This is a genomic window from Chryseobacterium metallicongregator (assembly GCF_031324065.1).
Classification (GTDB): Bacteria; Bacteroidota; Bacteroidia; order Flavobacteriales; family Weeksellaceae; genus Chryseobacterium; species Chryseobacterium metallicongregator.
This window is the reverse complement of the sequence record NZ_JAVIXS010000015.1, coordinates 1-57671: the sequence shown is the minus strand read 5'-3', so window position 1 is coordinate 57671 and position 57671 is coordinate 1. Positions and strand designations below refer to the sequence as shown.

General features: G+C 35.9%; 46 protein-coding genes (1 of these 46 running past the window's edge). 3 read left to right on the top strand and 43 right to left on the bottom strand.

Going from position 1 to position 57671, the window contains the following annotated elements:
• The 6 genes from REB14_RS15655 to REB14_RS15630 all read right to left on the bottom strand — a co-directional run.
• Nucleotides 1-40 carry the 5' portion of a ferritin-like domain-containing protein gene (locus REB14_RS15655; protein ID WP_309522611.1) on the bottom strand. 548 nt of this gene lie to the left of the window's left edge, so 40 of the gene's 588 nt are visible here — the first part of the coding sequence; the start codon lies at nt 38-40; its stop codon lies beyond the left edge, outside the window.
• A gap of 72 nt (nt 41-112) precedes the next feature.
• On the bottom strand, nt 113-757 hold the full coding sequence (locus REB14_RS15650) for a KGG domain-containing protein (RefSeq protein WP_309522610.1): 645 nt from the start codon (nt 755-757) through the stop codon (nt 113-115).
• A 468-nt stretch (nt 758-1225) separates the two neighbouring features.
• Nucleotides 1226-1822 carry a Crp/Fnr family transcriptional regulator gene (locus REB14_RS15645; protein WP_309522609.1) on the bottom strand — a complete coding sequence of 199 codons (597 nt, stop codon included), beginning with the start codon at nt 1820-1822 and terminating at the stop codon, nt 1226-1228.
• A gap of 694 nt (nt 1823-2516) precedes the next feature.
• Nucleotides 2517-3380, bottom strand: a complete 864-nt coding sequence (locus REB14_RS15640; protein WP_309522608.1) for an SDR family oxidoreductase — start codon at nt 3378-3380, stop codon at nt 2517-2519.
• Nucleotides 3381-3797: 417 nt separating this feature from the next.
• Nucleotides 3798-4442, bottom strand: a complete 645-nt coding sequence (locus tag REB14_RS15635) for a response regulator (RefSeq protein ID WP_309522607.1) — start codon at nt 4440-4442, stop codon at nt 3798-3800.
• Nucleotides 4442-5176 carry a sensor histidine kinase gene (locus REB14_RS15630; protein WP_309522606.1) on the bottom strand — a complete coding sequence of 245 codons (735 nt, stop codon included), beginning with the start codon at nt 5174-5176 and terminating at the stop codon, nt 4442-4444. Before REB14_RS15630 ends, REB14_RS15635 begins: the two co-directional genes overlap by 1 nt.
• A 208-nt stretch (nt 5177-5384) precedes the next feature.
• On the opposite strand from REB14_RS15630, the gene REB14_RS15625 reads away from it, so the two are divergent.
• Nucleotides 5385-5513, top strand: a complete 129-nt coding sequence (locus REB14_RS15625; RefSeq protein WP_309522605.1) for a hypothetical protein — start codon at nt 5385-5387, stop codon at nt 5511-5513.
• Between the two features lie 405 nt (nt 5514-5918).
• On the opposite strand, the gene REB14_RS15620 is transcribed toward REB14_RS15625, so the two are convergent.
• The 14 genes from REB14_RS15620 to REB14_RS15555 all read right to left on the bottom strand — a co-directional run bounded on the left by REB14_RS15620 (nt 5919) and on the right by REB14_RS15555 (nt 24040).
• On the bottom strand, nt 5919-7352 hold the full coding sequence (locus tag REB14_RS15620) for a hypothetical protein (protein WP_309522604.1): 1434 nt from the start codon (nt 7350-7352) through the stop codon (nt 5919-5921).
• A gap of 10 nt (nt 7353-7362) precedes the next feature.
• Nucleotides 7363-10167, bottom strand: a complete 2805-nt coding sequence (locus REB14_RS15615; RefSeq protein WP_309522603.1) for a COG1470 family protein — start codon at nt 10165-10167, stop codon at nt 7363-7365.
• Nucleotides 10168-10176: 9 nt separating this feature from the next.
• Complete coding sequence (locus REB14_RS15610) at nt 10177-10977, bottom strand: fimbrial biogenesis chaperone (protein WP_238594266.1); 801 nt, start codon at nt 10975-10977, stop codon at nt 10177-10179.
• Between the two features lie 80 nt (nt 10978-11057).
• The gene (locus REB14_RS15605) at nt 11058-11603 is read right to left on the bottom strand and encodes a peptidoglycan-binding protein LysM (RefSeq protein WP_309522602.1); all 546 of its coding nucleotides are present in this window, start codon (nt 11601-11603) and stop codon (nt 11058-11060) included.
• A gap of 218 nt (nt 11604-11821) precedes the next feature.
• Nucleotides 11822-12367 (bottom strand): peptidoglycan-binding protein LysM, encoded by a 546-nt coding sequence (locus tag REB14_RS15600; protein WP_079242269.1) that lies wholly within the window; start codon nt 12365-12367, stop codon nt 11822-11824.
• Nucleotides 12368-12705: 338 nt separating this feature from the next.
• Complete coding sequence (locus REB14_RS15595; RefSeq protein WP_079242269.1) at nt 12706-13251, bottom strand: peptidoglycan-binding protein LysM; 546 nt, start codon at nt 13249-13251, stop codon at nt 12706-12708.
• Nucleotides 13252-13455: 204 nt separating this feature from the next.
• Nucleotides 13456-13998: a peptidoglycan-binding protein LysM gene (locus REB14_RS15590; protein ID WP_309522601.1), complete on the bottom strand. Its 543-nt coding sequence runs from the start codon at nt 13996-13998 to the stop codon at nt 13456-13458.
• Between the two features lie 162 nt (nt 13999-14160).
• On the bottom strand, nt 14161-14571 hold the full coding sequence (locus REB14_RS15585; protein WP_145953258.1) for a hypothetical protein: 411 nt from the start codon (nt 14569-14571) through the stop codon (nt 14161-14163).
• Between the two features lie 373 nt (nt 14572-14944).
• Nucleotides 14945-19438: a hypothetical protein gene (locus REB14_RS15580; RefSeq protein WP_309522600.1), complete on the bottom strand. Its 4494-nt coding sequence runs from the start codon at nt 19436-19438 to the stop codon at nt 14945-14947.
• Nucleotides 19438-20457 (bottom strand): hypothetical protein, encoded by a 1020-nt coding sequence (locus REB14_RS15575; RefSeq protein ID WP_309522599.1) that lies wholly within the window; start codon nt 20455-20457, stop codon nt 19438-19440. Before REB14_RS15575 ends, REB14_RS15580 begins: the two co-directional genes overlap by 1 nt.
• 14 nt (nt 20458-20471) lie before the next feature.
• Complete coding sequence (locus REB14_RS15570; protein ID WP_309522598.1) at nt 20472-21314, bottom strand: hypothetical protein; 843 nt, start codon at nt 21312-21314, stop codon at nt 20472-20474.
• 326 nt (nt 21315-21640) lie between these two features.
• The gene (locus tag REB14_RS15565) at nt 21641-22081 is read right to left on the bottom strand and encodes a lysozyme (RefSeq protein ID WP_079242275.1); all 441 of its coding nucleotides are present in this window, start codon (nt 22079-22081) and stop codon (nt 21641-21643) included.
• Nucleotides 22078-22647: a hypothetical protein gene (locus REB14_RS15560; RefSeq protein WP_309522597.1), complete on the bottom strand. Its 570-nt coding sequence runs from the start codon at nt 22645-22647 to the stop codon at nt 22078-22080. The genes REB14_RS15565 and REB14_RS15560 overlap by 4 nt, the downstream gene beginning before the upstream one ends.
• A 76-nt stretch (nt 22648-22723) precedes the next feature.
• Nucleotides 22724-24040, bottom strand: a complete 1317-nt coding sequence (locus REB14_RS15555) for an ATP-binding protein (RefSeq protein ID WP_309522596.1) — start codon at nt 24038-24040, stop codon at nt 22724-22726.
• Nucleotides 24041-24238: 198 nt separating this feature from the next.
• Here REB14_RS15555 and REB14_RS15550 point away from each other — a divergent pair, with 198 nt between their 5' ends.
• The gene (locus REB14_RS15550) at nt 24239-24397 is read left to right on the top strand and encodes a hypothetical protein (protein WP_309522595.1); all 159 of its coding nucleotides are present in this window, start codon (nt 24239-24241) and stop codon (nt 24395-24397) included.
• A 273-nt stretch (nt 24398-24670) separates the two neighbouring features.
• Here the strand turns inward: REB14_RS15550 and REB14_RS15545 are convergent, their stop codons facing one another.
• The 9 genes from REB14_RS15545 to REB14_RS15505 form a co-directional block, all read right to left on the bottom strand.
• The gene (locus tag REB14_RS15545; protein ID WP_309522594.1) at nt 24671-25528 is read right to left on the bottom strand and encodes a hypothetical protein; all 858 of its coding nucleotides are present in this window, start codon (nt 25526-25528) and stop codon (nt 24671-24673) included.
• A 251-nt stretch (nt 25529-25779) separates the two neighbouring features.
• Nucleotides 25780-28062, bottom strand: coding sequence for an SGNH/GDSL hydrolase family protein (locus REB14_RS15540; RefSeq protein ID WP_309522593.1), 2283 nt, complete (start codon nt 28060-28062; stop codon nt 25780-25782).
• A 77-nt stretch (nt 28063-28139) separates the two neighbouring features.
• Nucleotides 28140-28997: a hypothetical protein gene (locus REB14_RS15535; RefSeq protein WP_309522592.1), complete on the bottom strand. Its 858-nt coding sequence runs from the start codon at nt 28995-28997 to the stop codon at nt 28140-28142.
• Nucleotides 28998-29348: 351 nt separating this feature from the next.
• Entirely contained in the window at nt 29349-29756 is a 408-nt protein-coding gene (locus tag REB14_RS15530) for a 5-fold beta-flower protein (protein WP_309522591.1), read from the bottom strand.
• Between the two features lie 261 nt (nt 29757-30017).
• Nucleotides 30018-30572, bottom strand: a complete 555-nt coding sequence (locus REB14_RS15525; RefSeq protein ID WP_309522590.1) for a hypothetical protein — start codon at nt 30570-30572, stop codon at nt 30018-30020.
• Between the two features lie 5 nt (nt 30573-30577).
• Nucleotides 30578-34585 (bottom strand): phage tail protein, encoded by a 4008-nt coding sequence (locus tag REB14_RS15520; RefSeq protein WP_309522589.1) that lies wholly within the window; start codon nt 34583-34585, stop codon nt 30578-30580.
• A gap of 308 nt (nt 34586-34893) precedes the next feature.
• Nucleotides 34894-35265, bottom strand: coding sequence for a hypothetical protein (locus tag REB14_RS15515; protein WP_309522588.1), 372 nt, complete (start codon nt 35263-35265; stop codon nt 34894-34896).
• Nucleotides 35266-35332: 67 nt separating this feature from the next.
• Nucleotides 35333-35500: a hypothetical protein gene (locus REB14_RS15510; RefSeq protein ID WP_156106585.1), complete on the bottom strand. Its 168-nt coding sequence runs from the start codon at nt 35498-35500 to the stop codon at nt 35333-35335.
• 384 nt (nt 35501-35884) lie between these two features.
• Nucleotides 35885-36043 carry a hypothetical protein gene (locus tag REB14_RS15505; RefSeq protein WP_156106583.1) on the bottom strand — a complete coding sequence of 53 codons (159 nt, stop codon included), beginning with the start codon at nt 36041-36043 and terminating at the stop codon, nt 35885-35887.
• Between the two features lie 767 nt (nt 36044-36810).
• Between REB14_RS15505 and REB14_RS15500 the strand changes: the two genes are divergently transcribed.
• Entirely contained in the window at nt 36811-37473 is a 663-nt protein-coding gene (locus REB14_RS15500) for a S24 family peptidase (protein WP_079242288.1), read from the top strand.
• A 76-nt stretch (nt 37474-37549) separates the two neighbouring features.
• Here REB14_RS15500 and REB14_RS15495 read toward each other — a convergent pair whose 3' ends face one another.
• The 14 genes from REB14_RS15495 to REB14_RS15430 form a co-directional block, all read right to left on the bottom strand.
• Nucleotides 37550-38455, bottom strand: a complete 906-nt coding sequence (locus REB14_RS15495; protein WP_145953261.1) for a hypothetical protein — start codon at nt 38453-38455, stop codon at nt 37550-37552.
• Between the two features lie 114 nt (nt 38456-38569).
• Entirely contained in the window at nt 38570-42097 is a 3528-nt protein-coding gene (locus REB14_RS15490; protein WP_309522587.1) for a fibronectin type III domain-containing protein, read from the bottom strand.
• Nucleotides 42098-42182: 85 nt separating this feature from the next.
• Nucleotides 42183-45185 carry a PKD domain-containing protein gene (locus REB14_RS15485; RefSeq protein ID WP_309522586.1) on the bottom strand — a complete coding sequence of 1001 codons (3003 nt, stop codon included), beginning with the start codon at nt 45183-45185 and terminating at the stop codon, nt 42183-42185.
• On the bottom strand, nt 45175-48039 hold the full coding sequence (locus tag REB14_RS15480; RefSeq protein WP_309522585.1) for a hypothetical protein: 2865 nt from the start codon (nt 48037-48039) through the stop codon (nt 45175-45177). The genes REB14_RS15485 and REB14_RS15480 overlap by 11 nt, the downstream gene beginning before the upstream one ends.
• A 24-nt stretch (nt 48040-48063) precedes the next feature.
• Complete coding sequence (locus REB14_RS15475; RefSeq protein ID WP_309522584.1) at nt 48064-51114, bottom strand: baseplate J/gp47 family protein; 3051 nt, start codon at nt 51112-51114, stop codon at nt 48064-48066.
• Between the two features lie 89 nt (nt 51115-51203).
• Nucleotides 51204-51614 carry a GPW/gp25 family protein gene (locus tag REB14_RS15470; protein WP_034699502.1) on the bottom strand — a complete coding sequence of 137 codons (411 nt, stop codon included), beginning with the start codon at nt 51612-51614 and terminating at the stop codon, nt 51204-51206.
• 155 nt (nt 51615-51769) lie between these two features.
• Nucleotides 51770-52060, bottom strand: a complete 291-nt coding sequence (locus REB14_RS15465; protein ID WP_034699500.1) for a PAAR domain-containing protein — start codon at nt 52058-52060, stop codon at nt 51770-51772.
• A 5-nt stretch (nt 52061-52065) separates the two neighbouring features.
• Nucleotides 52066-53811, bottom strand: a complete 1746-nt coding sequence (vgrG, locus tag REB14_RS15460) for a type VI secretion system tip protein VgrG (protein ID WP_309522583.1) — start codon at nt 53809-53811, stop codon at nt 52066-52068.
• Nucleotide 53812: 1 nt separating this feature from the next.
• Nucleotides 53813-54547, bottom strand: coding sequence for a CIS tube protein (locus tag REB14_RS15455; protein ID WP_309522582.1), 735 nt, complete (start codon nt 54545-54547; stop codon nt 53813-53815).
• A complete protein-coding gene (locus REB14_RS15450; protein WP_167595394.1) occupies nt 54547-54708 on the bottom strand; it encodes a DUF5908 family protein in 162 nt (53 codons plus the stop codon). Before REB14_RS15450 ends, REB14_RS15455 begins: the two co-directional genes overlap by 1 nt.
• 201 nt (nt 54709-54909) lie before the next feature.
• The gene (locus REB14_RS15445; RefSeq protein WP_047388278.1) at nt 54910-55377 is read right to left on the bottom strand and encodes a phage tail protein; all 468 of its coding nucleotides are present in this window, start codon (nt 55375-55377) and stop codon (nt 54910-54912) included.
• 2 nt (nt 55378-55379) lie between these two features.
• Complete coding sequence (locus REB14_RS15440) at nt 55380-55811, bottom strand: phage tail protein (RefSeq protein WP_034699490.1); 432 nt, start codon at nt 55809-55811, stop codon at nt 55380-55382.
• Between the two features lie 35 nt (nt 55812-55846).
• Nucleotides 55847-57220 (bottom strand): phage tail sheath family protein, encoded by a 1374-nt coding sequence (locus REB14_RS15435; protein ID WP_309522581.1) that lies wholly within the window; start codon nt 57218-57220, stop codon nt 55847-55849.
• A 23-nt stretch (nt 57221-57243) separates the two neighbouring features.
• Nucleotides 57244-57671 (bottom strand): phage tail protein (locus REB14_RS15430; RefSeq protein WP_309522580.1); only part of this gene is annotated, 428 nt, incomplete at its 5' end.

The window sequence follows — 57671 nt, the reverse complement described above, 5'->3', positions numbered from 1 at the left end:
CAGGAACTGCACTGTCAGTTTCTAATATTTTATTGGGCATTGTGTGAATGGTGTTTGTTATTAAAGGATTACCTCTTTATATATTACTAAAGAGGCAATCCTGGAAAAAGAATTATGAATTACGTCTGCCACCGAATCCGGAACGACCTGAAGATCTTCCGCCTCCGTGGGATGCCTGTCCGCCCATTCTGGCAATTCTGGTGCGATCTGCCTTGCTCATCGCTGCAAAACCTCTTTTGGAACTGCCGGAACCCGAACTACGGCCCGAACTACTGTTACTATTATTTCCTGATCTTGAGTTAGAACCCTGTCTTCCTGAGTTAGATTCAGAAACGGAAGATCTTACTCCTGATCTCGAACGTGAACCAGAACTGGACCGGTTACGGGAATTACCATTTGAATTCCTGCCATTTGCGTCTCCTCTACCAGAAGTAAATCTTCCCTGGCTGTCCCTCTGTTGATTTCCGTTGTTGCCTCTGTAAGTTCTGCTGTTATTGCCTCTTTGGTTATAATTATCATCGTCATCATCATCGTCGTAGTTATTATCATAATCATCATCTTCATCATAATCCTCGTCATAGTCATCATTTTCATTATCAAAATAATTTTCATATTCTGAAAAATCGTCATCATAATCTTCTTCTCTGGTTGCATCATTATAACCATGATCATATCCTAATTGATATACTTCTTCAAGATTTTCCGGTGAATGCGAACGTCTTCTTGAACTGCTGTTTCTTGAATTTCTAGTGTTCATAACTGAATTTTTATATTAATATTTAGTGATGGGTATTGCAGTCCGTGACTAGTATTAGACGGCAACAGTTAAGTGTTGGTAATGTTAAATGAGAGATAAAAAGCAAATGCTTTTTTTGCGTGCCTTTTACTAAGGGCTTTAGAATTTTGCTGAAGATCTATATCAAATATACGACAGAATAACTCACTTTTTTATGACTTGGGTCATGTTACTGAACATTAAGATGCTGTTTTGAAGAACATCCTGCTTTTGCATTTTTTAGTGTAAGTGGATAAAAACATTAATGACGGTCTTCAATACGACATTGTATAATATAGGCTACTGAGCGTTGTAGTTTATATAGGGGTCTTGTGATGCCAGAATCTACTTCATTTTTAAATTGTAAAAATTTCTTATAAGAAGCAGCTACTTAACTCCAGCGAATCGGTTTAAAATTTTAAAATAAAGTTTCCTTGTTTTGAAAAAGCTTTAATACATAATTTTACGATTTTCTATTTTCAACATCATGGCTCTTTCCATTCCTTTGATAGTTCTTATGGTAGTTTCTACGCAAAGTCCAGTCAATCCTGCCATTTGTTGTCTTGTAAGAGGAACCCTAAATGAATATTGCTGTTGATTTATTGCAAAACTTTTCAGATAATCCATGAGCGCAACAAGTTTCAAAATAGGACTTTGTGTTGAAAGATTTTGATTCATAATCAGTTTAAAATAAAGCCTTTGTGACAGGCATTTATTCATTTCATAAGAAATTTCTGCATCTACTCTCAATAAATTAAGAAATGCCTTTCTAGAAAGTTTTACTACTTCACATTCAGTGATCGCTATCGCGTTCATAGGATAAGGCTTTTCCATAAACAATAAAGACTCTCCAATACTCTGGCCATCTTCTATGATGATCTGTATGGTTTCCTTTCCATCTTCATTGTAATTATTCAGTTTTGCTTCTCCTTTAATAATCTGGTAATAAAATGCAGGCCAAGCTCCTTCTGAAAAGATAGTTTCTCCCGCAGAATACATTATACTATTTGCTCCCATTGAATACAACAGATTTTCTTTAATAACCATAATCATTTTTTTTAATGTTTTCTAAAATTCAGTAGAATATTACCGGGAACTTAAAATTATGAGAGCAAATATTAAACCTTCATCCTGTTAATTAAAGTTAAATCCTTAAAAGAGAAAAATATAAAAAGCATAATATCTTTAGTCAATCATCCAATAAACCATATCAAAACACTAAAATTACCCAATCGATAATAGTGATAACATGTATATAAAATTAAAGTCAAGACTTGTCTAAAAAGCTCAAAATAATCCAGCAATATTTTATGAACTACTTTTACTTTTTACGAATCACAGAATTTTGTGTGGAAACTGTGGTGTCTGGAGAAAGTGTATCCGAACTACCAAGGTATCTTTTTTTATTGCGAATTAAGAGTGATAATGGTATCTTGTATAGATGTACTCTTATATTCTGATTCTTTTTTACAACTCAGCAACATATCCAAAAGTATAGCAGAGGACAACATAACAATTTCATAATATTAAATTTCGTGGCGTCAATTACAAATTTAATTCATTATTTTTCATTTATCCTATGATTCAAATCACAAAAACACCCTTAAAAATAAATATTTACAAATACACAAATTGTTAATTTTGAAAATTTAATATTTGATTCTTATTAAAATATCAATTTTTAGCTTAGTGAATAAAGCTAACTAGTGATATATCCTATTCCTAAATCATCCTTACTAATTTAGCCATTTACAATTTCTCCACCATTAGGATGTAGCACCTGGCCACTGATAAAACGAGAATCATCACACGCTAAAAACAAAAAACAAGGTGCAATTTCGTTGGGCATTCCTGCTCGTTTCATAGGTGAGTCGCTTCCGAACTCAGAGTTTTTTTTTGGTTTAAATGAGGACGTAATTAATGGAGTCCAAACCGGTCCCGGTGCCACAGCATTTACCCTTATTCCTTTTGCAATAAGGTTTGCAGATAAACTTCGGGTGAAGGATATAATTGCTCCTTTGGTTGCGGAATAGTCGATCAGTTTGGGACTTCCTCTGTAAGCGGTAACAGAAGAAGTATTTATAATACTTGCTCCTTTTTTAAGATATGGCATTGCATATTTTGTAACCCAGAAATAGGAGAAGAAATTATTTTGAAAAGTCGTTAGCAGTTGTTCTGTAGTAATTTTTTCAATAGAATCAACTTCCCAATGAAGGCCTGCATTGTTGACAATGATATCAATTTTTCCATGAATTTTGATACTGGTTTGAATCACTTTTTTGCAATGGTTTTCTTTCCCTAAATTCCCTTTTATCAGGGTACATGTTCTTGAAAGTGCTTCAACTTCTTTTTGGGTCTGTTTGGCATCTTTTGTTTCACTTAAATAAGCAATAATAATATCAGCTCCTTCTTTTGCAAATAATAAAGCTACCGCCTTTCCTATTCCACTGTCTCCTCCAGTAATTAATGCTACCTTATTTTTTAATTTACCTTCTTTTGGATATTTCAATGGCGCTGTCTCCGGAATCGGGTTCATATTTGTTTCAGATCCCGGTCGGTTTTGTTTCTGTAAGGGACGAATCTTTTTTTTAGCTGCTTTTTCCATTTTGTTTTTTTTTAAAGAGCTACAAATAATATGCTATTTTTCAATAATAATATCACACCAAGCTCTAACTCATAAATAGAGCTATTCTTTATATAAAACTGAAAATAGGAATGTGAACAGAGAGAAACAAAATTTTAAAAACTACTCATAATAAATTTACAGGACATAACAGTATTTTGGAGAAATTCATCATCCCTTGAAAACGTGACTAAATTTATATCCATCCAATAATTACAAATTGTTACTCAAGACAAAGATGAGCCATATTACGAAAAAGTTCAATATCAAAAATACTCATCAACGACTCCGATAAACTCCAATTTCAGATACCAATTGATGCATGATCATGTTTATCTGACCGTCACTCTGTACAATGGAACAGAGATTGATTCACAATCAGATTTTTGTGATGAATGTTTACTGATTATACAGCCTGAGAATCTCTACCAATTCGGGTATGGATCGTATTTTCAACTTCTCAAACAACCTGATTTTGTATGTACTGATCGTTGATGAATGGAGGTTCAGCTGATTAGAAATTTCTTTGAGGGGAAGACCTTCTGCAAGTTTATTGGCAATTTGCAATTCGCGGTCTGATAATGCTTCAAAGGGAGAGCTTTTGGCTGTGCCATTTAATGATTCTAAAAAAATCGCTTCTTTTATATTTTCACTGATATACCGACCCTTACTGAGCATCGCTGTTAAAGCAGTCTCAATTACTTCAGTGGAGCTTAACTTGCTTAGATAGCCACCAGCACCCATTTTCAGATAACGCATTCCATACAGTTCTTCATCCTGCGAAGAAAATATTAGAATTTTTAATACAGGTTGGTGAATTTTTATGTAATCTATTGCTTCCTGAACAGTACCATTAGGCATATTAACGTCCATAATGGCCAGATCAAATTCTTCTTTCAGAATTAATTTGTACAGCGATTTATAATCCTCTACTTCTGAAACGATGGCATCGGGTCTGAATCGTTTGATTGTTTGTATCAAACCCATCCGGACGATACCATGATCATCTGCTACAACAATGCGAATGTTTGCTTTTAAACCCATTATTCTATAAATTTACGTAAAAAAAGAGAAACCGTAGTACCTTTATTTTCAGCGGAAATAATTTGGATGTTTCCATTAAGCAAGGATATAAAATTTTTTACAATTTTCAAACTTAATCCTACTCCTTTCTCGCCTGCAGTTCCCAGAAATATAGGATTACCATAAGTGTAGATCCCAGGTAAATACTTTTCATTGATTCCTGTTCCGGAATCAATTATAGAAAGTACAACCTGACCACCTTCCGTAATTACTTGTAAATAAACATCTTGACCTGGCAATGAATATTTAATGGCGTTGTTGAAAATTTTGTCCAAAACATATTCGAGTAACATCCGATCGCTTGTAAGAAATGCATTATGATCTCCTTTAAAATAAAAATTAATGTTTTTTTCTTTCAATTTAGCAGCATATTTTTCTTCTAAATCGTGAAAAAGATCCATCACCATGATTTTAACGGGTTTAATCTTAAATTCCCCGTATTGTGTTTTTAGCCATGCAATGCTGTCCTGAATAGTTTGCAGATTCTTCTGGGCATCTCGTTTTACCTGCGGCAACAATTTAAAAAAATCTTCCTCACTTAGAGTATTTTGCTCCAGCTCTTCTGTAAGCCACAGAAAGGTTCCAAACAGTTCTTTTGAGTCATGAGACAAAATCGAGATCAATCCGTTCTTGAAATTGATTTCGTTTTCCAGTCTTTCGATTTTTAATTGAAGTTCGTTGATAAAATCATTCATAAATTAAGTATCACGGTTTTAGAAGCTTTTTGATTTTTTTGAAAGAAGGCAGAAAGAGTTATATTGCTTAAATGCAACTAAAAACATATAGTTCAGACCTTTCTTCCAGAAGGTAGCAAGTTAAAAAAAATATCATATTAGTTAAAAAAAAATCAAATGGGATTTACCTGAAATAATACAGGTCCTGTTTTATTTCACAAAAATGACTATGTCAGATTCCAGGAGAATTTTGACTCTGGCAGGCTGTTTACCGGTATTATCGAAAATAGAAAAAAGATGGAATATGGAACACTATCAACAGATTACTGATCGCAAACAGCTGAATGATGCAAGATAAAAAATGGCAGCCTGAAGTGGCAATAATTAATAGCCAGACTACCAAAATACATCTGCAGGTATTGATAATATAGGAGCTTGATGAAGGAAAAATCATCAAAGGAAGAAAACGTATCTATGGAGATACTTCAGGAAATCTTTTGGGAAGTTTTGTGTTTTCCGCCAATTGTATGGTGAAACTACAGCCATAAAATGCTGTAACAAAATGCTGCATTCAGAAAACGAATTATTGGAAAGTATACAGCTTATTTATTCCGATGGAGGAATTTTTCATCAGCAAATAAAAGCAAAAATGGTAATCTTAGCAGCCAATCACCCATTTTTTGGATGCAGTTACTTTATCAATATTATGTTTCTCCGGCAATTGATTATTGTCCATAAGGAGAAGTCATTTCAAAAAGTATTGTTAAATTGCCGTAAAGCTATAGTAAACATTGATAGAATAAGTGGTGTTTTCCTTTCCTACCAAACTTTGGGCACCCGCAGGTGATATGGTGTATCTTACGTTCAATCCACGGTCCAAAACCGGTGCTCCGTTAAAGAGTATTTTTTGAGGAGTTTTGGATAAGGGAACATTTACAGAACTCCCATCGATGCCAATTTGTAAAATATTTGAATTGATGCTGGTCTGCAGACCGCCTTTCTTGAAATAATTTTCGTCCGATTTTACATAGAGCTCAAAATTTTCATTATTGGACAACGTGATTTGGTTGGGAATGATTTGTGACTGACCGTCGGTGTAATGGGCAGCAGTATTAAAATTGAAGTTTACATTGCGTCCGGAACTTGGGATGGTGATCTCCGACAGAGGAAGCACCTTTAACTGTACAGCCGTATTTTGCAAACTGTTAATTGAGTTATCTGTACTGCTGGCATTGAAGTTCAAATCAAATGTATAAGTTCCGGCTTCAAAAAAAAAGTTTTTAAAATCTTCCGCAGACACATAAAGTTGCGGAATGAAGTTGTTTCTGTTTCCTGCTACAACACTGAAATTAGCAGGAGAAAAATTCTGAAAATCGGAAGATAATGCTTTGGTCGTAAGTGAAGATCCGTTACTACCCAATTTAATGCTTGCTATATTTCTGGTTCCCGGAACACCTTTAGAGGACGTAAACTGAACATTTGAGGCAGCAGCTTTCGCCCAAAAATTAAAATCAACCGTATTTGCTATTTCCGTATTCCCCAGATCCCACACCCTCGTGCTTGTACTGCGGTAGTCATTCAAAGAAGAGATTTCTATATATTTTGTTAAAGAGTTTGCAACCCATTTTATAGCCGAAGGGATGACTAAAATTGTTTTAAAATTACGTGGTGTGAAGTCATTATAATTCTGAGTTATATCCATGGAGTAATTCCCTGCCCGAAAGGCATTGGCACTAAATTGTGAGGCAGGAATTTTAAATGTAAAATTGATATTTCCCCGGTTGAATCCTCCCCCTAGATTGATGGATGGCGGTTCAAACCATCTTATAGCACTTGTACTGAACGACTGAAAACCTGGCAAATAACCTGAAAATCCGGTAGATGGCATCTGCCCGCCCATACTTTCCAACTGCCACAGAAGTGCGGAACCGGGTAAAGTAAGTGAGGAAGAAGAATGAGTAAAATTTGGCCCGGAAACAGAGGTAAATGTAGGAGCTGTTGGGAGTAATCCCAAAAAGGCATAGTCCCAGTTGGTTCTGTTGGCGTTCGTCATTACCCTTGTAGGTACTGAGGTAAATTCGCTCCTGTTAAAAATATTATTTTCAGGAACTGACAGGTAAACATCCTGAGCTTTTGTGGCTGTAGATCCGCACAACACGGTAAAAATTCCTATTAGAAAAGACCTCATCTTTTTCATACTTTTAAATTTAAAACTTTTTCACCTTAATGGTGGTGTCTTTCTTCTTATATTCAAAAACCACTGTTTTTGAGTACCCTTCTTTTGTCACTTGAATAGTTTGGGTAGGTTGTGTATAGCTATATTTGTCATTTTCAATATAGAGAGTGTATTTTCCATCTTTCAGGAAAAACTCAAACTCATTTTTTTGATTAACCACGGCAGTATAGATCATACCCTCTTCACTTTTTGCATATACCACTATTCCGGTTACATCCGTTTCCAAAACATCGTAGGCTTGTCTGATCTCTGTTAATTTCCCACTTACCCTGATGTTTTTTACCAAGCCTACTTTACGATTAATATTGGCATGCACCATAATGACAGGATCCATCATCAATCGGGCACCTGCACTTTCGTTCATTTTCAGTGTGTAAGTACCTTCAGGCACATTCTGAAAAACTACTTTTCCATTCTTATCTGTTATCGCTACATAATTTTCCAGTTTTACAATTTCATTAGCAAGTACCGATTCACCAGATTCCAGAAGTCCATTAAAATTTTTATCTTCAAAGAACTGGAAAGCCACTTTATAATTTCCGAGAGCTGTTGCTGTAGTAAAATATTTTTTAATCCCCACTCTGAACTGGTAATAACTTCCACTGGTTGCATATTCAGCCGTAGATTTATAACCGGAAAGATTAAAATACCCTGTGGTGGACCAGGAAGGCGAAATCTTATACTCCAGATTACCGGTGATATTACTGTTTAAATTTTTATAAAGTTCCGAATAGAAGGTCCCGGCTGAAAAAGATCCAGTCAGATTATGATTAAACATCTGGAAATTATACGAGGCGTAAACATTATAGTTGGCGAAATTACGGTTTCCATCATAATAAGAATTTAAATCAAAGACACTCATTGCGTTCCATTGAGCTGTTCCGTTGAGAGAGAATGATTTATATCTGTAAGATAAAGTCGTTTTCAAACTGTTGAACCATTCTGGATTATCATTCTCTTTTGAATAAGAATATTCCGCTGTCAGGTTCAATCCGTGAGCACCTAATGTTGTACTGATGTTGGCTTCCAACCGGTAAGAAAAAAGTTCCTGCGATGTATAAAAATTAGCTGTTTTTTGTTTTTCAACCTTTGGATAAAGTAGGAAATTCCACTTCTTTAAAGAAAACTGATACCCTAGTCCCAAAGCTTCTGTACTGTTAAAATAATAACGTAAATTAGAGGTATTCCCTGGTTGGATGGGTTCACTCTGGAAACTCAGGAACTCGGGTTCTACCTGCGAATTCTGATATTGGATAAAAGCGCGCTGAGCAGCAGAAAATTGACGGCCAATCCTCTGATTTGAGAAAAAAGATCCCCGTTTGATCCCTGCATAACTTTTGGTGGCAAAAGAATTGAAAGATTGTATATCCCATTTCCCTATTTTCCCCTCGTAATTGGCTCCCATTGAAGCTCCTGTATTTTCGTCTTTATTCGAAAGACCTTTTTCGTTGCTCAGGCCCAACTCCGTGCGGATGACATGTTTTTCGTTGATTAACAATGATGTTACTGCGTTAGCTACCTGTGTATCTACATTAAAGCGCGGATCATGATCGAATATATAGGATACTTTTCCATTGAAAGATTTAGCATTTCCAAAAGCGTATTTTGCACCCGCCATGGTAGATCCTTCTGTTTGCTGGAAATAAGTACCGTACAGATTATAATTACTTTCCAGTGCAAGAACTTCAATCTGATTATTGTTACCAAATTTGGTAGAAACTTTCCCACCTCTTCCGAAAACCGGGTAGTCGTAATCGCTGCTATTAACATTTCCCAAGCGTAAAACCGTATTTTTTCTCTCCAGTTCCAGCCAGGTATCATACACGTTATAAAGGCCGTCTTCAAAATAGTAATCTGCACCGATATTGAAGCGTGATTTTAAATTCTCACTCACCCGGAATGCTGTATTTCCCCTCAATTGAAGAAAATTGAAACCTGAACTGTTTTCATTATAGCTCATTTCTGCAAAATTACTTCCGCTTACCGCTTCGTTTCCACGGGCAATTTGTCTGTTGTGCGATAAAATAACTAAGTAGATCGTGTTGCTTCCCACAATTTTATTATCAAGCAGATCTGTGACGATTGCATTAATATTAAATTCCGGATAAAGTGTATTCTGTTTTCTGACTGCGATTTTGATCTCAACCGTTTGTTTTTCTAAACCTTCCAAAGATAAGGTTTGCTGTTTGGGCAAAATTTCCAAACCATCAGGAATTGACTGCAAATCAATCTTAACGGTGCGTTTACTATACCCCTGGTTTTCTACAGTCAGCAGAATTGAGGATTGGGGCAAAGCAGGGTTAATGAAATTTTCGTAGGTCGCTGTATAAATCGCGATGTTTTTGTTCTCGCCTTTAGCGACAAAGAATGAGGCACTTTCAGTTCTGGTGACCGTTGGAGTGGCATACGAAACCTGGAATTGGACCGCATTGGATCTCAGTTTCATAAAATCCACGTTGGCGATCAGTTTCACAGGAAGATTTTTAGACTGACCAGCGCCCAAGGTGAAGTCATTTTTGGGATAGAAAAGCAATCCCGGATATTGTTCCTGAGGGATGATATTCTGAATTGTAATCTCTTCAGAACTTTTATTCTCAATGACCAGGAAATTAGTAAAAGTAGAACCCTTCTCAACAGTTACACTGTCATTTTCAAAATGGATTTGTATATCCTTCTTTTCCTGTGCAAAGGCCCACGAAAAGTGCAGAAGAACAAATACAAAAAATAAGATTGTTCTTCTTAGTACTGATATTGATATTCCATTCTGTGGTTTCAAAGCGTAATTTTAAAATTTAAAGTTTTTTTCTCCTACACGTAAATCATTGGATTCTGCCATTTTGACGATAACCACGCCAAGGAAGTTCCCTGAAATGTTCTCTGGTAAAGAAAACTGAACAACCTGATTGGTATCCGGAAACATGGAGATGGAAATTGCGGGTAATTTTATTTCTTTACCACTGTCTGTATTGGTAAGTTCAAACTCAACGGTAGCATCATTGATAGTGTTTCCATCATTATGGATGCTTACTGCAACTTTTCTATTCACCGCATTTTCATTGCTCACTTCTGAAATATTGGTGATATCCAAACTTTTTACATGGTTTCCCGGTGGAGTGTAAAAGATGTGAAGTCCCACCTCAAATAAAGTGATAATACCAATACCATTCTGAATACGTGCCTTATCTGCCTGCTGAGGAAGCTGGGTAAAAAACAGCATGCTGTTTGTAACGACAGACTGTGATGCGTTTGCCGGAATCTGCATGGTTACTACAATCTCCTTTGTACTTTTGGCAGGAACTGTTACAGTGTTTTCTAAGGTAGACACCCAAGAGGCATTGGAAGTTTTTGAACTGCCTGCTTCAAGATAAACCTTATTTCCGTCTTCTTCTCTAACCCAATCTTTATAGTTGAGATTAAAAACATACTCCTTATCCGAGCTGTTTTGAAGCGTGACTGTCTTTGTTACTTTTTCTCCTGGATTACCTGTGAAAAACAAGCGTGTAGGTGACATAGAGATACTTTGTGCCAGAAGTGAAGAAGACCCTGTAAGGATAAAGAAAATGAAAAGATGAATAAACTTGTGCATGGTGTAAATAGTTTAATAATAAAGATTCTCAAAACTACTGAAAACGTAGCAAAATAAGCCTTTACAAACTAAAAATTTTATTATAAAGCAGTTGCGGTATAAGTTACTGTTTGCGTATAAGTTCCGGCTGGTTTACCTAAAATATCGGATGAAGATGATTTCGCTGCTGGAATGATGTAGTCCAGATTCAATGTTAATGCACTTCCTAGTGGCGCATTTGCAACTAAGGTTTTTTCTCCTGCAGATAAAACCACATCATTTTTTGTTCCGCCCATCGTTCCGGCTGCTGTAGCTGCTTTAATTGTCAAAACATCTACAGGAATTGAATTTAAACCATTGACGAAATTTGGGCCTCCTGCTTTTACTTTAACATTAAAGTTCTTTGTGGAAGTAACTTTCAAAGCGTTGGCTTTAGTAATGGTCTGATCAGAGTTATAGTCTGCCGCAGTAACATAGTTAAAGGCAACTGTCCCGCCAATGGCAGTACTTCCCGCGTCGATGGAGATTACATCGTTCAGGGTAATATTTACAGCCGTGGTTGCTGTTGTATTTTGAGCTTGAACATTATTAGTTCCTAATATGATGGCTCCAAAAGTTAAGGCTGTGATTACGATTTGTTTTGTCATGGTAGTATTATTTAATTGTTATTCTTGTTTAACTGTTCTCTTTTGAACACTACAAATCTACAGCGGTGATAAAAGTTTCTTTGTAGTGGAAGACGGAAGTGCATGTAGTAAAATAACTACAGAATTACTCCTTGGGTTTAAATAGAAAAACCCTCAGCACTTTCCAGGTACTGAGGGCATGTATATTGATGTGTTTTTTTATATTGATGTGTTTTTTATTATAAAGCTGTCGCAGTGTAAGTTACTGTTTGCGTATAAGTTCCGGCTGGTTTACCTAAAATATCAGAAGATGAGGATTTTGCTGCTGGAATAGTGTAATCCAGATTCAATGTTAAGGCACTTCCAAGAGGAGCATTGGTAACTAAATTCTGATCCGTTGCAGATAAAACTACAGTATTTTTTGTTCCGCCCATTGTTCCGGCAGCTGTAGCTGCTTTAATTGTCAAAACATTGACAGGGATTAGGTTCGTTCCATTCATAAAATTAGCACCTCCTGCTTTTACTTTAACATTAAAGTTCTTCGTGGAAGTAACTTTYAAAGAGTTGGCTTTAGTAATGGTCTGATCAGAGTTGTAATCTGCTGCAGTAACGTAGTTAAAGTCAACTGTATTACCAATGGCAGTACTTCCTGCGTCAATGGAGATTACGTCGTTCAGAGTAATGTTTACCGTTGTGGTTGCAGTTGTATTTTGAGCTTGAACATTGTTAGTTCCTAATATGATCGCTCCAAAAGTTAAGGCTGTGATTACGATTTGTTTTTTCATGATGGTAATATTTTATTGTTATTTTTTACTTAATTGTTATCTTTTGTATACTGCAAATTTATAGTGGTGCTAAAAGTTTCTTTGTAGTGGAAAAAGGAAGTTCACGTAGTAAAATCACTACATGGTTTATTCATTTGACTTAAATAGTAAAACCCTCAACACTTAGAAAGTGTTGAGGGCATATATAAATTGCTGTTATTTCTATTATAAAGCTGTCGTAATATAAATTCCCGGATTTTGAGTTTTATCTATAATCGGTACAATACATACAAAATCAAAGGCCTCCTGAGGAAGCCTTCGAAACACCAAATCACAAAATATTAATATGAAAAATTAATTTATAAAGCTGTTGCGGTATAAGTTACTGTTTGTGTATAAGTTCCGGCTGGTTTACCTAAAATATCAGAAGATGAGGATTTTGCTGCTGGAATAGTGTAATCCAGATTCAATGTTAAGGCACTTCCAAGAGGAGCATTGGTAACTAAATTCTGATCCGTTGCAGATAAAACTACAGTATTTTTTGTTCCGCCCATTGTTCCGGCAGCTGTAGCTGCTTTAATTGTCAAAACATTGACAGGAATTAAGTTCGTTCCATTCATAAAATTAGCACCTCCTGCTTTTACTTTAACATTAAAGTTCTTCGTGGAAGTAACTTTTAAAGAGTTGGCTTTAGTAATGGTCTGATCAGAGTTGTAATCTGCTGCAGTAACGTAGTTAAAGTCAACTGTATTACCAATGGCAGTACTTCCTGCGTCAATGGAGATTACGTCGTTCAGAGTAATGTTTACCGTTGTGGTTGCAGTTGTATTTTGAGCTTGAACATTGTTAGTTCCTAATATGATCGCTCCAAAAGTTAAGGCTGTGATTACGATTTGTTTTTTCATGATGGTAATATTTTATTGTTATTTTTTACTTAATTGTTATCTTTTGTATACTGCAAATTTATAGTGGTGCTAAAAGTTTCTTTGTAGTGGAAAAAGGAAGTTCACGTAGTAAAATCACTACAGGATTACTCATTAGGTTTAAATAGAAAAGCCCTCAATACTATGACAGTACTGAGGGCTTTTCTATTTAAAATTGTTATTTACTTACAATGCAGTGGCAGTATAAGTTATTTTTTGTGTATAAGTTCCCTTTGGTTTTCCCAGAAGAACCTTGGATGCATTTTCCGCTGAAATGGAATAGGCAATATTTAAAGACTGTTTGGTTCCTAAACTTGCATTACTCACCAGCACCTGATCACTTGTAGATAAAGTAACCTCATTCAAGGTTCCCACCAAACTTCCGCCCGGTATTGCTTTTACTTGTAATATATCTACAGGAATTAGGTTTGCGCCACTTACAAAGTGTGCACCTTCAGATTTTACTTTTACATCAAAATTTTTAGAAGAAATAATGACTAAACTGTTGGGAACGGTCACATTTTTTGATGAATTATAGTCTTTTGTGCTCCCATAGTTAAAATCTACGGCACCTTCTGAAGCAACAGAGCTAATGTCCATTGCAATAACATCCGATAAAATAATATTTACTGATGTACTCACCTGCTCTGAATTTTGTGCCATAACCTGGTTGGTTCCTAAGGCAATTGCTCCCAGAGACAGCGCAATGATAAAGATTTGCTTTTTCATGATTAATAAATTTAGTGAGGTGTAATAATATTGTCATTCAGAATTCATTATAAATCTAATAACAATATATGACATTACCAAAGTTTTTTCATCATTGATTGAATATTACCACCATATAGTTCACAGATATTCAACCTTATAGCATTAATTCTACGATCTTAGTTAATTATTAAGAAGTATGACTTCTCTTATTTTATGCCTTAATTCTTGACTAAATTTTTTATTATTTTGAGTTGTACTCAAAAGCTGTATCATATTACTGTTTAAACATTCCATTTTAATAATAAAACATAAACATAAATTTAACCAGTAACCTTGGTGGTGATCAATAATATCTTTCAAGATTAGTTCTATAGGAAAAATATCAGGAAGTAATATATTATCTTTATTAATTAACATTTTTAACTGTTGACTCACCGTTTCTGTATTTTCAAAAATTATATAAAAAGGATGACCATGGAAATTATTCATAGTAATATTTGTGGTTTTACCTTCGTAAATTATTTTCCAACAATTACCACAAAAATAACACTCATAATTAATCTCTGATATATATATTATTCTTATCTCCATATTACATGATTAACTTTTAGACCTGTTTTCTGATTTGATTATTCCATCTATATTCAGAATTTTCATCCGTAATTATTGTGTTTCCTTGTCTTCTCAACATTCCTCCCACATAATTCCTTTTTTTATTTAATGAAAGAGCTAACGTTTGGTGGGGGAAACTGCAGCTGCTATACCTTCCCTTTCTACTGCATTTGTATTTCCTCCAGAAATATGCCTAGCAGTAGACTTCCACTTCAAAGTTATAGACTTCTACTTTTTCATCCAAGAAATTAATAAATTCCAACAAAGAAATAATATAAAAATGGCGCCACTTTACAACAAGTGACGCCATCTTATATGAGTTATATATTCCTTATTTTGGAATTTTCAAGTTTTAATACATCTTATTTTCTGCATATTTATAAACTGTCTTTTCATCCCATGCAAATAATTGGATAGAGCTATACGGTGGTATTTTGTATGAATAAGCTGCACTTTTTATGTCAAATCCTTGCGCATGGCTATCACTGGCATTTAATACGAGTATTCTCTGACCCCGGAAACATTTTCCTAATGTAAATTGTTCACCATGAACACATCTGATGACCAGCATTCTATTATCAGAATCATAATATTGAACTCCTGGCTGCTGCTCAATCATGCCATGAGATAATCTCATTCTAGAGTCTTCATTGATAATCTCATCATCAAGATAGGAAAGACTTCCGTCAGGAATAAATAAAGTATTAGGCTTTTCATCTTTTGATTTAAAGTTTTCAGTAGCCTTTACTGAGCCTGAAACAGTTACTTTATCGGCATCATTAGCATCTGTACCTATACCAATGTTATAACTCTTTCTATGGAAATTAATCCCTTCCCAACTCTTATATTTACTTGAATATTTATAATATTCACCTTCCAAAACAGTTAAATAGAACCCATCCTGTTCATTATATATACCAGATTCTCCGCCATTATATTCATCAGCAACCATTAATCCATTACCTGTATGGCTAGTAAATTGCTGGTTTACAATAACACCGTTATTAGACATATAATTCCAGCTATTGATATTATTTTGAGAGAAATCTGCGTCACTCCATAATTTATACCATGCCTTAGACCACTTATCATCAATACCTTTTCTGATTTTAAGCATTGGTATTCCTTCTCCATTTATACCGGTTTGATTGGCAAAAACCAATTGGTATGAAGAATCCCCAGTGGATGCAGAGGTGCCATCCCAAGGAGCGTATGTCATTACACCCGCATAATTTCCAGAGCCTCCAACAGATCCGGCATTAATAAAATCAAATCTAACTCTACGGGAATTGCCATTTGGAGCAACAACTGTATTCGGGTCTCTTGAACCATCTCTTGAAGTAACAAAGTAATTTGTAGCAAAGACTCCGTTTGAATTAGTTAGATTTATCCATTGACCACCTTCCTCCTCAGGTTGAATTGAGAGAGTCTGGCTTGTAAAATTAGATGACACCCAAGATTGAGTAGCCAGAAATACATAACCATCTGTTCTATGATAGATGTACGGTGCACCTGCTGACAAACCACTTGAGAATCCTAATGTTTGAGCATTTTCAGCAGAATTAACTTTAGCATCTGGATTAAAATTATTATTGGTCCAAAGTGCTTCTCCATCTGACAATAAAGGAATATTCCCTTTTTTCGTCATGGTTGTTGTATTAACAGCCTGCCAATATTCTAAATGATTGCTGAATAAAGGAAAATCTATTCTATGATACCATGTATTATTTCCTGCAATATGTAAAGAGTTACCGTAAGTAGTGGGGAATCCGTTACCTGTCGCCCAATCTGTAACACTTAAAGGATAATCGGTTTTTACTGCGGTTGCATCCTGATGGTTTCCTCTTTTCGCTAAGTATTCTGCGGGATTTAAATTATTAGTAGTCCAGGGAATACCCCCTTGAATTTTAACAACACCATTGTCTGAATTTAATAATAAATCACCATCATTTACCGCTCTAACTACAAAATTATCTCCTGTCCCACCCCATGTGGCAGCACCTCCATCAGCTCCAATATAAGCTATATCTTTAGCGCCATCATACTTTTGCCAGGTTAAATAATTCCCTGTTTGTGCAGTACTTTTCCACTTACCTAACATAGCTGGAGTCTCTATATTAAAAGTACCTGTCATAGTATCGCCATCTTTTCTGAGATAGTTTCCTAAGTCTGAAGATGATACAAAGTCTGAGGCTAATCTTTGCCCACCACCTGCTGTTAAGATATAGTTATCATTATACCCAACTTTATTGAAACCTTTTGATGAAACCTGACCGGCATCAGTGAATGTTATACCATTATTTAAATCCCAATCTTCTGCATTATTTGTAGCAGAAGGGGCCAGTATTAAATTGTTATTGGTAGGTTTCTGAATTGACCAGGATTTATATGAACTATTTTTTAGTTTGAAAGGTATTCTGTTATAATAGGATTTAGCTGCAGAGATAATTTCATCTGTATTTCTTGTCTGATACTCACTTGGTTTGAAATTTACATTATCCCAGGCTTTTCTCCATAATGTCCAATTGCCATTATACCCACTTCTATAGACTAATTCTCCTGCGTCTGCATTCGTATCATTATATTTTACCTGCAACTGTGCTGTGGTATCCTGAGCCCCCATGTGCAACATAGGACTATACAAATGCTGAACTCCTCCTCCGTTACTGTTCGCTCTATAAACTCCGGAACTGGAATACCCTCCAAGACTATTGAAGTTATCATTAAGCTGAACTGCTTTTGGAATATAGCTACTGTCTGCAAAATTTGTTAACCAACTTCTCGTAGCGACTACATCAGAAGGTAAAGTAATGATATGGGTAGGATATAAATCAAAGTTAGGTTCTATTGCATGAGACCATCCTACATTCCAGTCAAGATTATAGTTCCCATATTTAACTTCTACTTTAGCGACTTCAAATGAGAAGTATCCATTCCAGAATGTGTTTGATTCTCCTAATAAAATACTAACATATCCATCAGTTCCAATCCCAATCCTTGCGGTAGTGGTAGGAAAATTATCTGTGACTTCCCATATCGCTTTTGAACCATTGGTAACCAGAGTTCCTGATACATATTTGTAGAAAGCAACATTCACTTTTCCTAAGTACTGATTTTCATATCCATAAATATTAATATCAACACTAAACATAGCATGTTCTGTTGAGGCTTGTGGCATTTTAATCGCTAAAATACCTGTGTGCCCTCCATCACCATAATTCCCTTGATAAACTTTATTAAATATCCTTACATTATTCTGGTGTTTACTTATAGATCCCCCGCCATCAAATTCTAAATCCTTTGTCCCAAGATTCACATCTTGTGCTGCGCCATTGTAGGGAACATAATTATTTAGAACTGATGCATTAACAAAAGTTGACGGATCTAAGTTATGGGCATCCCAAACCACTCCATTGACTCCATTTTTATAATGTATAATGTCATTGCCATTAGATTCTATAATCGTATTAATGGTAGGGTTTCCTACATATAATGTAGACGGGCCACTATAATTTAAAACCTGTTTATTACCTGTAGTAAATGAATTAGAATAAATACCTACGCTAGAATAAATCTGACCTGATCTTCCCAGAAAATGAGTAGGCTGATCCGGATCTCCAAAATGGAAACCTATCCCCTCATTCAGGCTATTGGCATTTCCCTGATAATAAGAAAGTCCGTAAGTATCTGCGTTTGCAAATGACCAGATTCTATTCCTTTCGTCTACTTTGTAAAACCTGTTCTGAAAACCTTCATCTGTTTGCACAAAACCTCTTGAATGGATACCATATGCAGGAATAAACTGAGAGTCAGTATAAGCAGAAGAGGCCAATAAACCACCAGATAAAATTGCCTGCGCTCCATTTCCATTGAGTCCGGCTATAGGTCTGTCGGAATCTAATGCCCAATAGCCACCTGTATCCTTCTTCTCCCAAAATGTATTACCAGCAACTAATTCTTCTTTAGTGAGTAAATGTTTAAGATTGATCTGAACCCTTTTTGTACCTCCCGGATCCGGATGATCGGACACTGAAGTAACTCTGTTTTTACCTTGATCTAAGCCTCCATATCCAACCGTTACCTTTACATCAAACCCCTGCCAATAAGATAATTGAGTAAACCAAAAACAAAGTTTACCATTTAAGTTTAAGGCAGTAATCGAATTCCAGTAATGTAATGTAGAATAGCCGCTATGAGAAATAATAGTACCATTATAGATATAGCCCTGAATCTTACAATCTAAAGGCTGATTAGTACCGTACATATTCCCTTTAATCTCTAAAAGAAACTGATCTCCATAGTCTACAGAATAATCTACATCAGTTTCAATGAATGTACCCTGCGGGAAGTTTCTTCCGGAATGATACCAAGAGTCTTCTTTTCCCCGGGAATCATAATCTCCACCGCCTCCCGTAAGGAATCTTCCATTATCTGACCCATCTTTATAATACCCGGCAGATCTTACGTTATCAAAAGCATTGCCATTGATATTCATAAAATGGTAACCGTTTGATCTATACTGCAATGTACCGGCATAAAGGCCTGGCTGATGGAAAGAAATTGCAGGGTAAACTGTATCAGATGTACCATTACCTCTTACTTCTAAAGCAACTGCATTATAAGCATTCCCGGTAGCTCCTGAGAATGTTTTTCTTGCCGATATATCCTGAAAGGTATTAGTGGTTACTAAATTTAAATCAGAAACTATTTCCGCATGGGTTCTTGTGCTAATTTTTTTCGTTACAGAATTCCAAACCATTACAGAACCTGCATCGTTTGGAACACTTTTCACAATTATTTCGCCTTCTACGGCGATATGATTGTTAAAATATTCAGGAGCAATCATTAGTCTAGTCTTGCAGTTAAAGTAATTCTATATTCATTCGGGGTAAGAGGTGCCAAAACATCTATTTGTACGTCATTTTCTGATATAACCGTACAGTTTACATTTATTTTTCTATTATCAGCATTACGATAACAGATATAATCAACATTCACGGTATTCCAGCCATGGGTGATTGGGAAAGAAACGGACGCTCCATCTCCGATATGCCATGTTTGGGATTTAATTTTTGCATCCAAAACAGCTTTCGTAGATTTTGGAGTCATTGCTTTAGTAATATTGACTCCCTCAATAGCTTCAATATCTGTAGCAATCTGGATCACTCCTTTTACCGTATCTGTAGCGTCTACAATATCAGGAATACCTTTTTCTATAATCTGATAATTTTTAGGAATATTGTAAGCATCATCGGTATTGGCAATAAGATGGTCACCCACAGATACAGGTTCATTGCCCACCCATCCATTTGCTGTAATCACCCATACCATTCCTGTTTTAATTACAGCTGCTGTAGCAGGTGATGGCATCGTCATTGAACCTTCAACAGTAGAAGGAGTATAACCTCCCGGCTGATAGATCAGTGCTCCTGTAAGACTTTGTCCTATGAAGTTTTCAACATAAGTCTTAATTTTATAGGATGACCATGTAAAGGTACCTGACTGAATAGCGTCATTCACAACAATAGAAACAATATCTGCATTGGTAAGATTTCGGCCTGCTACTTTAATAACATGCCCTGAACTATTGGTCAGGAGCTGACTTAGCAATAGAAGCCCGCTTGTCTGATTGGTCTGAAATGGATTATTAGTCAGTGGATAATCTGGATGTACATAATTTTCGGCCAAATTAATCCATTCGGTTCCGTTCCATTGATGCAATTGCCCATTATAATCAATTACCCAACCTGCAGGAACATTATCCGTACTGGGAAATGAAGTAAATTGTTGAAAACGGGTACGTTGTAATTCCCCGAAAAAATTATCCTGATTTGCGTTATTACTGATTACTGCGTTGTTATTCATAGTTTTTTATTTTTTTATGGTTTAACTTTTAAAATGAGAATGTTAATCGGATTAGCAAGGTCGCCCAACATCTTAATCTCGATGGTTTGATTGGTTGCATAATCGTCAATATTTATTTTTTTTCCGGTAACACTGTCCCGGGCCTGAATGATTACATTTTCCGTTTGAAGGGTATTGGGAAATACTGCACTTCCGGTAATCTGCACTACTGCACTTTCAGCTGTTTGTGAGATCAGCAAAATCTTATCATAGATCTGCTTATTAAATTCCTGTTGATTTTTCGGGCTGCCTAGCCAACCGTAGTCCAATAACAGCTTTACTTTATCTTCACTTGATTCTCCTATGGGAAGAGCTTTTAAAGCTTCAATATCATCACGGTTTTTTTTAATGAAGTTTACTATTTCCTGAAGTTCATCTAAAGACAGATCATTAGACAATAGTATCTTTCTAATATTTTCTATCTTCAGGGCTAAGTCTTTATCAGCATCTTTCAGTGCATCCACAAAACTATTTACCTGTATTTTCGTGTACGTATTGCCTAATTGATCAGAACTGTCGATGGTAGCAACATTGCTGATTCCGAGTTTGCTTTTCCAGCTGTCAACATGTGCTGCAGTCAGGTTGCTGGCATTCAATAAAGCTAGATATTCCGAATGAGCCTTTGGGTCTTGTAAGTGTTCCTGAAATGCTTCTGCACTGGCAAATAACTGAAAGGTCTCTTCAAATCCTTCAATACTTTTCATAGGGATTAAGTCATCTTTGTGATAAAAAGATAAAAACGTGTCTTTAAACTGGGTTTCTGTTGGAAAATCTCCAGTTTCAAACCAACTGAAAATTGTATGTAATGGTGTACTCATTTGATAATTGATAATTAGTTTTGATAAAATTGATAATTGGGAAAGGCTTAAAGATTATTTCTATCGCGTGACATTTTAAAGGAGCGAAGAAGTCCATATACTTGCAGATGAAGCGATATGTCTATGCGTTCACTTAGAAAGAATCCATGAAGCTGATTCCACTTTTGCGATCTCAAAATATTACAATGATGCTATAACATCTTTGTTTGAAATTTGAACTGTATGAGCAGTTTGAAGCCGGAACAAAGCAGGCTACACCTGACTTTGGAGATTTATTTCCAATGATAACAGATGGTTTAAAGTTCCCACTATTAGGTAGAAATTATTTATTTAGAAAAGAACAGATCAGCTTCAGCTTTTCTTCTGCGGATGAGCCCGTTTAATGTTTTCCCGGCAGCTGTAATGTATTTCGTGGTAAACCAATTTCTGATGGCCTGCTCTTCTGCTTTTTTATTAATCAAAGAAAATAGTCCATCTGATCCTCCGGTATTGTAAGTATGCGATACGAGAGCATCAAATTGATTTTGAGTAAGATTCAGTTTAATTTTACTGTTGACAATTTTTTCATAAGTTGGTAAAACAGATGAAAATAACTCTATTCCTTTTTCTTTAGTGATGGCAGGATCTTTCATGGTTACTTTTTTTCCTCCTGGATAGTAGGTGTTGCCATATCCTATTGTGGGAATTCCGGCAGAATCCAGATAAGGTTTTGAATTGAAACCTTCAAATGATACAATCAGATTGATTCCCTTTTGCGATGTTTTCATGTCTTAAAATATTTGTAGGTGAAAAAGATGAGTATTAAAGTGATTCCAATAATCGTAATGAAAATCCAGGCCAGAATTTCAAATCCATCTGTTTGAATTTTCTTTGTTTCTTCAGAGACATTTGAAGCCACTTCTTTGACTGTTTCTTTTGAACTTGTTTTCTGGGTTACATCCTGAACAGCATGGGTAATTTCTTCTTTTTTAACCTCTGATTTTTCATGGTTGCCCTTTGCATAATAACTGCTGATAGAATATTCTGCATTTCCCACGATGGAAATACGTTGAAGGGTATCACGTCCCACCACATTATGGAAAACAAAGGGATGAGATGCGTCAGATTTTCCTTTAATCAATAGCTCACCGGATATTTCATTTTTCTCTTCCTTCAGTGACATCTCATCCGATAGACTTTGAGTTGATTGTGAGGTTTGAAGTGTTAAAGAATCAGCTTTTATTTCTTCTGTATTTTTAGTATTTTCTTTATAAGTGGCTGTAATTTTGTGTTTACTCCGGCAGCCCAACATGAGACTGCTCAAGATGAGCAACAACAGAATTTTTGTTTTCATGAGTTTTAGTTTTAAAAATTGAAAAGGCTTATCTTGAATTCTTCAATTCCAGGAAATCCAAATGGTATTCAAATTCTTACATAAAGATTTTATCTTCTTTTACGTATTCTTTTTTGATGCTATCCAGCAACATATCTAAACTTACCTTGTAACCAGATTCTTTTAATGCAATTGTTTTTAAACTTACATCCTGTATGATATTCATAATATTAGAACCAGTTAATTCATATCGTTGAGCAATTTGTTCCAGATCAATATCTTCAAGTTGTAATTGTTCGGGTAAATTTTGCTGCCAGATACGCAGACGCTCTTCATGCTTTGGATTATTAAATTGTATGCAGCTGTGAAAGCGTCGTGTAAAGGCTTTATCCATATTATTTTTAAAGTTGGATGCCAGAATAATAAGCCCTGAAAATGTTTCTATGCGTTGCAGCAAATAAGAAACTTCCTGATTGGCATATTTATCATGGGCATCTTTTACAGAGGTTCGTTTTCCGAAAATAGCATCCGCTTCATCAAAAAATAAAATCCAGTTTTTATTTTCTGCTTTATTGAACAGTTTAGCTAATTGCTTTTCTGTTTCTCCAATGTACTTTGAGACCAGCATAGAAACATCCACTCTGAAAACAGGACGCTGGGTGTATTTCCCTAAAAGGCTGGCCGCAAGAGTTTTTCCTGTTCCCGGCTCTCCATGAAACAACACTCTGAACCCTGGTTTAAGTTTGGTCTGCATATTCCAATCTTCCATAAGAATCCGGCTGCTATTGTACCAGGCTTCAATACTTTTAAGCTCCTGTAACGTCATTTGAGGAAGAATCAAATCCGTCCATGATCGATGGGTAAGTATTTGTTCTGCAGGAAAATCATTGCTCATTTTCGGTAATAATTCCAGGCCAAACATGATCTTATTAAAAGCTTCTTCATGAATATTGATCTGGCTGTTCATTGATGCATGTTCATGGGCTGAACCTGAAAAAACAATGAGTTCTTCTTGACTCAAAACCGAATTCGGACCGAAATAATCCAGTGATTTTAATCTTTCTGAAATACTATCCCCTCCCAAAACGTATTGAACTGCCTGAATTGTAGGGTAAAAGAGCCTGCCGCTATCATTGGTTGAACAGAAGTCAAACAGTGCACTCCCCGGAAGTTCCAGATAAATGCGTTTCAGTAATGATGGATCTAATCGTGGCAGCAAAGCCATTAAAAGAATCACAACTTCCTGATGGGCAAGCTCTTTCCCTGAAATATAATCTCCTAATTGAAAATTCTCATGGTTACTAGTATTAAATTCAGGGGCTCCTATATTAAAATCCTCTGAAGGATTGTTGATACGCCATGTAATAACCTTTTCTAAATGGGTAAATAATTTTTGTAATTGTTCTGACTCCATTGGTTTTTATCTTTTTTAAGATCCGGGGTTCTGCATCATTTTCACTTTTAAGATGCTTCCACTTATCTTGTCGTTATTTCAAGAAACCTCAACCGGAAAGTTGCTCACATTTGAGTGTCTCTCCATAGCTGGCTCCGCAACTGCTTTTGGAAAGTCGCCCTTCATTGGAGTCCTTCATTTTAAAGAATCAATCTGCGTTTGAAGGAGAACAAGAGATCCGAAGATCAGCCATTCTGCTTCCAGAAGGAGATTCAAATGTTTACATATCAGAAAATTCCGGGACTTCAGATGCTAAAAGGAGTCCTGCCAATGAGAGTCTCTCCGATTGAGGTAGTATTTTTAGTAATGAGAATGTAATGGATTACTTCTCTGCCGCCTTGCGATCTTAATATCTTTTATAGGGATAGGATGCGGCTTGTTGTGTTACATAATAACAATTACTATGTTGTTGTTGTGTACAGTTCAAAATTAATCCCTTTTTTGTTCTTATAAAAGTTTTCTGCCCTATCTGTACTGTAGTTGCAGTAACTCTTAATTTTTTAGGATCAAATGATGGTTTATTCCAGTACTGTTACTTCAGAAGTATGAATATTTTGTACTCCTGATTGCTGTTAAGAAATTCCAGTCAGACTATTTTTCATTAATAGAATAACTACATTCGATTCTTACATTTCTGATTTCATTTATATCACCGCCATACCATGCATCCTGACTTTGTCCGGCATATAAAAAGCCTGTAGCTAAAAGGGTATTGGTATCTTCATCAAAGATATCGCATCGTACAGATTGACTCAATCCCGTAAGGTCTGCTTTATAATTAAAGCTTAAATGATCACTTAAATCATAATGATCAGTAACCATATCTTCAGCTCTGAATCTATCACTCCAGTTACTTGCACTTACTCTGTACTGTATAGGCACTTCTGTTTTGTTAACAAACTTAATATCTGTATTCAGAACGTTTATCTTTCTTCCAAAATTCTGTTTATAAATATTCACGGGTAACCTTTTACCCTCCAGTGATCCTAAATCAAAACCTACAGGAATTGTATTCAGGCCATTTCCAAACATTCTAAAAATCGTATAGCTCTGGCTTATTTCATATCTCAAAAGATAATATTCGTTTTCTTTTAATGTTTCTCCCGATATTTCTTTTACTTTAAAAGTATAAGGTGCACTACCTAATAAGAATTGTTTTTCCACAACGATGTCAGTTTGTCTTACGGTGACTACCTGATCTTCTTCATCCTGTGAGCTGATACCAATCCGGAATTTTAAATTTCCAACTTCATTTGTAGAATAGTAAATGAATGCATTATCAATAAGTGCCATACTGTTGGCAAGGATTACCATTTCTTTACTGGTGAGGACATCTTTCTTATGTCTTAAAGAATCTATCAATTCCGAAAATTGACCTTGCGTTGGATGTTTTCCTGTTTCAAAATAGGTTTTTAATTCTTCTCTTGGGGTTAATTTATTTTCTTCCATTATATTTTATTATTCTTTACAATTTAATTGCCTTTGGGTTCAATGATTATTTTTGTTATGTTTTTAAAATTCGGGATTCATTTTTTTTAAATTCCTGTAAAAATTTTTAAATTTCTCTATTCTGCGGTACTGCTTGGTTTTAATCATCGAATGATGGGTTACTTGATTTCAAAGCCGAAGTTCATCTTTTTTCTCTTTTCGGGAAAGTTTTTTGAACGCTCTGTTCTGTAGTTGCAGTAAGTGTTATTTCTTTAAAGACCCAGAGCATTGAACATTTCGGATGCAATAGCCTCCATTCCCAAATCACCGGGATGAATTGCTACACCTGAATTATTGACAGTATGCCACTGACTATCGTCACCTTTAACCTGTGCTCCCATATAGGATCTGTTTGCAGGAATATCAAGATGAGATATTTTAACAAAGGTTAAGTTATTCTCTGTGGCTACCTGAGACATTGCTGAGTCTTTATTAACATCTGCCCAGAATACACCTCCAATAATTATTTTAGCTGTTGGATTTTTTATTTTTATATAATTAATCAATGCTGAATACTCTGCTTTAAATGCTCCAGAAAAAACTGCATTTTCACCCAGTCTTACACAAATCAAATCTTTTCCTGACAAATAAGTATCTAATTGAGATTTATCCCATGTAGAAGGAGAAGTTTCCCATCCGGCAATATTTAACACATCAGTGGTTGCAGCAGGTTTAAAAAACTTCATTTTTTCTAAAAAACGATGAACATAATCTTTACTCTTCTCAGATGCAGCCATTCCCCAGCTCCCCCACCAATAAGCAAGAACCGGATGCCTGGCGATTGAATTTCCTAAATGAAGTATATTTGAATATCCTGCAACATAATCCCATGTCACAGAGCCATCCGGATTAAATAATAAGGATACTTTTTTCCCGTTAAAAGTAAAATTCTGTTGTAATCCTGCAATTGATGAATTGATAGAAGATAAATCTGATTTTGTAGATATAGGGCTTTCAATATATTCTTTAAGGTATAACTTCATTGGAAGAGATTTCCCTGATACTTGCGTCAGCACTCCGGTGTAATTGTCAGCAGCCCACAGATTTGCTATTGCAGGTGTATTATTCACAGGAAATTTTGAAGGAAATTTTAACCCCACATACTCTCCTTTTGCAAGTATTATCGGATCAATTGTAACAACATTAAACCCGGCATTTAAAGTCTTTCTTATTACATTTTTTTCAATAAACTTCCCAGCCTGGTCCAAAAATCCGGTTACTATTTGATAAGCCCCTGCAGTAACTGTTCTGATTTCAATTTTTTCTAATATATGGGAATTTTCAAGCTCTAATTTATTAATTGCGTATCCTTCTATACCATCAGAATCTACCGAAACACCAGATTCTCCTTTTCCAACCTCAACACCTGTATAGCCATTCTGAGAATAATCTTCTACAATTTTACTAACTGATTTGGAAAGATTGAAAACAGATTCACTTTGCAGAGTAGTTTCATTAATATCCGAAAGCTCAAACCACAGAGCATAATAACTTCCGACACCTGCCTGTACTCCTCCTGAAGTGGTACTATATTGAACAAATCTATTTCCGACAGCACCCGGATCTCCATAAAATATTTGAGCTGATGTAGTTGGTAAACAAAAAACAGCAGCCATTTCTCCGGTATTGATTTTTATTTTCTGGTTCGTAAAATCAAAATTGTTCCAACCGGCAACTCCCAATTTTTCTTCACTTTCCCAACGCATAATAAATTTTGTACCATCATAGCGGCCGATACAAAACTTTAAATTACCTGCTACTGCAAGTCTTATATTTGCTTTTGTTAAAAATTTATTTGAATCTGAAACTGCTGTTGTATTTGATTTAATATTGTATAAGCCAGCTTGTATTCCATCAGGAGAAGTCCCTGCCAATTCAACTCCAATCTTTTTATAAAAGCCGCCTACCTCTTCTACTGATTTTCTTACCTCATCAGATTCTCCTCCTTTTACTTTATTGACCAGCCAACTATTGATTTGTTTACCTCCCTGAGCGTCAATATTATTATCAGAGTCAAATTCTAATGCTACATTTACTCCCGGAACAGCCACAAAGTCTTTTTTCGTAACTCCATTACTAACATTCAGAAATACTAATTGTTCATCCAAGTCTGCAGTTGTAACTTCAACAGGTACACCGGAAATATTTTTAAAATTGATATAAGTACCTACTGTCCTGGCTTCCCATTTTTCGTAAAGATCCGGATCACCCGTTATCCACGCTGTTGGTAAACTGTTTGGAAATGCTTCTCCTTTGACAATTGATTTTGTACTGGCTACTGCATCATTTACGGCTTCTAAAAGAATTTGTTCAACTTCTTTATCCAATTTATTATCTAAAGAAGCTTGTAAGCCTTTTATAGCTTCCAAATCCATCACTTCATCTTTATGCCAGAATGAATCTATCAAATCAGAAAATTGATTTTGGGTGGGATATTCACCGGTTTTAAAATAGGTTTTTAATTCTTCTCTTGGGGTCAGTTTATTTTCTTCCATTATATTTTATTGTTCTTTGGTTTTCATTTCTACGTATGCTCAGTCTGGAGTTCGAAACTCATCTTTTTTAGCTTTCACTATTTTACATTTTCAGAATAGCTGCATTCGATTCTTACATTTCTGATTCCATTAACCTGTCCGCCATTCAACGAAACCTGGTTTTGGCCTGCGGGTAAATAACCGGTTGCCAAAAGGGTATCATTTTCGGCATTATAGACTTCACATTTAATGGATTGACTGGCTTTCGTAAGGTCTGCTCTATAATAGAAACTCAAAGAATCTTCCAGGTCATAATGATCCGTAACTGTATCTTCAGCTCTATATCGATCATTCCATCCGGTGCTTTCTATTCTATACTGGATAGGCACTTCAGTTTTATTAACGAATTTAACACTGGTGTTTAAAATGTTTATTTTTCTTCCAAAACCTCCTTTTGAAAGTTGTATAGGTAGCCCAATACCTTCCAGCTCTCCAAAGTCAAATCCAACAGGGATTGTGTTCAGATTATTCCCGAACAATCTATAAATAGTGTAGGTCTGATCTAATTGATAAGCCAAACTATAATATTCCGTTTCTTTCAAATCACCTTCAAAGATTTCTTTTATTTTTATTGTATAAGGGGCACTCCCTACAAAATAACGTTTATCTAAAAAGCTTTTGAAATCAGTAGATGAGATCACCTGATCCGGTTCATCATTTGTGCTTACCACGATTGAAAATTTTAGATTTCCGACATTATTTGTTGAAAAATTAACGAATAGGTTGTCAATAGCTGCCAAACTATTGGCAAAAATGGCCAGCTCTTTTTTGGTAAGAACATCTTCTCTAAGCCTTAAGGAATCTATCAGATCTTCAAATTGGCTTTGTGTAGGATATTTTCCTGTTTCAAAATAGTTTTTTAACTGATCTCTGGTTGTTAGTTTATTTTCCTCCATAATACTTCTTTATAATTTATGCTTCCGGGCATTATTACACTTTGGTTTCAATGATAATTTATGTTATGTTTTAAAGTTCTGAACTCATCCTTTTTTTATCCCTGGAAAAGGGTTCTAGTCTCGTTACGCTGTAGTTGCAGCACCGTTTAGTTGTAAGAAGCAGGATGATGACTTCTTACGTTTCATTGCCCAAAATTCATACTTTTTTTGTTCCTGTGAAAGTTTTTTGGCCCCGCTATTCTGTAGTTGCAGTACCCTCTACTTTGCAGGAATAAAAAAGGCCCGGATCTTATAATCCGAGCCTTTTTAGCTTCTATACTTAACGTTAATTTCTTTTCGCAGAGTTGATGATTAATCCAACTTAAAGAAGAAATATACTACCGCCGCCCACTCTTTTTTGATTCCTCTCGCATAACCAATTGTGCTACGGCTACTGTTTTCAACCGTTCCATCATCTTTGATATAACCAATAGTGGAACGACTGCTGTTTTCTACTGTTCCGTCTTCTTTCACATAGCCCACTGTAGAGTGGCTCTTGTTTTCGATAGTTCCGTCACTTTTGATGTAGCCAATAGTACTGCGGCTTTTATTTTCGATTGTCCCATCATTTTTAATGTATCCCACGGTGGAATGACTGCTGTTTTCTATGGTCCCGTCACTTTTGATATACCCCGTAGTACTGTGGCTTCCGGATTCTATAGTTTGGGCAACTAAAGAAAGACTGAAGAGAAGGGAACAAAAGAATAGTATTTTTTTCATATTCAATATTTTAATGAGTTATTGACTTTGGTTATTTGATGTATTCAAAAGTATTGATTATTCTTTTATAAAGATAAAAACTTGTAGATAAATGATTGAAAATAAAACCGCACGAAAGGATTCGTGAGGTAGTAGGGAATTATAGAAATTTTGCTAAATTAAAAGACTCCGCAAGCATCTTTCAACTTTACGGAGCCTTATTTAAAGCTTTATCAAATACTATATTAATTGTTTCAATATCTCATACTAAGTATGAATATTCTAAAGAAACTTATACTCATATTTTGTATGAACATTTCCAGACAGAATTTCTTCTATTACATCAAGTTCATGGTAATCATCTGAATAATAGTCTGTTTTTTGTGTAGCTGCTATTACTTTAGCTCGTTTGTTTATTTCTGCAAACACTCTTTTTAGTTCTTTTTCGTGTGCCATTTCAAAAATATTTTCCTTTACATAAAAAATGACAGCTTCTATATTTTTGTTATCAAACGATCGAAAATCCACCGATAAATTATAACCAAGTGCTTGGCCGTCTTCATCATATCCCCAAAACATATTGTATTCATAACTACCTCCTGTAGGGTTTTTCTTAAATTCCTCTAAAGTTTTTAAGGCATCTTCTATAGTTTCTGCTTCTACTGTTTTTGAATCATCAAAGTCACTATCCGGATTAGTATCTTCAAAATAAAAACGGCTATAACCATAAGCAATGGTGAAATCATTTTCTATCATGATTTTATCTACTATATTTACAATATCTTTAGTAAGTGTTTTTTCTATTACAATAACAGTGTCAGTTGTATAATTTCCCATATTATTTAAATTAATTTATTAAAATCTTCAGTCGATGAAACAAATGGTGCATTTTTAAGCTTTGTTGGCTTTACCTCTTTTAAATCATTTATAATTATAATATTACCATTTCCAAATTTGAGCTTATCTACTGCATTATCTTTTCTAATAGCTGCCAATACTTTTGCGTTTATTTTATTTGATTCTATCTGTAAAACAAATATTCTTCCTGATAAATCGATCTTTCTGTTATGTTCATCTGTAATAGGAGGCTTTCCATATATTAAATCTTTTTGTATTACAAGTTTTTTATAATCTCCACTTGACCTATCTGCTATACCCCAGTTACCTGATTTTACTTCAATTAATTCTTTATCTGTTATTATATCTATTTCAGTCAATTCGTTCAGACCATTATTATTCTTATTAAATGATATTCCTTTAGTTCGATCTTTAGAAATACTAACTCCCAAAAACAAAGCATTATTCTGTAACGTCATCATTACACGAACCTCTTTTATAAGACTTATATAATTTTCTTTATTTGCATGTGTACTTAGTTCAGCTAATGAATCTATTACATTATCTCCTCCTTTTATAGACTTTAATTTATTAATTTCAGCGCTTGTTAATTGAGTGGTTCCAACTACATTCCAGTCTATTGGATTATATATACTAAATAATAGCTCTACTAATCCTGAAAGCCTTTCTTCTTTATTTTCTACATCTTTGTCTAAAGTCTTCGCTTTTTTAACTTCATCATTAGATGCATTTTCCTTATTAGCTTTATCTAAAGCCTTATCTGTTTCTTCTGCTTCCTGATGAGTTTCAATATACAAAGCATCAGCTTGATCTAATAAAGTTTTTGCCCTCTCACGTTTCTTTTCTGGTAAAGTATCTATTTTATCTCGCCAATCTTTTAGCTTCTTGCCTACACTCATAGGAGTACTGGCTACCATTACCTCAACATTATTTCCTTTTTTAGCAATCCAAAGTGTGTGTAATTCTCCTTCAGCAGAAAAACGTACTACTTTTCCTACTTCACTATCTTCAAGCTTCTCACCAGTCTTTCCATCTTTCTTCTCAGTATTTTTCTTAGCTCCTTTCTTATCAATACCCAATTTACTGAACAATTTTATGGACTTTCCTTTCACAAAGTTCCAGAACTTCACAATTGCATTCTCAATACGCTGACGTATTTTTCGGATAACACCCAATACTTTATCTGCTAATCCTCCAATTCCCAGCAAAGAAGCTAAAAAGCCAATCAGTACAGGAACAGCTCTGCCTAAAGCATTTTCTATTGATTTAGCTACAGCACCTACATTTCCACTCGCAATTGCTTTTATACTATCGGTAAAGGCTTTTACCAATTCCATGATTTGTGCTGCACGCTGGATGAAGAATTTCACAACATCTATAATCGCCATTGCCGCTTTTATAAATGCTCCTACCGGAGTAAGCAATCCCATCACCCATTTAATTCCGGCCTGAATTACCTGTGTCTGGACAATATCCATAATGGCATCCATCACTGTCGTTTTAAGGTCGGCAAACTGATCTTTAAGATATCCCCAAAGTCCGGCAGCACCTTCTTTACGGACGATCTGTACTATTTCAAGACCTTTTTCAGAAGCAGTCTCAAGGACTTTCATTACAGGTTCACCTATCACTCTGGATCCAATCGCTCTGATTCCGCTCCATGTTAAACCAAGCACCTGCGTGGTAATGGAGAAAACTCCTTTCAATGAGAATACATCTTCCGGCATCGTTAGAGAAATCCCTTTCATCGCTCCGGTCAGCCATCCGAAGAAACCAGTTTTAAGGTGATTCCAAATGTTAGTTCCGAAGTTAGTAAATCCTTGCGAAACTCCGGCAATAAGATTTTTGAAAAACCCAATCGGATCCATGATGATCGCCTGAATAGCACTGATAACACCGGATAATAAATTGGTAAGCGTATTTTTAATTTCAATAATAATAGCAAACACGCTGGTTTTAAGTACCTCAAGAGCCTGATTAACCCATCCGCTATTTTGTGTTTTTAAGTCTGAAATTCTGGCATCAATACTTGTTATATTGTCTGCATATTTTTTAGCCAATACATCAATTAATGCATCCTTTTTGCTGTTTACACTGTCTTCCAATGCATTGAATTTGCTTTGGATCTCTGCAATAGCATCTTTTCCAATTTTTCTTAAACTTGGCGATAAACTGTTGACATAAGTCTGTACCTCTTTTTTGCCTTTAGCAATTCTGGTTTTGGCTGCATTAAGCTGCGTGGTAACATGGGTTGCGATTTGGTCAATAAATTTATCCATGACTTTAATGTACAGGTCCTTACCGCTGTCAAAAAATTTGTTGACCTCTTTAGGTAAGCCTGTAGCTTTGTCCCATAACCATTTTCCTGCTGCCACTAAGGCTCCGTATTTTGCATAGGCATCCCCATAACGTTTCTTTTTATAAGCCTTCATTTCTTTATCGACATGGGCTTCAAATGCTTTTTTAGCTTCTTTGCTGCCATTATCAAATTTTTCGGCCACCGATTTGTCCAGATTATTTAAAATACCATCCACATCAGTTTTGGAGGTAAGGTAAATACCATTAATATGATCGGCAATTTCTTTTCGTTTCTGGCTGTCTTTGCCTGAGGTCTGCTTTTGTTCACCATGTACATTACCTAGTCCGCCTTTTCTCGCACCATGCATGCCGCTAATGTGATGGGCCGCCTGTGTTTGTGCTTCATTACGGGTTTTAGACAGCTCCTTATTTTCGTTGGTTCTGAACTGTTGAGTTGCTGCAGCGCTTTGGGTTTTGGCTTTATTCTTTTGTGCCAAAGCATCTGTAAACGTAGGCTCATTAGATTTTGCCAGCATTGTATCGGTGACTCCATTGGCTTTCATTTCACTGTCGATGCTTGCTGTTTGTTCCTTAATAGGTTGTTCTACGCTTTCTGCATTTCTTTTCACTGGCATCGCTTTCACTACATTAGGTGTTCCCGGAGCAATACCTACATTTTGTGTTGGCATTTTTGCAACGGCACGAACAGGCTGTGCAGCGGTATCAGGTTGTGCAGCTGTTGCAGAAGCAATATCATTAGATGCCAGATTCTTTTCTTTTTTAACATCGCCTACTGCCTTTTGATTAACTTCCTGTATGTTGTTGTGTTTCTCGAACTCATCTGCCTGCTCTTCATTTTTCGGAAGCTTGATGTTATGTATTTTTTCACTCAGCAAAGCTTTAAAATCTTCTTTCTTGAACAGCCCTGGTTTTTGTTCATCCATGGTATTCACCTGACTTGCTTGCGCCATACTCTGGCGTTCATTGGCTGGTGATGGTGCTGCAGCTTGTGCATCTTCAGATGATTTTTTTGCAGGTTCGTGGCGTTTCTGCACTTGAGCTGTAGCGCTGATCCGTCCGCTCAATTCTATAAATCCAGGATTGTCTGTGGCGTTTGCAGAGGTTTTTGTTTCCGCATCAGCCTCTATCGTTTTATCTGCAGTTACGGACTGAAGTTTTTCTACAGCAACAACTTCCGGTTTCCTGGAAACGGCTTTTCCTGACGTCTTTGTATCCGCTTTTGCTTCCTGATTGCTCTTGCTTTCCTGATAAACGACAGCTTGTTCCTGTACTGTTTTGGGCAGGTAGGTTCCCGATTTGAGTTTATGATAATCTTGTATTTGATTGTCATTCAAAGTAGACATATAGCCTTTTTCAATTTTCCTGGTGTCAGGATGGTTGATGTCTCCGGTTTTCGCCAGACTCTCCTGGAGTTTTCCATATTTTTTTTCTGATCCCTGGCCATAAATGTCTCGTGAATCATGAACCCCCGCAATAGTACCATTGAGGTTGAGCAGGCTGTCATTGAGGCTTGCTAATCCGGCAGTAACGCTCCTATTTCCGGATTTTTGTGTTTGTATACTGACCACATCAACCTCGGGCAGAGGTACAACTACCGGATTTTTCGGCTTTTGCTTTTTGCTCTGGTTTTTATGGGCCTTATTGTCTTTTTCTACAGGTTTTGCTGTTTTCATTGACTTAGTTTTTTAATTTCATATTATTTTAAAAGACCTATAGGCACAACTAAGATATTGTGCCTTATAGGATGCCTGCCGGGTTGGAAAAATCATACCGGGTGAGGTAGATTCTTTAAGAACATAAGTAAATAGAAATGGTATTTGACTTTGAGAAACAGGCAACACTGAACCATTTCCTGGTTTCTTCTCTTGCTTTTGAATTTTCAGTTTTTTTTAAGTTTTAAATCCACTCTTTTCCGGGAGAATATCTCCTTTAGAGTGATTGATTCTGTCATTACGGTAAAGACTATTTCAGAATCTTTTTATTATTTCATATCATCTTTCTTTTCTTCTTCCTCATCAAACTGTCTGTCTGTCTCCACTCCATATCGGTTTTCAATAAAAAGATTCACTGCTTTATCAATCCAGTTTGGGAGGTTTGTAGTGATCATTTTCAGGAATTTATCATAACCGTAGCCAAGCACAAATAATATCCCTGTTGAATACCATTTATCATGCAACTCAGCTCTGTTCATTAAATAGCTCATTGTAAAGCCTACGATGACTACGATTACCAATGTGATAAAATGCTCCCATGGTTGTTTTTTCTCTTTATTTTGTATGGAGACCAGTACCCTAAGTAATCCTCCTGAAAAAGCTATTGCAGTTCCGATTAACAGGGCTTTTATACTATCCAAATTCATTCTTTTTCTTCTCTATTATTTATTAAAAATTTTAATTTTCAAACCACTTTCAGATGTTTAATTATTCCTGAGACAGGATATACATATCATCTAAAAACTTTCTGATTTTCATGATATTTTCACTCTCATCCGCATACGCTAACTCGTCAATAATATCACTGATATCTCTACCTGGCTTCTTCAGTTTTTCCTTATCTTTTTTCTTTTTTTTCTTTTCTTTTTTTTTCATGGTTACTAGAATTTTATTAAATGAACAATTGCTTTTTTAGTTTTTTTTAAAATTGATTTCTCTTCCAATACACTAAGGCCAAACGGTTTCCTTTTACAATTCATGTTTTATTTAAAACAACAGAACTACAAAGCAAAAACCGTTTTTTACCTTAATATTTTACCTATAATTTAAATTTGAGAAAGATATTAGAGCAGCCTTTTAATCTGTATGAGGCTGTTGAGGATTTAGCAATAGCTTTGAATCCTTTTTTATCTTTTTAGAATGAATAATTTCAAGAAATGAATTATGAATACACACTATCTACAAACATTATCTTATTGATATTCATGTTACAACATTATATTAAATGGTAAGGATTGAGCTTTCTTCCGTGACCGTATACTATGGTTGAAGAATGATGTTATATATTGTTCTTTCAGACAAAAACAACATTTCCATCAACTCGTTGACAATCACTTTCATCTGTTTATCCTGATTACGTTTTACATAATCAATGACAAAATCTTTTCTTTTTTCGACTAATTCTTTACTACGTTTCATATTCTATGGTTAAAAGTTTTTGTGGTTAAAAAGTTTTTTTGAATCAGACAGGCTTCCTTCTCTTGCCTGTTGACCGTTTCATTAAGTCATAAGAATCCCTAAAGACGAATATTCCGCCTTCTAAAAAGATGTCTAATTCAATTAATTTTGTTTTTTTAGAAGCCGGTACCAGGTATTTATCAATAAAAATCTTACCCTGACTTCTTTATTTTAAATTTCATTTGCCCTCTCAGGATGTATTAGCAACTTTACTGACAACTATAATTAATCGATATTTTATATGTTGAGCAGTAATGTTATTCTACATGTTGGACTTGTTTTTTTATTTTCAGGAAAAAACAAAGAGCAAAATGATTGCTTTATTTAGATATCTATCAAAAATAAACGCATTTTTATCATTAGAGGAACAATTTAAAAACGAACAAAACACAAATAAAACAATACAATAAAACGCACTTTTTACACCTTAAAGAGTATTTGAAATTTTCCCTATCCCTACTAGCTCCGGATAAAATAAAAAAAGAAAATATCTATATTTTAAATACACCACATATAAAATAAATTTACAACTCATTTAATTACATACAATTACAAACAAAAAGCAATATTTTAAAATATTAAAAAAATATTAAATTTTAAATATAATTTTGTACATTTGTACTGTTCCATCTTAACGACGAAACAAATATACGAACATTGTTCGTTTTTCAAAACAAAAACGAACAAATTATTCATTTTTTTTTACAAATAACTATAAACATATCAAAATGAACTATTTAGAATTCAAAGAAATTAGAAAGAAACTAAACATGAAGCAGGCTGATATAGCAAAATCTATAGGAGTGGGCACCAGAGCCGTGCAATATTGGGAAAAAGGCGAACGAAAAATACCGGAAACAACCGCTTACTTTGTCACCAATCTACTATTAAAACAACAGGAACTCAACGATGACAGTGCGTCTCCAGTTGTTTTTTCAGATTTAAAGATCATGCATGTTCCATTGGCGAATCAATACGCACAAGCCGGTTATCTGAGTAATTTTGCTGATGAAGAATATATAGATAGTTTACCCACTATTCCTTTTACAGATGATGTAGAGCACAGAGGTGAATACATGTGTTTTGAAGTGAAAGGAGACAGTATGGATAACGGATCATACGAAAGCTATCTGGAAGGTGATATAATCTTATGCAGAAACATCAGACAGGATTACTGGATGAGTAAACTCCATTATGATAAGTGGGATTTTGTAATCGTTCACAAAGAGAAAGGGATTTTGGTAAAGCGAATCATCAACCATGATGTGGAAAGAGGGATCATCACCCTTCATTCTCTGAATGAATATTATGAAGATTTCGAGATCCATTTGAAGGATGTTGCGAAACTTTTCAATATTATAAGTACAAGACGTAAAAACAACAGAAGATAATTGCCTAGGGAAATAAAATCCTCAATTTCTTGAGGATTTTATTGGGGCATTTCAGATCATTATAATGTAAGATATTCTAATAACATTTATCTTCTTCAATTTCCCGTATTTCAGCTGAGTCCGGATCTACCCGATAAATTAAACTTGGGTTAAATTCTGAATCAGACCTTAGGAATCTTATCCATCGTATTCCACTTTTTTTGAAATTCTCAGGTGCATTTTGCTCAAACTCTCTTATATTATCCGGTATTGCAAGCATACCATTAGTCAGGTGAATCAAGCTTCCTATATCTGGTCTAAAGGGGCTTAAAGTTACTTTCACTTTCCATGCAGGAGATGTTCCGAAACAAAGAGAGTCCCGGTTACGATCATCTACACCGGACAAGCAGTAAGCTTCTACTCCCCATATTCCTGAGTCAAATTTCACGAAATCCGACCATTCCGAAATTCCATTGGGCCTGCAATATTTTCTTATTCTTATGTATAAAGGAGTTTTATCTGGAATATTTCCATTTCTCATGTCAATATTTTCAAATTGGGTATAATTTACATCACTAAAACCCACCTTTGAATAAATAATATCTTCCTCTTTAAAAGCAGGATCCTTCGCTATCTGGTATTCCAATGCGGCAAGATTGCTGGTATTAAAAACCACGTAGTTCATTACCAGCTGCCCATCCTCCAGTACTTTTACATCAAGAACCTTCGGAGTTTCACAGAAAGAACTGCACCCTCCAACGTTCAATGTAGCATTGCTTGTAGCAAGAACACCATTGACCCCCAGTTTAACGTCCAGATTGTAAGTACCCACTTCCTGAATACCAGGTAGTTTTATCGAATTACTATCCTGAAGCACTGCATTCCTTATATCAACGGTTTCTACATTTGCGGATCCTGGTGGATAATTGTATTCCACAGAAGCCTCTGTTATTGTCTCGGAAGATTGATATTGTATTTTAAATGAAACATCACATTTTTCCATTATATTATGTTTATTGTTGTTATTTATTTTTTCTAGTATGTAAGGGATGTTGTAATTATTCCAAAAAATAAAAAACACCCCTTTATATCAGATATAGCACAAAGAATATGTTCTTTAATCCACTCTTATTTCTGCTACATCAACTTCAAATGCATCACTATTAGCATCCTTGACCAAAAGCTGGAATCTATATTTTCCAACTTGTAAATCTTTGATGATCAGAGTTGGTTCGTTAACATTCTCAAGGATTACATCCGGACCTTCTAATTTGCTCCAGAAATACAGAAGCACATCTGCTCCTCTACCCCATCCTTTTAATCCCAATTCCCTAAAACGTAAATTAGACAGAAGAATGTTCTGATTTCCACCGGCACCAGCTAAAATAGTGGGCAGCTCAACAGTACAGCAATTTTTATTAGGAAAGCTAATGCTATTGATCACAACCGTTGGACGATATTCATTTTTATAGGAAAGAATGTTTGAAGTCACAGTATTATTTTCTCCATCTACTACAACTGCTTTATATAGATTTGTACCAACTCCGTTTATAGAATCTGTAAATGTAGTCACCGTAAGATTGCCAATAAACACATTCCATGTAGCACCGTTATTGGTACTTTTATGAATCTGAACGTTGGCAATATCACCATCAGGATCGCTTGCATACACACCAACTGTGTAACTACAAGCAGACTGTGTACATACCCTATCTTCAATTCCGGCTGTATCGTTCCATTTGATTGATACAACAGGTGGATGATTTTCTTTTTTATAAGACAGAATATTTGAAGTTGTTGTATTGTTTTTTCTATCTATAACAATTGCTTTATACAACTGTGTACCAGCTCTGTTGATGGTATCGGTAAATGAAGTTCCAGTAAGATTACCAATAAACAAACTCCATGTAGCTCCATTATCAGTACTTTTAAAAATCTGAATAGTTGCAATATCTTCATCCTGATCCGTTGCATAAACGTCAATGGTAAAACTACAAACCGATTGTCTGCATAGCCTGTCCTCAATTCCTGAATTATCCTTCCATCTGATCAACGCAGTAGGTGGATGATTATTCTGATCTTTTTCAATTCCAATATCATCAAATCCCGGAAGATCTACAGTATTTGCTGCTTCTCTACACGAACCCACCAATCCGAATCTAATATCGTATTTACCTAAAGGCAATTTGATTGATCTTCGCGGACTATATGATCCGGATTCATAATGCCAGCCATTTCCAGGGTCATTTGAATCATAAATATTCAAGCCTGTTATTCCCGTGAGGTCTTTAGGTAAATCCCAATCAAATGTGAATGTCTGGGTACCATCACCATTATCAACAACTGAATATTTAATATTTGAAATCACAGGACACTCTTTGGTCAGTGGCAAATTTACAGCTACAGTCTGAGTACAGCCATTACCAATCACCTTCACTCTTACAGTTGGAATCCTTGATGGATCCAGATTGTAATACTTATAACTTACAAAGCCATTTTCATCAGGATTGAAAGAAGCCCAAACGTCAGTCCCAAGGAAATCCCAGCTGTACGTATAGTCTGCAAAGTTTGCTCCGGAAACTTTAAAGTTGACTATTGTTGCTGTTGAATCTCCTCCAGGATAAATAACAGGTTCAACGACTTCTACTTTCATATCCGGTTCCGAAATCACTTTAATGCTGCAATCAGTTGGTTTCCCATTGACAGTAAAGGTAATTTCCTGACCATAGAACTGTTCTTCCACCGCCTTCGGATCAAAGACATATTGTCCATTGATAAATTTCACGCCATTACCAATATTTGCTTTCACAACTCCATTCATAGGAGATACTGTAAAAGGTATAGGATTAGATTCAGCACAGATTACAGAAGTTGGCAAACTTAATTTGATGATTGCTTTTGGAGTACAACAGATGTATGGAAGTGAAAAATCTGCAATAACTTTTGGATTTTTTATGGAATCATAAACCAGGATAAAAGTACCTCCACGTTTTACTCCCCGCTTATGCTCCAATCCCGAATTTTTTTCTACATATTCATTGAAATATGCTTTTGACAGGTCTTTATTTCCTTTTAATTCTTCTAAAGACAAGAGCATAATATCAAATCCCAGCTGCTGCTTATCCTTAATTTCTTTTATCTGTTCAAAAGCAATCTGATAATCCATTCCCTGATGACCTTCTATATTATAAAACGAATAGTCATCTATATTGAGGTTTAAAGGGCTTTCTTTTTCAAATTTTCCTATTAACACCCAATCCGTATCAAATGTCAGGTTGCTGTTAGAAGACCTGTTGCTTGTTTTATCAAAATTCCACGCTTTTAAGAAATCTTCTGTAACCGTGTAATAAAAGGGAATTGCTTTATTACTCAGAGGATTTAATTTTTGTGACGGAGTAATTTTAACCCTTTCCTTATTTTTAACAATATTATCAGGATTAAAATATCCCGCTTGCTGATTAAAACGACTAATCAGGGTTTTAACTTTTTGGGTTGCTTTATCATCATCCAGAGCAGGCGAGTTATAAAACTGATGTCTTGAGAAATCCAATTGGAGATCTGATAGTAATTTTCCAAGCATGATGTGCTTAGGAAAAGAAACAAAATCCGGAAGACATTTGGTGAATGCTTTAGGAAGCAATTCTATAATTTCAGAGTAGGTATCCATTAAATCCTTTACAACATCGTAAGCATACTGAAAACCTGACTCCTGATTAAAAATTCTGGTAAAGGATGCTTTAAATGTATCATGGTTGGCTGTTGAAATCCCTACTATTTTACCGATTGCTTCCATTCTTTCAAAAACAACCTTCCCAAAATCAGTTTTATCCAGAGCTTTGATATATATATTCTTTAAATCAGAGGCACTCAACTTTTTTTCTGAAACAAACTGTTCTAAAATAACCCTGTTTTGTTTCACAGGCTCCATGATATCTTCGATAAACAAAGGATGAGGCTGAAGACGATCTTTTCTTTTAAGTTGAACCTCACCTGTTATGGGGTCAGGCAGAGTAAAACCATCTTCTCCAAGAATATGATTGATCCCACTTGCTGTAGTAACTAATACTTTAAGGTTTCTGATTTGTTGTATTCCATGATTATCACAGTCAACTCCTCTACAAGGTTTAATTTCTTTTTCATAATCTTCCAAATACAGTAACAGGTATTTATCCTCTAAATTTGTAAGATTATTAATAGGTTGAAAATCTGATATTGCTTCCTGAGCCGTTGCCAATTCCCATAGTTCAATCTGCTCGTTTCCCTCGTAAAACGACGGGTATTTTATTTTAAAATTATCATATGCTTTAAAATGGGTGAAGTCTTTATTTTCAAGATCAACTGTCTTCAGATCACTCATGTACAGATCTTCACTCTTCTTACTCGTATTGTTCAGGGTTAATAAATCGCCATCGGTGGTAAGTGCTACTCCCTGAGAAAGCTGTATGCTGCTGAGCAGCCTGTTTTTATAAATAAGTTTTGGTTTGAGACCGCATACAATACCCACTCCCTGCAGCAATACTCTGGACAAACGGTCCTGGTCTTCGAAAAAATCCAGGAACTCATTGAACTGATCAGGATCTTCTATATACTGCCCTTTACTGAATTTACGGTATTGGACTGCTATATTACTTAATTGATTCTTCATTATTGTTCATTTTTTAATGATTTATTCAAGTCTTTTAATAAACTTCATAGACAATTTATACTGCCTATGAAGTTATTATTGACTATTATTTTGTGACTCCTGTACAAGGGTTTATTCTTAGGAAATTACCATTTGGATAACCAAAATAAATAGGAACTGTAGCATTTGCCAGGAATATTTCGGTATAGGCAACATCCTGGTGGCAACCAGTTGGCGGTCTGTTATTAACCGGTAAAGCACATTCAAGTGAAAACTCTACGAAACCATCTGACGATAATGATGCCATTTGTTTAGCTTCTGCCTGAGTGATAACAATTTCATTATATCTGCTCAGTGCAGGAGTACCTGGTTTATGGTTACCTCTATCCTGGCTGCCTCCTGTATTACTTAAATGGATATTTCCAATAAAACCAGGGTAAGGATTGTTTCCACCTATCACAATACCATTTCCTTTTAAGTTGAAGGTAGCATCATTACAAACGTGACCTTGGTCTACATCATCTCTATACTGAATAACCACTCTCATACCACTTAAACATGCAATAGTGGATTGTCCTTTTAATTTTAGCGGAGCTAATTTGTAGACCGTACTACAGCCGTTAGCATTGGTTACTGTAAGTGTTGGATTGAAAGTTTTTTCTTGTCCTGCAACCAGCTTATACACATGAACTTTTTTATTAGTTGGAGCCTCATTATGCACGATTGGAGTACCATCATCAAAATTCCAGGTAAATGTAACCCCTGTAAAGTCTCCGGTGACATTAAATTCAACCGTAGCATCCGGATTGTTTGCATTTTCGTCCATCGTAGGAGCATCATAACTCACAGTACCTGTAGTAACAGATACATTTGGTTGTGCATACACTACCATCTGTGCTTCTACTGGATCATCGTTAACAGTAAACGTAATCGTTTGTCCAAAATAAGCTGCGTTAACCAGACCAGGATCGAAGAAACTTTGACCTCCGGATTGTGTAACTGCAGGAATCGGAGCACCATTCACAAATGCTTTTACTTGTCCGTCTAACGGAACAATGGTCATCAATACCGGAGCATCTTTCTGGCATAGTTTGTTTGCCGGTAACGACAGGAATGCAGGATCCTTTTTAGAACAACACAGATAAGGCAGTGAAAAATCCGCAAGAACCTGATTTTCATCTTCTGAGTAATAAATCAATGCGAAAGTTCCGCCCGGCTCTACTCCTGCCCTATGTTCCAGGCCTGATTTCCTTTCTAAAAACTCGCTTAAAAGCTCACTTACAACATCGTCTTTTTTAGGATCCTGTTTTACTACTGTAACGCCATCTGAAGATCCTTCTTTTGAGAATTCAGCCTGGTTCAGCAATCTCAGCTGTTCATCCAGTTTAGAAATGTTCAGTAAGGTATTCTGTGAATTGAGTGTTCTGTTGCTGACATCGCTTGAAATAGATATCAGCTGCTTTCTGAGCTCATCAATAGATACTGTTTTTTCCCGGATTGGCGGCTCGCTACCAGGCTTTCCTCCTTTTTCCAAAACCAATGCAATGACATCAAAAGCTAATCCGTATTGTGTTTTAAGATCATTTATGTTTTGCAATGCTGTTTTATAAGGCATTCCCAGGTGACCTTCAATTCTATAAAAATCATTATCGTCAATGTTATAATTCAGTGGATTCTGAATAAAATCTTCTCCTGCTAAATTGGCTGTATGATAGCTTAAATTGTAAGTTGCCCTATCGGTTTTTGTTTTTTCAAAGTTCCATTGGGCTAATAAGGATTTGTCTACATTATAGTAATACGGTATGGCCTTATTACCCAATCTTACATTCATATTTGAAGGTGTAATTTTAATTCGTCCGATATAGGTTTGAAAACCATTGACCTTCTGCACAAAACGATTGGCAAGCATTACAACTCTTTCATAATTCTCGTCATCATTGGTAGTAATGGGTGAATTATAAAAACTATGACGTAAAGGAATATATTTCCCTAATTCCTGCTTTGCTCCAACTGGTCCTAACATGAGGTGCTTAGGGAATGAAGCAATATCCGGACAGCATTCAGCATTCAGATGCAGGATCAGCCCTTTTATTTCATTATAGGTATCAATCAAATCCTTTAATAAATCATATCGGTATTGATAATCTTCTAAGCCTGGAGAAGTGCTTGTCAGCAAAGGGTTCAGTTTATCAAAAAGCGTCTGCCCACCCAGATTCATATTTATATTAAAAGCTCCTGCAATAGAGGTAAAACCATCACTTAATTCTGCAACAGTACTGATAGCACCGTGAAATTTTGTTTTTAACTGCGGTGCTGTCTTTACAAGAGCATCCAGAATAACTCTTTTCGCCTCTATATTAGGTAAACTGTCAAAAAGCTTTTCATAGGTATTGTGCTGTTTATAGATAGCGTCTTTTGCGTCACCTTTCGTGATAAGCTCTGAAACAGATGCAGAATCTGCCAGAAGCACTTTAAGATTAGCAACCTGCTCTGCTCCGTTGTTATCACAATCTGCATCCTGACACGGGGTTTCATCATTAGAATAACTTTCCAGATACAGAATTACAATTTTATCATTTAATGAATTATAAATCTCTCTTACCTGTTTAAAATCTGCAGCATTAGCTCCTTCATTCACTAACTGTGTATACTCTTGTGTGGTAAACAATTCTAAAAGAGGAATTTGCTGTCCTCCGATACGAAAATGCTCATACCCCAGAACATCAACATAATTTCTATAGTATCTGTAATTTTTAGCATCGAAGTCTATAACAGCCACTGATTTTTTGCCTTCTATCTGACGCAGTGTTATCAAGTCTCCATCAGTAGTAACCCCGGCTCCCTGTGTAATCATAATAGTATCAAGAGGAATCTCAATATCTATATCTCCGGGTCTGGACATTTTTTCTGTCAGAGAAGGTGAGATTTCAAGCTCTACGTATTCCGATTTAAAACCACATACTACCCCTACGCCGCTCAGGCGGGTTCTTGATAATCTGTCCTGATCTTCGAAATAGTCTATAAATTCGTTTAATTGCCCTTCTGTTAACGCCTGATTGTCGTTGAACTTTCTATATTGGGTTGTTACATTGTCTAATTTAGTGTTCATTATTTTTCATTTTTTTTGATAAGTTCGATTGTCCTAATATGATTTTTCCGTCCAGAGTGTCATTATCATTAGCATCGCAGTCTAAAAGCCTTCCTGGTCGATAGATATTATTTAAATGGCTGAGAGCAGTCAGTAAATCTGTAATGCTGTTTCCAAGATTCAAAATATTATTCCTCGCTTTATCTGAGAGGTATTTTTTAAATGCTACTTCAAATTCGGCCAAATCATTCTGAGCGGTTTGTTTTTCACTCAAACGGTCTCCCACCCAGCAAATTTTTGCTAAAACATGAGCAGGAATTTCCTGTCTGATCACGGTTTCCGCATAACGTCTGAAATCCGGATCCTGGAAACGGTAAGCAAACCCCGGAAGGACAACACTTACCCTGTAAGAATAAGGATCAAATACTTCCACATCTGTTTCACAACCTTCTTCACACGAAGACATAAAAGCTTCCGAATATTCTATTGGATCTGTTGTAGGATTTTCATCTTCCAGGTCATACATGATTCTGAAAGTACCTCCGATAGACATACAGCCAATACCTCCCATGAGCTTATAATCCTTAGTGGTTGGCTTTAATAATAAATGCTCAACAAGGAAAATACCCTCTTCTGTAAATTCATACTTGAAATACTTCACCGTTGCCTTAATTCCGTCTTTCAGTTCTTTCAAACCTGAATAAGGATTGGTTTTTTTGTGAACAGCAATTACATTTTGTTCATCAGTATCATCTACAATTTCAAAATAGTAGTTACCTCCCGATGAAACACGGATTTTTATATTTCCAATGAAACAATACCTCTTTTCACATGTTTTTAATTTTTCTAATGTAACTTCAGGGTTTTTCTCATCTAAGGTGTCTAATGCATTCTGAAGATCTTCCTCATCAATCTGAATGGTTTGATAAATGGCATCATTCAGATTTTTTATAGCAATATGCTCAGTCGTATAGCTGTTGACAGATGATAAGATGATATTGCTACCGGCATCTTTTATTTTCCAGGTATAAGTGTTTTTACCGGCAATGTCTGTTGTTTCAATAATGGATACCGGCGTTTGAGATAAGTTTCTCTGGGTATAATCTTTAATCCCCAGCAGACGGGCGATTCTTTTCTGAACACCGGAAATATTACTGGTATTCCAAAGATCTGAATCTCCAATTAAGGTATAATTATATCCCAACCCTCTGTCTTTACTTAATGATGAATATTCTTTCAAGAAATTTTCTTTGTTTCTTAAGACAATTTCATCGGTAGATTTCCCATACAATGATTTCATTAAGAAGGTATAGTCACTAAATGTTTCCGCAAAACGGGAGATCAAATGATCCAAAACTTCGTTTCGACGTTCCACACTGTTATCAAGCTCTTCATATAACGAATCGGTAAGTTGATCATCACTTTCAGTATCATAGTCAGAAACCAGCTCATCAAAGCCTTTAATATTCTTAAGAGCCTGGGTAAAAAAGGTTCTTTTTAACTTACCATTAATGCTTAATACTTCTTTTACTTTTTCAAGGTGTTTGAAATAGCCGGCAAGGATCTGATCAAAAAATAACAAATACCCTTTCATTTGTTTGGCCAGTGCTTCTCTCTCCGGGGATTGATTTCCAATAATTCCAGATTCTCCTACTCCATAGGTGTCCGGAAATTCATTCAGAATAGTAGCATAGTTGGCGATATCATATGAAGTTCCTTTTGGCAATACCAATTCTTTATTCTGTCTTGCATCTTCTCTAAGTACTTCTTCTTCTCTTTTAAGAATTTCTAAGTAATCCTGAACTTTTTTATCATTGATATTTAACGGAAGAGATCCTTTACTGTAACTGAATGAACTCAGCTCGCACAGTTCCGGTTTTCTGCCTTTTTCAATACAGATCAGCCAATCATTATTTTGTTTGATCACACTGTCACAACCCGCAATAGACACGTCATGAATTTCTTTAACCCCATCAATTTTCATGATTTCACTGATGATATCGGAAAGACGAACTTCTGTTCTTAACTGGCTGTTTTTAAGCTCTTCCGTATCGATAAAGCCATTCTCAAGAAGCGGACCTTCAAAAATCTGATCTGTAGTCAGACCTTTGTCCAGCATTTGTTTCAGTGAATAAAAATGAACCTCCGGAGACAGATAATTATTGATTGTTCTGATGACTTTAGCATGCACCAGTTCTTCATCTGCTTTGCTGACAAGTCCGATACGGGCACACACTGCAACTTTCTGGATTTCAACTTCCTTAATTTCTGCCAGATCTTCACAAAGTCCTCTATTAGCATGATAACTGTCTAATATTTTGATATTGACATTAGATTTTTCACATCCTATACCATCCGCATCAATATCTTCAGCATAGTCTACATAAAGGTCATATAGGCCTTTTACGTTAAAACTTTTTGTCTTTTCTCCGATAGGTTTAAAATCTAAATCCCCGGTTTTACAGTCGACATATAATTTTTCATTTTTAGGGACCAGCCAACAATTACGGATCGGTCTTTTAAGGCTTCCAGCCGTGTTGATATCGATAAACAACTTCCTGTAGTCCAGTTCGTTTAAAGGTCTTGAAGGTAAAATTTCTGCAGCCTTTAAAAACTGGGTATGAATGTCTTTATTTGCATCATCAGATGCCAGGATATCTTCCATGTTCAGGTTCATCCTCATCCCAAGATCCGTTATGGCATAGCTTAAAACTTCCAGAGTGGTGATACCAGGATCATGAGAGTTATAATCGGTCCAGAGTTTTCCTCCTAACTTTTCTATGTATTCAATTCCTGTTTTGCGTAGAAAATGAAAATCTGTCTGATCCCCGGTTTCTATATTTTTTGATATACTAATATGTTTATTTTCTGACATGATTATGTTTCTTCTTGTTTATTATTAAATACATACCTGTTCTGTAATAGTGACATTGTGCTGCTTGGCAGATACCAGAATTGATTTTGGATCTACTTCAATTAAAGATTGTCTTTGCAGGACATTATTCACAAATATTTTAATCTCATCAATGTAATCCACATAATACAACTGCTCCAGATAATTTACCAATTGATTAATATTCAGTTCTACATTAAAATCAATATTTTCAGAGTCTGTAAAAGCCCATGGCGATATATATTTTTTAATATCTTCGTCCAGCTGTTTGAGGTAAAATGTTTCGTCATACTGCTCAAAGAACCTGACCTTTGTTTCTACTTTTGCTTCTTTATAATTGGGATTAATTACCTGCGCTTTCACGTGCATTGTATTTAATTCATTTACATAATTCTGAATTTTATTCAAAGAGGCTCTGCTTACTCTCGGCTGATAGACATCAAAAGCATTTTTATTTTTAATATTCGGAACCACCATCAGGGTTACATGGCCCGGCGCCATATATGAATTTTCGGAAGTATGATTTAAACATTTTACCTTAAAGACTTCCGGGAATTCCTGTAATACCAAATGTTCATAATCCCATTGGGTAATAGCTCTGTGCTTATGTCTTAATCGTTCACTTACACGCCTGTAAAACTCCGTATCTGTTTCTTTGTATTTACCATCAAACGAGTTATAAGGCTGGCTGACGGATTTTACCTGAGGAACTCTGGTGATAAGCTTAGTAATGGTTTTCGCTTCCAATCCGTTATTGAGGTGAGCCAGGTCATTATCCTGATTCTGGAATGTTGCTAAAACAGCCTGAGTATAGATTCCCTGGATTTTGCATACGGCATCATAACTTCTTTGTGATCTGGCTCTGATCCAGACTAATCCGTCGGTAAATCTTGTATGACTTTTATCGATATCCTTAGGTACTTTAAACTTGACAATCCCTGATTCCAGGAACTTTCTGGTCTCGTTTTGCAGCATATAATCCGACAAACTTGTCCATGTATTGTTTGAAAGGATATTCCATTCTATAAATTCTTTTTCCAGAAAAGTATCCACTAAAGGATTTTCACTTCCTTCCAGCATTTGAATTAATAGTGATACTGTAGTCTGAGGCATTGCTTCCAGGCCAATGTACAATTCACCTCCATTTTGGTGTACCGGTACAATGCTGTTGGTTTCGAGTTCTTTTTCGTATTGACCGAACACGTCTTCGTGATACAGCTGTACTTCTTTATTTTTTGAAGCTTCTCCTGCAGATTCTTTTTCCAGGTACGAATACACATTTTCTTTCGCGCTGTAATTCAACTCTATATCTTCCGCAAAAGGAATATACGGCTCGTTGGGAATAAGTTTTTTAAAGGTCGGATTACTTGACAATGCCAATGTATACAGTTTAGGATATACATCCTGTAATGAGGACTGGCTCAGTGTTACTCTGATCGTCTCACTTGTTCCAGCTTTATTACTTGCATTATTTACGGAAAACTGAATTTTATAAGCGTCTTTTACTTTGGTGAATACATCAATATCATTAGCTTTTTCATACCATATTTCTTTATCCAGCAAGGCAACATCTGCTTTGAAATAACCATCAGAACCTACGATTGATGAGCTTTTTAAGGCCTCAAAATCGGTTAAGCTTATATTTTGATTTGGCTGAATAACATATCCGCTGTATAAATCTTTTATAGAATCCGGAGCATTCTTCCAATTGATCGTGATGTCTGCATTCTGCCATTTTTTGGAAAACAGTTCAGGACATTTGATATAGAAATTAGATCCTTTAACAGGTTGTGCGGTGAAAGGATAATAAGGCTTTTCTGAATTTAATGTTCCGTTGTCATTTTCCAGCTGAATAGATTTTACCCCTTTTACATCAACTGCTATTTCGATGTTCTTTATTGATTTTTCTGAAAGAGCTTCATACAGATCATAGTATTTTTCTCCTTCAATCATCAATCTTACCACAGGAAAGCTGGTTTGAAATGTTTCTGCCAGCACTTCTTTATTGTATTTTACAACGGCCGGGAACTCTTTTTGTAATGTAATAGAAAGTTCTAATCTTTCTTCTTCGTTTTTAATACATGTTAAATCAGCACCTGATAACCATTCATTCTCCCCGCTGCAAAGCACTTTGATATTATTTTTAATCTCTGTTTTTGAGAGGCTCTGTAATTTCTGGGTTGAGTTCTTATTAAAATCGATCTTAAGAGTAATGGTACGTTCTCCTTCTTTTAAATCAAGTAATGAGGATGCTATGGAAAAACCCAGTTTGGCTTTTGGAAGTTCCTTATAAATCGATTTATTGGAAATGGTTTCATCAGAATTATACCCAAACGGCCACCAATAGTTGTTGTTTTCCGGCAATTTATCACCCAATCCGTCGGCAGAGTTGGCTACGGGAGCCATTTTCAGTTCTCTGTTTTCAACGTCATTTAAGAAACTTTTAATCTCAACAACTTTTGCCTGATTGGCTACAAGCTCATTACCTGTTTTGTAGATTCGCTTTTTTCCATTAGCATCTTTATTCCCATCCAGCAATGTACCAACTGGAATTCTTTCCTGAATCGCTTTTTTGGCGAGTTCAAAAATTACATAGACTTTGTCTGATTTGGCATCATTTTTCTCAATTTGAAGAATTTCGTTATAATAGAAATCCAGGTGCCTTTTCGTCAGATTATTGAAGGATTTTTTTGAGAAATCCAATAATTTTAAAAAGCAAACAAATAATGTCAGGTGAGGTGTCAGGCTGCTATCCTGTTCAAACTGGGACATAAGATCTGTAACCTGTTTTTTCATACTTTTATACTCAACGCTTTCTCTACGTGGGATAGCATCAGCATCATCACCCAGGAAGAAGTTTCCCCACTTTCCTTTTGGTTTTGTATTATCATCTTTGTCAAAATAGTTTACACGTTGAGCAAAATTGTTTGCGAATAATAGCCAGTCAAACAAATCGAAATCGTGTAACTCAAGATTCCCAGGATCTAGTTCTGCTAAAAAGCGCTGCATTTGTGATTTTCCTTCACGATAATGTGAAAATGTATCTGTTTTTTTCATTTGTTTATATTTATCTTTCTATGGTCAGATGCAATACTTAATGTAGTGTTTGGTAGTATTCAAAATGGCTACAGACATCCCGTAATTCATTATATTTCGGTAGCTTCTCCTTTGTAAAAAGGGAAAACCATATTGCTTCTTGTATTAGTATTTCTTACTTCGTAGTCAACTTGTATTAAAACTTCACCCTGAAGCTCTTCCTGAGTATCAATTTCAATACTTAGAATATTGATTCTGGGCTCATGATATAAAATAGCACGCTCCACGATTCCTTTCATTTGGGTAATCAGCGTTAAGTCCAGAGGTTTAAAGAGCATTTCCTGCAAGTCACACCCGTAGTTTGGGAACATGACACGTTCACCAGGGCGTGTTGACAATAAAATCTTAAGGCTGTTATTGATGTCTTCTACATCTGTGGTCATGACCAGTTTTCCTTCAGTCTCATTAAACTCAGGCGGAAAACTCCAGCCTGTTCCTAAAAAATCTGTATTTATTTTCATACGTTATTTGTTATATTGAATGTTCACATCTTGCATCTGTAGCATAGAGTTTTTGGTTATTCTAACCGTTTTTATTATTGATGTTTTACATTTTTATGTTTAGTCAGATTCTATGTATATGGGAGCTTATGATGGTATTAAAGCTGCCTTCCCTATTATCCGCCTATTAAAACAGTAGCATCACCTGCGGTTATTACCCCTCCATGAGCGGTAGAATCTCCCATTCTTGCGGCAGGTTTTCCGCCTATCAAAACACTTGAAGATCCTGACGCAATGGTGTCCGGTGGCCCTGTACATACTGCTTTATCTCCTTGTCTTGCTGCAGGCATTCCGCCAATAAGTACCGTGGGTTCTCCTGCCGGAATGATAGGACCTCCTACATGGGGAACCGTTCCCGTTACCATAGGACACGTATGCATATCTGTAATTCTTGCTGCCGGTTTCATGATTATTAATTAATTTTAACTTGAGATCCTTTTACTACGGTTACTGCTCCTGATTTAAGTTCTGAACCAGAACTTCCTTCTGCTTTGAACTGAGCGCTTGCTTTTACATTGATATTCTTTCCTTCCATATTGATATCACCCTTTGCTTTGATCTTGATGTCTTTCCCGCTTTCCATACTAATACCATCTTTGTTAAGGGTAAGAATATTAGAATGTTCGTCTTCTATTTTAATAACATCTGCATCTTCATCTACGATCACTTTTTTGCCTTTTGGTGTTTCAAGCGTATAGGAAATTTTGTCATCATTAAAGATCATTTTCATTTCGCTTCGGGTCACAAAACCTTTTTCATGGTTATCATCAGAAGCTACAATAGGAGCCGGTTTTGCACTACTGTTCAGCATTCCAAGTACCACGGCATCATTGGGATCATCATTAATGAATCCGATAATGACTTCGTCTCCGATTTCCGGTCTGAAGAATGATCCTCTGTTTTCTCCGGCATCAAGGGTGGCTATTCTTGCCCAAATCCCTTCTTCTTCGTTATTGATGATCGGAATTTGTACTAAAATTCTATCTTCTCCGTCCGGATCTGATTCCAATTGAGACACTACTCCTACATGTAATCCGCTTATGGCAGGAATAATTCCTGAACCTGGCATTTCACTTACATCATAGGTTTCTGAGAACCATGTTGGAGAAAGTCCGAACTGAGCATCTACCAGCCAATTTCCTTCAGCAATTTCATGACGGACACCTGTTACGTATATTTTCCCGTTGAATCGGTTTCCAACGCCTTGAAGGGTCAATGAAACTCCCGGTTTTACAGAGGGAATTCCCTGGAATTTTACTCTTCCTCTTGTTTTGGCTAATTGCTGGAAAGTTGCTTTCGCATCACCCCATTCCTGCAATTCTCCCTGAGTGAGATTTCCACCGTGTTTAAGCTGCAGGTCTTCGATTCCGAAAACATCTGCCAAATCACCTGATGAAAGATTTCCGTTGAGGTTGATGGCAGGATCCTGAGCTTCCACTTCTGTCAGTTCCTGATCGGTATAGCTCCATGTTTTGGCTGTAATCTTGTTGAACTGGTCTCTGGCGTCAATTTCTCCGTCAAATTCATGTACAGATGATCCGTAAACCACTGTTTCTACGGCTTCACCACTAAAATCAGGTTTAGCGATTTTGATGGTTCCGTCTTCAACGGAGCAAAGTTTTCCGTTGGCCTGTGCTCTGGTGAGCATAAAATCCCAATCGGAAGCCTGGTACTGAACCAATTCCTTATGTGAATTTGAAGTCGTTTCAACATCGGCAGTAAGTCCGTTATTGCCAACCAATTCTTCAATAACATCACTGTCTGTACTTTCGTAGAAATATTTGCTTTTTCTTCCTAAGGTCATTTTTACAGCCTTATCTCTGCATTCTACAATCAGATAAGAAGAACCGTTTCTGATTTTGATATTGTGCTTTACGACAACTCCTTTAAAAATGGTTTCCTCTTCAGAATGGTATCCAGCGGTGATCTCAATTTCTTTTCCTGGAATTAACAGATCTTCATTACTGAGCTTGAAATCCTGCTCCGGTACACTTCCGTCTAAAATAACAATGCGCGCATAAGGAATTCTGTTGAATTCTTTTTCCACGATAATGCTTTTCACCCCGTACTTCCCCGGCAGTTCTGTGCCTCCAGACATCACCTTATAGGTAACTAAATCTGGATTTTTTGCTGTTTGTATGTATCCGCTATTATTCATGTTATGAAACTTTTTCTAATGGCGGAAAGAATAATTCCTGCCCTGGTTTTAGCTGTCTGAAATCGACAAGATTATTTACTTTAGCTACCTCCAGATAGTATTTGGAATCTCCGTAAATTCTTTCGGTCATTAACGGCAGCGTATCGCCGGCTTGTACTGTCCTTTTATGGGTAAGATCCGGAGAAGAAGTTTTTACAGTTCTTGCTGCAAGTTCCTTACTCACTGCTCCTGCAAATGTTGCTTTTCCTACAGCTCTCAGAGGAGTTCCATCATTATTAAATAATTTGTAATCTATTGTAAATTCAGTCAAAACCCCTTTAAATTCAAATTCTCCCCAAATAATTATAACATTATACGGTTTATGAATCGAGCCATTATAATTTCCGGTAGCTACATAAAATTCAGCTAATTGATCTTCTACTGCTTTTTTACTGAAAGGATTTCTTTTTCCTAAGCCTTCCTTTATTTTATTGATAAGCTTATTACCAGAATTGGCTTCTGTTACGCCTGTACCGTCAAATAAAAATTCCAGTTGTAAGGATTGAGGGGCTGCATTGATGTATTTTGGGTCTGTAGCACTGGTTCCAGGTTCCTGTGTCGTATTATATTCATTTTTACGTGTAAAAGAGAAACCTGTCGGATTAATAAGAGCCACAAAAGCAGTACTACTAATCATTCTTCCATATGTAGAATCTTCGTATGTTCCTATCTTTATTTTTTTTATTTCGCCTCTCATTATCTTTCTTTTTTACGGTGTTCTATCTTTGCTGCCTGTTCTACACTTTCGTTGATGGCGCGCATGAGCTGTGCTTCATCTACCGATGTGGCAGTTGTAGTTACTGCTGCTTTTTCGTCCACATTTATTTTAATGTGAAGCTCTTTTATTTCTATTGGCATTTCGTTTGTTTTTTAATGATCATTAATATTCAAAACACTAATAACCAATGATTTAACATATTTGTTTAAAAAAATCCAAGCACATGAAGGGTGTGTTCAGTCTCTGTTATAGACCAATCTGTTGTTTTTTATGAAAAAAGATTTGGGTAAAATTTATCTTTAAACTAACACACGTTCAGGTGCTTAGATTTGATTTAGAAATTACAAGCCTAAGCTTGCTAACGATGAGGGTATTGTGAAATATCTATATTTCAGTTCTATTGTTTCAATAGCAAGTTTGCTTTCTTCTGCGTTGAATTCGGATACTTCCCATCTTACAGGGTATGCTCCCACTACATTCCAAACCATTAAGGGGGCTGTAGACTGAATTCCTCCTGAAAGAGTAATGATCAGGTCTCTGGGTTCAAACTGGAAGTTTTCCATCGCATTTCTACACCAGCTTATCAATCCTGAACTTACGATTAACCCACGCTTAAGAACTAAATTAGGATATTTGGGTCTCAAAGGAAGTTGGTGTGTAAACCTGTTTTCGCCTCCCTCGGCATATTCTTCAGTTCCAATTTCTGTTGATAAACCAGATATAGATTGAAATCTGGAGTCAATACCCTCTGTTGTTGAAATCCCGTTAACAATAAAAGAGAAACTGGTTGGAGGATATAAAACTGCCATGATTAGTTATTTTCAATAGTTAATCCTTCGTGTGCAATTTCTAAGGTTTCGATAGCCACCTCATTCCCTTCAGCTTTCAGATCTGTTGATTGTAATTTAAGCGGGAATGCATTTTTCACTTTCCACGTTACTGCAGGAGCTCCTGTTTCATCTAAAAGGGAAATCGTGATAGATCTGCGTTCTACTGTACTTAGCTGAATGCTTTGGAACCAATCGAAATATTCGTTATCAGTTTTAAAAGTTCCTCTTTTTAAAGTGATGTTACTGAAAGTTTTCATTCCAGGCATTTTAATCTTACTAAAGTCAGGGCTTGCACCATGTCTGTATTCAATTAAAGCTGCTTCAACATTTAAACCGCTGACTTCCTGAAATCCTACTTTTGTTCCTCCCCAATCTACTTCAAAGGCAAACTTTACTAATGGATATGTACTCATAATATTTTTATATTTAATTGTTATTTAATTGTATTTTATGCTTCCTGTAATTTGTGTGAAAAACGTAACACGATAAATTCAGCAGGACGTACTGCAGCCATACCGATTTCGATGTTCATTCTTCCTTCTAAAATATCCTGGGCAGACATTGTTTTGTGCAGACCAACGCTTACATAATACGCTTCTTCAGGCTTGCTTCCTGCTAATGCACCATCTCTCCACTGCTGATCAAGGAAATTCTCGATCATAGCCTGTACACGAACCCATGTATTGGCAGTATTCGGTTCAAAAACGAAACGTTCTGTAGCTTTCTTCACAGACTCTTCTACCATGTTGAAGAATCTACGTACAGGTACATATTTCCACTCATTACTGTTTCCGTCTAGTGTTCTAGCCCCCCAGACTAATGTTCCTTTTCCTGTAAAAGTTCTGATCGCGTTGATTGATTTTCCTGCTACCGCATCTACGTTCAATCCTTCTTGTTCTTCATGAGAAATTTTCGCTACAGGTGCCAGTACATTGCTGATTGCTAAGTTGGCAGGTGCTTTCCATACTCCGGAAGTACTGTCTACTTTAGCATAAATTCCTGCCATTGATGATGATGGAGTCAATACTACTCTTTTAGATACAATGACTGCCTGAGCCTGATTGTACAATGCTGAACTTTTTGATTTCAACCATGCTAAATTATTTTCATTCTGAGGCATTGTAACGTCTACAAGTGCTCCTGAAGCATTGATTTCTTTATAGCTATCGATTTTAACGTCTTTATCATCAAAGCTATAGCTTAGCACTGTTTCTAACTTTGGATAATATGCAGCTCCATATTTTAATCCTGTAGCGTTTACTCCGGCTCTAAAAGCAGCAGCATCTTCAAAAACATCCATAATAACGAATCTGTCTTTCAAGTCTTCTGCCTGATCCAACGCTTTATTGTAAAGTTTATAAGCATCTGCTCCTAGAACTTCAGCATCCGGGAAAACAATAAGCGTTGGTTCGTCTTCTTTTTCTAATGATTTTAATCCGAACCATAAACCGCCGGCAAGTGTTTCTGTTCCTAAGGCAGGAGTTTTATCATAATCTGCCACTGAAACAACATAACATGGTCCTCCACCATTGGCAAAGTACATTTGCATCGCATAATGCATTTTATAAGGACTTAGTTTGGCGTTGTCTACTTTTGCTGTTACCACAGTATCTTCAATCGAAATAGAGATCGCTGTTTTTTCATTTTTTGCTCCTCCAAAAATGGTTTCATATTCCAACATAGAAGAGATTCTTGTCGGTTCATTTCTTGGTCCTTTATCCGTATGTCCGATAAAAGCAGGGATAGCCGTTTCTACTTGTGCTACAGAGGGGGGGAATTTCGCAATTTCTTCTACGTAAACTCCAGGTGTTTTGTAATTCATTTGTTAAAAATTTAAAGTTAATATTAGTTATTTTCAATAGTTAATCCTTCGTGGGCAATTTCCAGTGTTTCAATAGCCACCTCATTACCTTCAGCTTTCAGATCTGTTGATTGTAATTTAAGCGGGAATGCATTTTTCACTTTCCACGTTACTGCAGGAGCTCCTGTTTCATCTAAAAGGGAAATCGTGATAGATCTGCGTTCTACTGTACTTAGCTGAATACTTTGGAACCAGTCGAAATATTCGTTATCAGTTTTAAAAGTTCCTCTTTTTAAAGTGATGTTACTGAAAGTTTTCATTCCAGGCATCTTAATCTTACTGAAATCAGGACTTGCGCCATGTCTGTATTCAATTAAAGCTGCTTCAACATTTAAACCGCTGACTTCCTGAAATCCTACTTTTGTTCCGCCCCAATCTACTTCAAAGGCAAACTTTACTAATGGATATGTAC

What these genes read in the sequence shown, in the direction of transcription:
- REB14_RS15570 (WP_309522598.1), bottom strand. Translation starts at nt 21,314, where the DNA reads ATGAGTACACCATTACATACAATTTTCAGTTGGTTTGAAACTGGAGAT.
- REB14_RS15605 (WP_309522602.1), bottom strand. Translation starts at nt 11,603, where the DNA reads ATGACAAAACAAATCGTAATCACAGCCTTAACTTTTGGAGCCATCATA.
- REB14_RS15545 (WP_309522594.1), bottom strand. Translation starts at nt 25,528, where the DNA reads ATGGAAGAAAATAAATTAACCCCAAGAGAAGAATTAAAAACCTATTTT.
- REB14_RS15625 (WP_309522605.1), top strand. Translation starts at nt 5,385, where the DNA reads ATGTCAGATTCCAGGAGAATTTTGACTCTGGCAGGCTGTTTACCGGTA.
- REB14_RS15505 (WP_156106583.1), bottom strand. Translation starts at nt 36,043, where the DNA reads ATGAAACGTAGTAAAGAATTAGTCGAAAAAAGAAAAGATTTTGTCATT.
- REB14_RS15650 (WP_309522610.1), bottom strand. Translation starts at nt 757, where the DNA reads ATGAACACTAGAAATTCAAGAAACAGCAGTTCAAGAAGACGTTCGCAT.
- REB14_RS15560 (WP_309522597.1), bottom strand. Translation starts at nt 22,647, where the DNA reads ATGAAAACAAAAATTCTGTTGTTGCTCATCTTGAGCAGTCTCATGTTG.
- REB14_RS15540 (WP_309522593.1), bottom strand. Translation starts at nt 28,062, where the DNA reads ATGGAAGAAAATAAACTGACCCCAAGAGAAGAATTAAAAACCTATTTT.
- REB14_RS15575 (WP_309522599.1), bottom strand. Translation starts at nt 20,457, where the DNA reads ATGAATAACAACGCAGTAATCAGTAATAACGCAAATCAGGATAATTTT.
- REB14_RS15475 (WP_309522584.1), bottom strand. Translation starts at nt 51,114, where the DNA reads ATGAAAAAAACAGATACATTTTCACATTATCGTGAAGGAAAATCACAA.
- REB14_RS15590 (WP_309522601.1), bottom strand. Translation starts at nt 13,998, where the DNA reads ATGAAAAAGCAAATCTTTATCATTGCGCTGTCTCTGGGAGCAATTGCC.
- REB14_RS15630 (WP_309522606.1), bottom strand. Translation starts at nt 5,176, where the DNA reads ATGAATGATTTTATCAACGAACTTCAATTAAAAATCGAAAGACTGGAA.
- REB14_RS15465 (WP_034699500.1), bottom strand. Translation starts at nt 52,060, where the DNA reads ATGAAACCGGCAGCAAGAATTACAGATATGCATACGTGTCCTATGGTA.
- REB14_RS15485 (WP_309522586.1), bottom strand. Translation starts at nt 45,185, where the DNA reads ATGAACACTAAATTAGACAATGTAACAACCCAATATAGAAAGTTCAAC.
- REB14_RS15525 (WP_309522590.1), bottom strand. Translation starts at nt 30,572, where the DNA reads ATGGGAAATTATACAACTGACACTGTTATTGTAATAGAAAAAACACTT.
- REB14_RS15535 (WP_309522592.1), bottom strand. Translation starts at nt 28,997, where the DNA reads ATGGAGGAAAATAAACTAACAACCAGAGATCAGTTAAAAAACTATTTT.
- REB14_RS15490 (WP_309522587.1), bottom strand. Translation starts at nt 42,097, where the DNA reads ATGAAGAATCAATTAAGTAATATAGCAGTCCAATACCGTAAATTCAGT.
- REB14_RS15510 (WP_156106585.1), bottom strand. Translation starts at nt 35,500, where the DNA reads ATGAAAAAAAAAGAAAAGAAAAAAAAGAAAAAAGATAAGGAAAAACTG.
- REB14_RS15440 (WP_034699490.1), bottom strand. Translation starts at nt 55,811, where the DNA reads ATGAGTACATATCCATTAGTAAAGTTTGCCTTTGAAGTAGATTGGGGA.
- REB14_RS15530 (WP_309522591.1), bottom strand. Translation starts at nt 29,756, where the DNA reads ATGAAAAAAATACTATTCTTTTGTTCCCTTCTCTTCAGTCTTTCTTTA.
- REB14_RS15620 (WP_309522604.1), bottom strand. Translation starts at nt 7,352, where the DNA reads ATGAAAAAGATGAGGTCTTTTCTAATAGGAATTTTTACCGTGTTGTGC.
- REB14_RS15640 (WP_309522608.1), bottom strand. Translation starts at nt 3,380, where the DNA reads ATGGAAAAAGCAGCTAAAAAAAAGATTCGTCCCTTACAGAAACAAAAC.
- REB14_RS15645 (WP_309522609.1), bottom strand. Translation starts at nt 1,822, where the DNA reads ATGGTTATTAAAGAAAATCTGTTGTATTCAATGGGAGCAAATAGTATA.
- REB14_RS15610 (WP_238594266.1), bottom strand. Translation starts at nt 10,977, where the DNA reads ATGCACAAGTTTATTCATCTTTTCATTTTCTTTATCCTTACAGGGTCT.
- REB14_RS15635 (WP_309522607.1), bottom strand. Translation starts at nt 4,442, where the DNA reads ATGGGTTTAAAAGCAAACATTCGCATTGTTGTAGCAGATGATCATGGT.
- REB14_RS15580 (WP_309522600.1), bottom strand. Translation starts at nt 19,438, where the DNA reads ATGATTGCTCCTGAATATTTTAACAATCATATCGCCGTAGAAGGCGAA.
- REB14_RS15500 (WP_079242288.1), top strand. Translation starts at nt 36,811, where the DNA reads ATGAACTATTTAGAATTCAAAGAAATTAGAAAGAAACTAAACATGAAG.
- REB14_RS15480 (WP_309522585.1), bottom strand. Translation starts at nt 48,039, where the DNA reads ATGTCAGAAAATAAACATATTAGTATATCAAAAAATATAGAAACCGGG.
- REB14_RS15445 (WP_047388278.1), bottom strand. Translation starts at nt 55,377, where the DNA reads ATGGCAGTTTTATATCCTCCAACCAGTTTCTCTTTTATTGTTAACGGG.
- vgrG (WP_309522583.1), bottom strand. Translation starts at nt 53,811, where the DNA reads ATGAATAATAGCGGATACATACAAACAGCAAAAAATCCAGATTTAGTT.
- REB14_RS15555 (WP_309522596.1), bottom strand. Translation starts at nt 24,040, where the DNA reads ATGGAGTCAGAACAATTACAAAAATTATTTACCCATTTAGAAAAGGTT.
- REB14_RS15455 (WP_309522582.1), bottom strand. Translation starts at nt 54,547, where the DNA reads ATGAGAGGCGAAATAAAAAAAATAAAGATAGGAACATACGAAGATTCT.
- REB14_RS15595 (WP_079242269.1), bottom strand. Translation starts at nt 13,251, where the DNA reads ATGAAAAAACAAATCGTAATCACAGCCTTAACTTTTGGAGCGATCATA.
- REB14_RS15520 (WP_309522589.1), bottom strand. Translation starts at nt 34,585, where the DNA reads ATGAAAACAGCAAAACCTGTAGAAAAAGACAATAAGGCCCATAAAAAC.
- REB14_RS15495 (WP_145953261.1), bottom strand. Translation starts at nt 38,455, where the DNA reads ATGGAAAAATGTGATGTTTCATTTAAAATACAATATCAATCTTCCGAG.
- REB14_RS15565 (WP_079242275.1), bottom strand. Translation starts at nt 22,081, where the DNA reads ATGAAAACATCGCAAAAGGGAATCAATCTGATTGTATCATTTGAAGGT.
- REB14_RS15470 (WP_034699502.1), bottom strand. Translation starts at nt 51,614, where the DNA reads ATGAAAATAAATACAGATTTTTTAGGAACAGGCTGGAGTTTTCCGCCT.
- REB14_RS15450 (WP_167595394.1), bottom strand. Translation starts at nt 54,708, where the DNA reads ATGCCAATAGAAATAAAAGAGCTTCACATTAAAATAAATGTGGACGAA.
- REB14_RS15435 (WP_309522581.1), bottom strand. Translation starts at nt 57,220, where the DNA reads ATGAATTACAAAACACCTGGAGTTTACGTAGAAGAAATTGCGAAATTC.
- REB14_RS15585 (WP_145953258.1), bottom strand. Translation starts at nt 14,571, where the DNA reads ATGGAGATAAGAATAATATATATATCAGAGATTAATTATGAGTGTTAT.